50 protein-coding genes (2 of these 50 cut by a window edge) are annotated in these 57671 nt (G+C 45.9%); 18 read left to right on the top strand and 32 right to left on the bottom strand.

The window, feature by feature from the left end; genetic code table 11:
- On the top strand, window positions 1-357 hold the 3' end of the coding sequence (locus tag MHI55_RS23175; protein ID WP_340387116.1) for an ABC transporter substrate-binding protein. The gene continues 1464 nt to the left of window position 1, outside the view; the window shows 357 of its 1821 coding nt (coding positions 1465-1821); its start codon lies beyond the left edge, outside the window; its stop codon occupies window positions 355-357.
- A 61-nt stretch (window positions 358-418) separates the two neighbouring features.
- On the opposite strand, the gene MHI55_RS23180 is transcribed toward MHI55_RS23175, so the two are convergent.
- The 3 genes from MHI55_RS23180 to MHI55_RS23190 form a co-directional block, all read right to left on the bottom strand.
- Window positions 419-1063 (bottom strand): sugar O-acetyltransferase, encoded by a 645-nt coding sequence (locus MHI55_RS23180; RefSeq protein WP_340387117.1) that lies wholly within the window; start codon window positions 1061-1063, stop codon window positions 419-421.
- A 58-nt stretch (window positions 1064-1121) separates the two neighbouring features.
- Window positions 1122-2108, bottom strand: a complete 987-nt coding sequence (locus tag MHI55_RS23185) for an ROK family protein (protein ID WP_340387118.1) — start codon at window positions 2106-2108, stop codon at window positions 1122-1124.
- A 568-nt stretch (window positions 2109-2676) separates the two neighbouring features.
- Entirely contained in the window at window positions 2677-2931 is a 255-nt protein-coding gene (locus MHI55_RS23190; protein WP_340387120.1) for a hypothetical protein, read from the bottom strand.
- Window positions 2932-3146: 215 nt separating this feature from the next.
- Here MHI55_RS23190 and MHI55_RS23195 point away from each other — a divergent pair, with 215 nt between their 5' ends.
- Both MHI55_RS23195 and MHI55_RS23200 read left to right on the top strand, forming a co-directional pair.
- A complete protein-coding gene (locus MHI55_RS23195; protein ID WP_026080945.1) occupies window positions 3147-3347 on the top strand; it encodes a hypothetical protein in 201 nt (66 codons plus the stop codon).
- 189 nt (window positions 3348-3536) lie between these two features.
- On the top strand, window positions 3537-4037 hold the full coding sequence (locus tag MHI55_RS23200; RefSeq protein WP_340387122.1) for an AAA family ATPase: 501 nt from the start codon (window positions 3537-3539) through the stop codon (window positions 4035-4037).
- A gap of 387 nt (window positions 4038-4424) precedes the next feature.
- Here MHI55_RS23200 and MHI55_RS23205 read toward each other — a convergent pair whose 3' ends face one another.
- Together MHI55_RS23205 and MHI55_RS23210 are read right to left on the bottom strand one after the other, a co-directional pair.
- A complete protein-coding gene (locus MHI55_RS23205) occupies window positions 4425-5591 on the bottom strand; it encodes a monovalent cation:proton antiporter-2 (CPA2) family protein (protein WP_340387124.1) in 1167 nt (388 codons plus the stop codon).
- Between the two features lie 477 nt (window positions 5592-6068).
- Window positions 6069-6806 carry a cyclase family protein gene (locus MHI55_RS23210; protein WP_340387126.1) on the bottom strand — a complete coding sequence of 246 codons (738 nt, stop codon included), beginning with the start codon at window positions 6804-6806 and terminating at the stop codon, window positions 6069-6071.
- A 199-nt stretch (window positions 6807-7005) separates the two neighbouring features.
- Here MHI55_RS23210 and MHI55_RS23215 point away from each other — a divergent pair, with 199 nt between their 5' ends.
- Window positions 7006-7641 (top strand): type 1 glutamine amidotransferase family protein, encoded by a 636-nt coding sequence (locus tag MHI55_RS23215; RefSeq protein ID WP_340390633.1) that lies wholly within the window; start codon window positions 7006-7008, stop codon window positions 7639-7641.
- Here the strand turns inward: MHI55_RS23215 and MHI55_RS23220 are convergent.
- The gene (locus MHI55_RS23220; RefSeq protein WP_036668743.1) at window positions 7625-8551 is read right to left on the bottom strand and encodes an NADP-dependent oxidoreductase; all 927 of its coding nucleotides are present in this window, start codon (window positions 8549-8551) and stop codon (window positions 7625-7627) included. The two genes, MHI55_RS23215 and MHI55_RS23220, sit on opposite strands and share 17 nt — an antisense overlap.
- Window positions 8552-8747: 196 nt before the next feature.
- Here MHI55_RS23220 and MHI55_RS23225 point away from each other — a divergent pair, with 196 nt between their 5' ends.
- The gene (locus tag MHI55_RS23225) at window positions 8748-9626 is read left to right on the top strand and encodes a PhzF family phenazine biosynthesis protein (protein ID WP_340387128.1); all 879 of its coding nucleotides are present in this window, start codon (window positions 8748-8750) and stop codon (window positions 9624-9626) included.
- Between the two features lie 69 nt (window positions 9627-9695).
- On the opposite strand, the gene MHI55_RS23230 is transcribed toward MHI55_RS23225, so the two are convergent.
- The 5 genes from MHI55_RS23230 to MHI55_RS23250 all read right to left on the bottom strand — a co-directional run bounded on the left by MHI55_RS23230 (window position 9696) and on the right by MHI55_RS23250 (window position 13987).
- The gene (locus MHI55_RS23230; protein ID WP_339186235.1) at window positions 9696-10643 is read right to left on the bottom strand and encodes an alpha/beta hydrolase; all 948 of its coding nucleotides are present in this window, start codon (window positions 10641-10643) and stop codon (window positions 9696-9698) included.
- Between the two features lie 110 nt (window positions 10644-10753).
- Complete coding sequence (locus tag MHI55_RS23235) at window positions 10754-11470, bottom strand: expansin EXLX1 family cellulose-binding protein (RefSeq protein ID WP_036668609.1); 717 nt, start codon at window positions 11468-11470, stop codon at window positions 10754-10756.
- 338 nt (window positions 11471-11808) lie between these two features.
- Complete coding sequence (locus tag MHI55_RS23240) at window positions 11809-13014, bottom strand: cation:proton antiporter (RefSeq protein WP_017687037.1); 1206 nt, start codon at window positions 13012-13014, stop codon at window positions 11809-11811.
- Window positions 13015-13017: 3 nt separating this feature from the next.
- Entirely contained in the window at window positions 13018-13524 is a 507-nt protein-coding gene (locus tag MHI55_RS23245; RefSeq protein WP_036617317.1) for a cation:proton antiporter regulatory subunit, read from the bottom strand.
- On the bottom strand, window positions 13514-13987 hold the full coding sequence (locus MHI55_RS23250) for a GreA/GreB family elongation factor (protein WP_051447473.1): 474 nt from the start codon (window positions 13985-13987) through the stop codon (window positions 13514-13516). The genes MHI55_RS23245 and MHI55_RS23250 overlap by 11 nt, the downstream gene beginning before the upstream one ends.
- 388 nt (window positions 13988-14375) lie before the next feature.
- Between MHI55_RS23250 and gdhA the strand changes: the two genes are divergently transcribed.
- Complete coding sequence (gene gdhA / locus MHI55_RS23255; RefSeq protein WP_179087907.1) at window positions 14376-15761, top strand: NADP-specific glutamate dehydrogenase; 1386 nt, start codon at window positions 14376-14378, stop codon at window positions 15759-15761.
- A gap of 155 nt (window positions 15762-15916) precedes the next feature.
- The gene (locus MHI55_RS23260; protein WP_340387130.1) at window positions 15917-16771 is read left to right on the top strand and encodes a pentapeptide repeat-containing protein; all 855 of its coding nucleotides are present in this window, start codon (window positions 15917-15919) and stop codon (window positions 16769-16771) included.
- Window positions 16772-16929: 158 nt separating this feature from the next.
- On the opposite strand, the gene MHI55_RS23265 is transcribed toward MHI55_RS23260, so the two are convergent.
- The 6 genes from MHI55_RS23265 to MHI55_RS23290 all read right to left on the bottom strand — a co-directional run bounded on the left by MHI55_RS23265 (window position 16930) and on the right by MHI55_RS23290 (window position 21563).
- Window positions 16930-17913, bottom strand: coding sequence for a diaminopimelate dehydrogenase (locus MHI55_RS23265; protein WP_340387132.1), 984 nt, complete (start codon window positions 17911-17913; stop codon window positions 16930-16932).
- Between the two features lie 206 nt (window positions 17914-18119).
- Window positions 18120-18698 carry a hypothetical protein gene (locus tag MHI55_RS23270; RefSeq protein ID WP_340387134.1) on the bottom strand — a complete coding sequence of 193 codons (579 nt, stop codon included), beginning with the start codon at window positions 18696-18698 and terminating at the stop codon, window positions 18120-18122.
- 32 nt (window positions 18699-18730) lie between these two features.
- Window positions 18731-18877 (bottom strand): hypothetical protein, encoded by a 147-nt coding sequence (locus MHI55_RS23275; protein ID WP_165790037.1) that lies wholly within the window; start codon window positions 18875-18877, stop codon window positions 18731-18733.
- 43 nt (window positions 18878-18920) lie between these two features.
- Window positions 18921-19907 (bottom strand): alpha/beta hydrolase, encoded by a 987-nt coding sequence (locus MHI55_RS23280; RefSeq protein ID WP_340387136.1) that lies wholly within the window; start codon window positions 19905-19907, stop codon window positions 18921-18923.
- Window positions 19908-20140: 233 nt separating this feature from the next.
- The gene (locus MHI55_RS23285; RefSeq protein ID WP_076252820.1) at window positions 20141-20896 is read right to left on the bottom strand and encodes an exodeoxyribonuclease III; all 756 of its coding nucleotides are present in this window, start codon (window positions 20894-20896) and stop codon (window positions 20141-20143) included.
- 109 nt (window positions 20897-21005) lie between these two features.
- Window positions 21006-21563 (bottom strand): GNAT family protein, encoded by a 558-nt coding sequence (locus tag MHI55_RS23290; RefSeq protein WP_340387138.1) that lies wholly within the window; start codon window positions 21561-21563, stop codon window positions 21006-21008.
- A gap of 128 nt (window positions 21564-21691) precedes the next feature.
- On the opposite strand from MHI55_RS23290, the gene solA reads away from it, so the two are divergent.
- Window positions 21692-22828, top strand: a complete 1137-nt coding sequence (solA, locus tag MHI55_RS23295; protein ID WP_340390634.1) for an N-methyl-L-tryptophan oxidase — start codon at window positions 21692-21694, stop codon at window positions 22826-22828.
- 130 nt (window positions 22829-22958) lie between these two features.
- Here the strand turns inward: solA and MHI55_RS23300 are convergent, their stop codons facing one another.
- The 8 genes from MHI55_RS23300 to MHI55_RS23335 all read right to left on the bottom strand — a co-directional run bounded on the left by MHI55_RS23300 (window position 22959) and on the right by MHI55_RS23335 (window position 36070).
- Window positions 22959-24803: an RICIN domain-containing protein gene (locus MHI55_RS23300; RefSeq protein WP_340387140.1), complete on the bottom strand. Its 1845-nt coding sequence runs from the start codon at window positions 24801-24803 to the stop codon at window positions 22959-22961.
- A gap of 247 nt (window positions 24804-25050) precedes the next feature.
- On the bottom strand, window positions 25051-26391 hold the full coding sequence (locus tag MHI55_RS23305; protein ID WP_340387143.1) for a glycoside hydrolase family 43 protein: 1341 nt from the start codon (window positions 26389-26391) through the stop codon (window positions 25051-25053).
- 439 nt (window positions 26392-26830) lie between these two features.
- Window positions 26831-29869 carry a beta-galactosidase gene (locus MHI55_RS23310; protein ID WP_340387145.1) on the bottom strand — a complete coding sequence of 1013 codons (3039 nt, stop codon included), beginning with the start codon at window positions 29867-29869 and terminating at the stop codon, window positions 26831-26833.
- A gap of 306 nt (window positions 29870-30175) precedes the next feature.
- Window positions 30176-31672 carry a glycoside hydrolase gene (locus tag MHI55_RS23315; protein WP_340387147.1) on the bottom strand — a complete coding sequence of 499 codons (1497 nt, stop codon included), beginning with the start codon at window positions 31670-31672 and terminating at the stop codon, window positions 30176-30178.
- A 90-nt stretch (window positions 31673-31762) separates the two neighbouring features.
- A complete protein-coding gene (locus MHI55_RS23320; protein WP_036617294.1) occupies window positions 31763-32608 on the bottom strand; it encodes a carbohydrate ABC transporter permease in 846 nt (281 codons plus the stop codon).
- Complete coding sequence (locus MHI55_RS23325) at window positions 32601-33488, bottom strand: sugar ABC transporter permease (RefSeq protein WP_017687021.1); 888 nt, start codon at window positions 33486-33488, stop codon at window positions 32601-32603. The genes MHI55_RS23320 and MHI55_RS23325 overlap by 8 nt, the downstream gene beginning before the upstream one ends.
- A 101-nt stretch (window positions 33489-33589) precedes the next feature.
- On the bottom strand, window positions 33590-34861 hold the full coding sequence (locus MHI55_RS23330) for a sugar ABC transporter substrate-binding protein (RefSeq protein WP_036668615.1): 1272 nt from the start codon (window positions 34859-34861) through the stop codon (window positions 33590-33592).
- Window positions 34862-35041: 180 nt separating this feature from the next.
- Window positions 35042-36070, bottom strand: a complete 1029-nt coding sequence (locus tag MHI55_RS23335) for a LacI family DNA-binding transcriptional regulator (protein ID WP_340031017.1) — start codon at window positions 36068-36070, stop codon at window positions 35042-35044.
- 289 nt (window positions 36071-36359) lie between these two features.
- Here MHI55_RS23335 and MHI55_RS23340 point away from each other — a divergent pair, with 289 nt between their 5' ends.
- Together MHI55_RS23340 and MHI55_RS23345 are read left to right on the top strand one after the other, a co-directional pair.
- Entirely contained in the window at window positions 36360-36722 is a 363-nt protein-coding gene (locus MHI55_RS23340; RefSeq protein ID WP_017687018.1) for an iron-sulfur cluster biosynthesis family protein, read from the top strand.
- Between the two features lie 565 nt (window positions 36723-37287).
- On the top strand, window positions 37288-37854 hold the full coding sequence (locus MHI55_RS23345) for an IS3 family transposase (protein WP_076328229.1): 567 nt from the start codon (window positions 37288-37290) through the stop codon (window positions 37852-37854).
- Window positions 37855-37918: 64 nt separating this feature from the next.
- Here the strand turns inward: MHI55_RS23345 and MHI55_RS23350 are convergent, their stop codons facing one another.
- From MHI55_RS23350 to MHI55_RS23360, 3 genes are all read right to left on the bottom strand, one after another.
- Window positions 37919-41002, bottom strand: a complete 3084-nt coding sequence (locus MHI55_RS23350; RefSeq protein ID WP_340387149.1) for an S-layer homology domain-containing protein — start codon at window positions 41000-41002, stop codon at window positions 37919-37921.
- Window positions 41003-41268: 266 nt separating this feature from the next.
- Complete coding sequence (locus MHI55_RS23355) at window positions 41269-41586, bottom strand: hypothetical protein (protein WP_340387151.1); 318 nt, start codon at window positions 41584-41586, stop codon at window positions 41269-41271.
- Between the two features lie 213 nt (window positions 41587-41799).
- A complete protein-coding gene (locus MHI55_RS23360) occupies window positions 41800-42180 on the bottom strand; it encodes a hypothetical protein (protein WP_340387153.1) in 381 nt (126 codons plus the stop codon).
- A gap of 171 nt (window positions 42181-42351) precedes the next feature.
- Between MHI55_RS23360 and MHI55_RS23365 the strand changes: the two genes are divergently transcribed.
- The 6 genes from MHI55_RS23365 (at window position 42352) to MHI55_RS23390 (ending at window position 48985) form a co-directional block, all read left to right on the top strand.
- Complete coding sequence (locus tag MHI55_RS23365) at window positions 42352-44052, top strand: PucR family transcriptional regulator ligand-binding domain-containing protein (protein WP_340387155.1); 1701 nt, start codon at window positions 42352-42354, stop codon at window positions 44050-44052.
- Window positions 44053-44294: 242 nt separating this feature from the next.
- A complete protein-coding gene (locus MHI55_RS23370) occupies window positions 44295-45071 on the top strand; it encodes an ABC transporter ATP-binding protein (RefSeq protein WP_340387157.1) in 777 nt (258 codons plus the stop codon).
- On the top strand, window positions 45071-45943 hold the full coding sequence (locus tag MHI55_RS23375; protein WP_047843938.1) for an ABC transporter permease: 873 nt from the start codon (window positions 45071-45073) through the stop codon (window positions 45941-45943). Before MHI55_RS23370 ends, MHI55_RS23375 begins: the two co-directional genes overlap by 1 nt.
- A 34-nt stretch (window positions 45944-45977) precedes the next feature.
- A complete protein-coding gene (locus tag MHI55_RS23380) occupies window positions 45978-47009 on the top strand; it encodes an ABC transporter substrate-binding protein (protein WP_340387159.1) in 1032 nt (343 codons plus the stop codon).
- A 193-nt stretch (window positions 47010-47202) separates the two neighbouring features.
- Window positions 47203-48579 carry an amidase gene (locus tag MHI55_RS23385; RefSeq protein ID WP_340387161.1) on the top strand — a complete coding sequence of 459 codons (1377 nt, stop codon included), beginning with the start codon at window positions 47203-47205 and terminating at the stop codon, window positions 48577-48579.
- Between the two features lie 19 nt (window positions 48580-48598).
- Window positions 48599-48985 (top strand): Rid family hydrolase, encoded by a 387-nt coding sequence (locus MHI55_RS23390; RefSeq protein ID WP_340387163.1) that lies wholly within the window; start codon window positions 48599-48601, stop codon window positions 48983-48985.
- 100 nt (window positions 48986-49085) lie between these two features.
- On the opposite strand, the gene MHI55_RS23395 is transcribed toward MHI55_RS23390, so the two are convergent.
- Window positions 49086-51143, bottom strand: coding sequence for a methyl-accepting chemotaxis protein (locus MHI55_RS23395; RefSeq protein ID WP_340387165.1), 2058 nt, complete (start codon window positions 51141-51143; stop codon window positions 49086-49088).
- A gap of 276 nt (window positions 51144-51419) precedes the next feature.
- On the opposite strand from MHI55_RS23395, the gene MHI55_RS23400 reads away from it, so the two are divergent.
- The gene (locus MHI55_RS23400) at window positions 51420-51845 is read left to right on the top strand and encodes a hypothetical protein (RefSeq protein WP_338706812.1); all 426 of its coding nucleotides are present in this window, start codon (window positions 51420-51422) and stop codon (window positions 51843-51845) included.
- A 153-nt stretch (window positions 51846-51998) separates the two neighbouring features.
- Here the strand turns inward: MHI55_RS23400 and MHI55_RS23405 are convergent, their stop codons facing one another.
- Window positions 51999-53162, bottom strand: coding sequence for an iron-containing alcohol dehydrogenase (locus MHI55_RS23405; protein WP_340387167.1), 1164 nt, complete (start codon window positions 53160-53162; stop codon window positions 51999-52001).
- A 96-nt stretch (window positions 53163-53258) separates the two neighbouring features.
- On the opposite strand from MHI55_RS23405, the gene MHI55_RS23410 reads away from it, so the two are divergent.
- A complete protein-coding gene (locus MHI55_RS23410) occupies window positions 53259-54215 on the top strand; it encodes a phosphotransferase (protein WP_340387169.1) in 957 nt (318 codons plus the stop codon).
- A gap of 177 nt (window positions 54216-54392) precedes the next feature.
- On the opposite strand, the gene MHI55_RS23415 is transcribed toward MHI55_RS23410, so the two are convergent.
- Window positions 54393-55271 carry a TatD family hydrolase gene (locus MHI55_RS23415; protein ID WP_340387171.1) on the bottom strand — a complete coding sequence of 293 codons (879 nt, stop codon included), beginning with the start codon at window positions 55269-55271 and terminating at the stop codon, window positions 54393-54395.
- On the bottom strand, window positions 55258-57671 hold the 3' portion of the coding sequence (locus MHI55_RS23420) for a GNAT family N-acetyltransferase (protein WP_340387173.1). It continues 754 nt past the right edge of the window; the window shows 2414 of its 3168 coding nt (coding positions 755-3168); its start codon lies beyond the right edge, outside the window; the stop codon is at window positions 55258-55260. Before MHI55_RS23420 ends, MHI55_RS23415 begins: the two co-directional genes overlap by 14 nt.

Consider the following 57671-nt stretch of genomic DNA (forward strand, 5'->3'; position numbering starts at 1 on the left):
GATGCAGACAGTGCCCTCTCTGCTCTTCGCAGCAGTGAAATTCACTTATACTACGGTGTACCTGAAACCAAGTATGACATCATCGAAAATGACAGCAAACTGAAACTGCAAAGTCTGCCAAGTAACGCTGTCTCCTATCTGTTGTTCAACACGGCCAATCGTGAAGTTGCCAAGAGCAGTGACCTGAGAAAAGCCGTGCTGTACTCCATTAATCAGGATGAGATTTTGAGTTTCTACAAGAACAACAAACTCAAAGCATACTCTACAGTAAGCCCGCTCGTTCAGACCGGGAATGAATTGAAAGCTGATCCTGCAAAAGTAAAAGAATTCTTGAGTAACTACAACGCCTCCAAGTAAACGCATAACAAAAAAAGGTTGTCACCAGGATCATCTATTTGATCCTGATGGCAGCCTTTTTTTATTCTTCCAGCACACGGCAATCTGCCAGAACATCGGGATAGTTTCGCATGCTGTCCGCATCAGTAATTTTGCGAATAACTCTGCACGGTACGCCTGCTGCAAAAGAATGCGGTGGAATATCACGAGTCACCACGCTACCTGCTCCAATGACACAGCCGTCTCCAATCGTTACGCCCCCGCACACTGTGACGTTTGCCGAGATCCATACATCGTTACCAATCGTGACCGGTTTGGCATAACATAGCGACTTCACATCACCGTTCTGGTCCACCATCTGTCTCCGCTCGCTGGCAATCATGGGATGAATGGGGGTAACAATCGTAACGTTGGGTCCAAAACTGGTATAGTCCCCGATCGTCACTTGCGCGTCATCTTGTATCGTCAGATTGTAATTACCGAAGAAATGCTCGCCTATCCGGGTATGCACACCATAATGAAAGAAGATGGGGCCTTGCATGAATCCACCTTCACCGATCTGCCCCAGTAGCTGTTGCAATATCTGATCCCTTTCCTCAGTCTGTTCTTCAAAGGTCTGACTGTAACGCTGACTGAGATTATGGGCCCGCCTTTTGATGATCTTTAATTCGGGATCACTTGGACTGAACAACACGCCTTTCATGATTCTCTCTTCTTCACGCATCATGAATCCTCCTCTACAAGGGTTAGCTTATAAAATAAAAGCCACAGACATGAACTGTGGGTTATAAGGCTTCTGATAGAATGCCTGACTTCAACGCCTGAAGCACCATTCCTCGTAACCCAGCATCAAAATCATGTTGGAACGAATCCTGATGTACGATCTCAGGCAACGACGGCATGGGGTGATCCTTCCCGTATTGTTTCCACGCCATATCCAGCTCTTCTCTCTCCACCCGTTCCTGATAAATGACAATCTGGTGCGGGGCAACGACGGCATTAATCGTTTGCAGGATGTGACATACGTTCACTACAAAATCATCTTTGCTCATGTCACGGTGCCAATCAGGTGAATAAGGAAGATACTTGATCTCACCAAACATCCCGTTTTTCCCACGGATCATCTGTCCATTCAACATCATGCCCATACCCGGCGGGTATCGGTTCGGAAAATAAATTCCTGCTACACTCCGTTCCTTCATATCCGCATGCTGTGTACAGTATCCGCTAATCGCTGCATTAACATCATTCTCCACGAGAACGTTCAATTGAAACTCGCTTTCGATCTCCCGTATCAGATGTGAATGGATAAGCTCTTCATGACTGCTCACCGTGATGTCCCCATCCACGGCTTGCCCCGGAATACCGATGCCGATCATATCAATGGAGGGATATTCCTTAATGAAACGCGCGATAAGTTGCAGCATATGCTGTTTATCAAAAGCAGGCAAGATGCGCTCTTCCTTCAACACAACCTTATTCTCCAGATTCATGACCGTCGCCGAAATCAACTCCTGGCCTTTCATCTCTTTGATGTAAAGAACCAAAGCAAGCTTGAAGTTATAATTATATCGATATGCCTGAGCAGGACGACCGCCGTTAGAGGGAACCACTTTATCCTGGAACAACTCTCCGCCATCACATAATTCCTGAATCAGCGCATTAATGGTAACAACACTAAGATTGGTTAATAAAGCTAATTGCGGTTTGGTCGCCGTCTCAATCTGCTGCATGACTTCACGCACATTATTCAAATTGATGTATTTCATCATTGTAGCGTTGGCTTTTTTCATAACCCTCTCGTTTCTACTCTGGTTCAATTGAGCCAAAGCAATGGTATGGATGTCATTCACACCATATCATAACATAATGCCTTACTCGAACACATGAGTTCCATCGTGCTGGAAAAGGATCGAAATCGGCCGAGCTACTTTGTTCACTCAAACAAATCATCCATCGATTTCACAGGCTTCACTTCAATCGGTTGCTTTGACAAGACCATACATGCATAGGTACCTGCCCATATTATAACTGTCATAATAACGTAGACCATCCATACTTACCTCCCTGTTTCATACGGATTAGGATTTTGCGATACTTACCACATGTGACTATTCCTTTAGTTAATAAATAAACTTTATAAAGTATATTACGTAAGTATGCGAGGATAATAGTTCTTTGTCAATATGATTTAGATTTATCCGAGCCCTTTTCAGTCCAAGGAACATGTGGACAACATGACTACAACAACGCGTATTATCTCGATGCCCATAAAAAATAACTGCCGAAAGAATCATTCAACGATTCTTTCGGCAGCCGTTTGTTCAATATACAAGCAGTTTATTTTGAATATATTCGTTGTATCCCGGGCAATAAGGTCACAACTTGAATACCCACTCCCCATGCAAAATAGACCAAGTGAATGATAGAGACATCCTGAATCCAGTACACCTGCACCATAATCCAGATGATGAGAGCAAACCCCGTATACAACGAAAAAGTCCAAGCCCAATAGCGGTCAGGATAGAGATTCAGTCTCTCACCCAGCCCCCAATGAATGTAGCAGATAAGCGAAATAGCAATCATTGTAGGCATCACGCCAAGAACTAGCAATAGGAAGATCCCCGGGAACAAAAAACTGGCAAGAGGATTATGCTCAAACCCTCTAGCACCATTCTCACACATGCCGCGTATTGTTCCTGTGCTTCTTTTCACTGTATTGATCTCGAAAATCATTCGTAATGGAAAAACTTGATAAAAGAACGTACGTTCGGTATAATGGGATTATCCTGAATAAGCGAGAGGCAGATATGGACGACAAATTTATTAAGGAATTACGCGAGATTAGTCGGGATGACAGACGAAGATCGGAATTTATGATTCAAGGTTTGAAGGAAACACTGCAAGAACGCAAAGAAGAAGGCATACTCAAGCGCTGGATACGGCGTAAGAAAACAGAGAAAAAAATCTCTCAAAGATTTAATCAAGATCCTCACTCGGATCAAAAGTAACAACATAAAAAGGAGGCGGAATACGCCTCCCTTGCTATTTACATAAGTGAATTATTTAGACTTTGTTAGTTGTGACTCAACCCATAAGTTTGCCATAATACACATTTATCTTTCCAATAGGTCACATACTAGCAGGACTTGGTTCCTGATAAGCTAACTTACCTGACTTTCTTATAAAGGGGTGAAAATATGACAAATACTTCGGGCTCAATATCAAAAAAGAAGGCGATAATTCTGGTGACAGGAATGTCGGGTACAGGTAAATCAACGGTTCTGGGCGAACTTGCTCATAGAGGGCATAGAGTTATCGACACCGATTATGATGGTTGGAGCGAGAATGTGGATGGTTCTGGGTGGTTATGGAACGAGAATCGAATTGATGAGCTGCTCACTGAACATAGCGAAGGTACTTTATTCATTTCGGGTTGTGTATCAAATCAGGGGAAGTTTTACCCGATGTTCGATGCAGTAGTGTTGTTAAGTACCCCCCTCGAAGTAATCCTTGAACGTATAGCTTCCCGTAAGACGAACGATTATGGAAAAACTGTCGATCAACGTGAAGAAATTATACAAAACGTCGCTAGTGTTGAGCCTCTATTACGTGCTGGAGCTACTGTTGAGATCGACACCACGAAGCCGCTTGATGAAGTTGTAAACGAGCTTGAGCTCATTGCCAACTCCACTAGCTGATCACTTCTTCGCAACCCCTTTTACTGTAGAATCCTCACTTTTCAAAAAAAGAAAACGAACTATCTATTGATAGTCCGTTGAAATTATTTAGAGTTGAAGCCATCTAGTCACTTCTTCAGATATAAGATTATTCTGACGATGTGTGACAGGCATTTCACTGATTTGTAATAAAAAGTAACTATCATGCGTCCGCAGACACTCAAGAAGGTACTTATCTAACAAATCAATATCATCAGCTGTTTTAATTAAATACACTCTGTCATGAAGATGTTTGACCTCAAACAGGTGTTCAAGATGAAAGTTTATACACTCCTCGGTCCATCCTTCATTTTTAGGCTTATAAGAAAACAAATAGAGTTTAGATATAATATTCGCCCCCTTTTACTCTTATAGTCCGCCTTCTTTTGAAGCAGTTTCCTTACGTCGCTTAAATAACACCTTTAACATTGGTGGAGCCATTAAAGTTGTAAGAATGACCATTATAACAACTGAAGTGAAATATTCAGGTAAAAGAAGCCCTGCTTGTATACCAGTTGAAGCAATAATTAATGCAACTTCTCCTCTTGATACCATCCCAGCTCCTATAGCAAAAGAAGATACATTGCTGAATCCTGTAATCTTTGCTCCCAATGCACCGCCCAGTAATTTAGTCAAAACAGCAGCAATGGTTAGAACGACAAGGAATCCTATCTGTTGTCCTACACCTTCAAATGAAACATTGAGGCCAATGCTCACAAAAAACATGGGAACAAAAATTGAATATGCAATGGGCTCGACCTTTTTTTCAACAACATTCTTAAAATTCGTTTGTGAGATTGCAATACCGGCAGCAAATGAACCAATTATACCGGCCATACCCATCAAATCAGCAAAGTACGCAAATCCAAAACAAATGAAGAGTGCGATTGATATTATGGGTTCTGTTACCTTAAGAGTTGAGAGCCACTTCATAACACGAGGAACTATAAATACCCCTGCAACAAACACCCCTATGAAGAACAGCACTTTCTTCCCTACTAAAAGTCCTAACGATACATCCTGATCTGTACCCAAGAAACTCATCATAAATGCCAAAAGAATAACAACTAAAATATCGTCTACTACAGCAGCTCCGAGAATAGTTGTGCCTTCTTTTGAACTTAAACGATCCATATCCTTCAGCACTTGTACTGAGATGCTTACAGATGTTGCACTGAATAAAACCCCCATAAAAAGTGCATAGTTTGTAGATAATCCAAACAAATCTGCTACTCCAAATCCACCGATAAAAGGTAGGATAATTCCACCCACAGCAACGGCAACTGCTGATCTCCAATTTTTCTTTAACTGATCTAAGTCAGTTTCTAATCCAGCAATAAACATAAGTAATAATACACCTATTTCAGAGACATAATGAATGAACTCATTATTATCAATCCACCCCAGAATTGCAGGTCCCAATATAATGCCGATAACCAATTTTCCAAGCACAGAGGGTTGGCCCAATCTTACTGATACATGTCCTGCTATTTTTGTACTAACAATGATTAAAGCCAAATACCATACAAACTCCATTCTATCTACTCCTCAACAACAACAGATCAAACAATGCGAACGCGTTCCCTAACATAATAATAGACCTAAAAATTCAGGTCAATATAGCTTTTAAACCGCCATAAATAGCCCTACAACCCCTATAATAACCATCACTAATCCCTGTATACGTATTTTTAACATAAGCCATTAAAATAAGTATCAGAGGTGTTTTTGAATATGTAAAAGTAACCACAATAAACCATAAGAGGATCATATGTAATCAAACTCGTCCTCATGGTACATTTTGCTTCGCTTAAAGACGCCCTTTTGAATGGCAGGTAATCTAAGTATCTTGTTTGGTCTTTGTAGCTTGGATTAACTATCTCTACACTTGTTAAATTAACCTGCCCGTTAGCTTAACTAAAAAACAGCCGACTATTTAGCCGGCTGTCTACTTGAGTATCATTCTGAGTTCTGTGCCTGATTTATCTATTTCAGCTTTTGATCTAGCTAGTTTTACGGCAAAATGGCAAAAGACCGGACTGGAAAACCAGAAGCTTTCTCCGCTTTGGGTACAATATTGAAAATAACAGCGCCCTTGGCCGGCACCTGATCCAGATTTGTTAACAGCTCGACCTGATATGTATCCTGGGCAAGTACATAATATTCTGCCAGAAGTGCTCCATTCTTCTGATAATCCACCGCTGAATCCGTATCAAAGGTTTCATGACCGATCGCTTGAATTTTTCTCTCCTCAAATAAAAACATGAGCGCACTAACCGACCATCCGGGTGCATGACTGTTGCCCTTATCATCCTTGTTATCAAATGCTTCATGGTTAGGCCAGCGTTTGCTCCAATCGGTACGTAAGGCTACAAAGCTTCCAGCTTCAATCACGCCATGCTGTCTTTCAAATTCAAGAATATGCTCCACATCCAGTGTGAAATCCGGATTGTTCTCTACTTCGGCAGACTCGTCAATGACCACAAGCGGGAGCACAAGCTCCTTCAAACCTAGTTCATCCAGATACCGGGTATCCCGAACGAAGTGGATCGGCGCATCAAGATGTGTCCCGTATTGACCCGGGAACTTGAAGCTCTGGGCAAAGAAACCTTGATCGTGATCAAACAGTGTATCGAATTGTGCTGCCTCAAAAGCTGAAAAATGTGGAGAGCCTGGACCAAACGTATGGGTCAGATCCACCCATTTCTTTTCTTTTAACAATTGAATGGCTTGAATGAGTTCGTTGGACATCCTAATCACCTCATGCACAAAATGGAATAAATTTCTCCTATTATATCTTATTCCACTACAATTGGGGAGCAGTCCCTTATTAGTTCTTAGGGCTGTTAATTTTCAAATTTAAAAACTTCACTGACCGTAGATGTCAGTGAAGTTAATTTATAATACAAAAGTAATCCATTCAATCATGAAAACAAAAGGAGCATGTATGATGCAAACGAAGAACGTATATCTATATGTATTTGATACGATGGCAGACTGGGAGGTAGGATATCTAACTGCTGAATTGAACTCGGGAAGGTATTTCAGGAAAGAGATCCAGCCTTTACAGGTCGTAACCGTAGGCGTGGATAAACATCCGGTAACTACCATGGGCGGATTGAACATCCTTCCTCATATTTCTATTGATGAATGTACATTGAAAGGTGACGACCTCATCATTCTTCCAGGAGGAAACACCTGGATGGACACCATCCATGATCCCCTAATGAAAAAAGTTGCTGCCTCTATAGAAGAGGGTACGGTTATTGCGGCGATTTGCGGTGCGACAGTTGCACTTGCAAAAATAGGGATACTGGATTCCAGACAACATACAAGCAATGATTTAGAATACCTGAAGATGATATGCCCAGATTATACTGGAGCAACCTATTATGTAACGGAGCCTGCAGTAACCGATGGAAATCTAGTTACTGCATCTGGAATAGCTCCGTTAGAATTTACAATGCATGTGTTGAAGCTCTTGAATGTCTATACACCAGAAACCTTACAGGCCTGGTACAATCTATATCAGACTCATGAGTCCAAATACTTCTACGAGTTAATGAATTCTATTGCACCTGAATAACCAGTTTCCCGCGGGTATGATGGGTTTCACTCTTCTCATGTGCTTCCCTTACTCCCTGTTGAGTTAGCGGGTACGTTCCATCAATAATCGATTTGAGCTTGCCTTCCGCAGCCAGTTCAGCCAATTGATCCAGTTGATCCCCTTTGGGCTCCATCATGAAGACGTTGGCCGTTACTCCGGCTTCCTTGGCAAGCTTCTCATCCGGTTGTTCCACCAAGGATACCAGATGCCCGCCAGACTTTAACACCTTGAAGCTATCGCGCTGAATATCACCGCCCATGGTGTCCAGCACAACATCATAACCGGAGAGAATCTCCGAGAAATCTTCTTTTTTATAGTTGATAAAATGATCCACACCCAACGAACGAAGCAACGCTTCGTTTGATTCACTTGCCGTGGAAGCCACTTCAGCGCCGAGGGACTTGGCGATCTGAATGGCATACGTTCCCACACCACCTGCACCAGCATGAATGAGTACCTTCTGCCCTTTGCCTAAACGTCCGTGATCCACAAGTGCCTGCCATGCCGTCATCGCAGCCAGCGGGATCGCTGCCGCTTCCTCAAAGCTCAAGTTCTCCGGTATACGGGCAATAATGTCTGCATCAACAGCAACATATTCTGCATAGGTCCCGAATTGACGCGGACGTGCAAATACCCGATCACCTTCTCTGAACCTCGTGACATTTGAGCCTGCTTCAGCCACAATACCGGCAACATCGCCGCCCAGAATCAACGGAAAATTCTCCGCTGCTTCTTTCATATAACCTTGTCTGATTTTGAAGTCTACCGGATTCACCGACGTGGCATGTGTTCGAATTAATACCTGATTCACTCCACATGTTGGCTTGGCTACTTCTTGTTCCTTCAATTGTTCCGCTCCACCAAATTCCTCAATCACAATTGCTTTCATTAGTAATCCCAGCCTTTCCATTGATTATTGTTATACTCTCTCTCCCTTCATTACCCTTTCCCGGCGATCACTTGACCTATTCATTCAAAATTCACAGCAATCTGGGATTCACAAGCCCGTTCAACAATCGTGATATAATGTCCATTATCGATTACGTTAAATCTTAACCCAATAACTGAACAAGCGAGGTAACACGATGGAAGTAGAAGTAAGTACATTACATTCATTTTCGGACAAGGCTCATGGCGGAAACCCCGCAGGTGTTGTTTTACAAGCAGCGCATTTGTCTGAAACCCAGATGCAGGAGATTGCCAGACAAGTCGGTTTTTCAGAGACTGCGTTTGTCATGCCATCGGATCAGGCTGATTTCAAAGTGCGTTATTTCACCCCAAGTGATGAAGTCGATCTATGTGGACATGCCACAATTGCTTTATTTTATCTAATGAAGACACAACATCTCGTTAATGTTGGTACATATACACTGGATACACTGGCCGGAATTCTTAAAGTTGATATCGAAGTCAATGGAGAAGTCTATCTGTCTCAGACGTTGCCTGAGTTTGGGGAGATCGTGGATCGACAGCAGATTGCCGATTCGTTATGTATTTCTATGGCGGATTTGCATTCCGAGCTACCTGTACAGATTGTGTCTACCGGGCTACCCGATATCATGATAGGCGTTAAAGATGTTGATGTTCTGACCAAAATCGATCCTGACTTCCAGCGTATCACTGAAATAAGCAAGGCTCATCATGCCATAGGTTACCACGTGTTTACACTCGAATCAGATGTTAAGGACGTTCTGGCAGAATGCCGTAATTTTGCACCGCTTTATGATATACCGGAAGAGAGCGCAACGGGCACATCCAATGGTGCAATGCTCTGTTATTTATCCCAGTACAACCAACTCACAGATCCTCATCTTCACACGTACACCATCAGACAAGGGTATACCATGAACCGCCCCTCCGAGATCCGAGCCAGATTAACGCTGGGCAGCTCTAATGAAATCACACAGATTCAGGTTGGCGGTAATGCAATTCATATCGAAAACATTCAAATACACCTCCCTTAATGGGAGGTGTTTTACGTACTTAGGATATGTAAACTATCTTATGCGAAGCAGTGTAGTAGCCAGTGTTCATCATTGAATTTGTTGTAAAAATCGTAGTACCGCTACCTCCAACTGGTTCAGCCCTGGCTGCTCTATAGGAAAATGACCTGCCCCTTCCAAGATCACACATTCCTTCTCCACCACCAGACGATCAAAAAAAGATTGGCTGAACCTGATCGGTGTCATGGGGTCCAGTTCAGGGTGAACCAACAGGACCGGACACTGGCTGAACTGTTCCGGGCTTACCTCCGGTTTTTTATTAAGGAATGTTCTTAATAATTCCAACGGAATACGTGTAGCTGCCGCTTGTGGATCATTCATAATAAGCCCGGTTAAGTCCTGGTTATTAGTAATCAGTTGCATTCGGGATACCTGTTTGACCGAAATACGTACATGATCCAGCAGACTAGGGAACAGATCCATCATCCGTTTTCCCGCCCGGCTTACCAGACGATTCGGTGCAAGCTGATCTCGCATTTCCTGATTACTCGTGTCTACAAATGTAGTTGCGATCAAACCCTTAACACGCTTGCTGCGTGCACTGGTGTGATAGGCAAGCATACCTCCGATGCTACTTCCCAATACAACGATTGGCTTGCCATCATTCTTGTATTCCCGTTCGATGAGTGACACAAGCAACTCTATCCATAGTTCGTAGTTAATACGTGTACCAGACATTGCGTAACTTAAACCATATGGCGGAAGATCTGGCGATACCACCTCGTATCCATGTCGCTGCAACATGCGGGCATACGGAGCGAGCAACCTGCCATTGCCTCCCGCACCATGAATGAACAGAATTTTGATTGAAGACTCCGGCGCAGGTAAACGATCGATATGCAGATGAACCCCATTTGACTCCCACCATTCTTCCTCAGGAGTTGTATGCTCCCCTAACCTCACTTCTTCAGGGAAAAAGGCCTGATACTGTTTCCAATAGGGATGTGTTGTCTGATATGAAGGCAAACTTTTTTTCATACGTTACATTCTCCTCTTTTTGTATACAAAAAAAAGCCGTACAGTGTACGACTTTTCGTTAAGAATACGTCTATGACCATACTTCTTTTTATAACAACTCCGTATATCTGTCAATCGGGAAACTGTACATTGCCCGGTACGATATATGCACCACCTGACCCATCATTAGGCAGAGCCGGGATCGTGTCATTTAATACCTGACCGCGAATATCGGTAATACGAACGTTTAATTTTTCTTTGCCCAGTCCAGTTCCGAGGAAATGATTATAGTCTTGCTTTTCAAGATTGAGCCACGTGCCATCCTTCTGTTTCACTTCGAACTTCAGCACCGGATATTTGTGATTACGAACCTGAATGGCTGCCCACCACTGACTGCTGCCTTCCTTGATCCGATAAGAGACGTTGCCTTGAATTGGAGCTTTGACCACTTTCCAGCTGATATCGATTTTGCCTGCCTTTGGGTCACCGATCAAGTTAAAGGCATTCGGTGAGAGATCCAGCGCTCCGCTGGCGCCTTCTGGATAAAGGTCTGTTACATAGACGGTTGTTTTGCCTTTAGGACCCTGCACCTCGAGATAGGCTCCCGCTAAAGCGGCTTTGACACCGTTATAATTGAGTTGAAACGGATTAAGTGCAGTAATCTTCATGTCCGCCGGGATGGGATCAAGCAACACTGCACCTCCCGAGTAACCTGAGCCTGTATACGTCGCGTAACCCTGATATGTATCGTTCCATGCAGCAGATGCAGGCAGAGCAAATAATACGAGACTGAGCAACATCCCTGTACCGGCCCATTTTAACCGTTGAAATCTACTTTTCTTGTTCATGAGCTATTCCTCCTCGTTCGTTCTCGTGTACATAGTGCGTTCAATTACTAGATTTGAATATAACATTATTTTACATAATATGTTCTTATTTTCAATCCCTCTCAACCAAATCACAACTATAGTCCTGCCCGTGGACTTAAACATTCACGACCACGCACAAGATATGGATACATACCATAATTTGGTGAAGTAGGTATAATAACAAGGCTGTATTGGATGGGTTCCCAGTAATAAAAAAACGCCACACCCCGGAGTAATTTCGCTCTCCAAATGGTGTGGCGCCTATTAAACACTACGGTCAGAATAACCTGTCTGTCCTAGGACAGACAGCGTTTGACTCAACCCGTTTCCCTTCGTTTCATCCGCTTCCTTAGCCGCGCATACTGAGCATAGATCCGTGGAGATTCTTTGGTCAGGATAGGCCCCAGCACAGCCAGAATTAACACATACAACACGGCAAACGATTGGATGGATGCCATCAGCCCTCCGGCCTTGCCGATGTTCGCCATGATAATGGAGAATTCGCCCCGGGAAACCAGGGTAAAGCCCACATTCAACGAGGCCTTAGGGCTCATTCCAGCCAGTCTGCCAGCGATCATACCTGCACCATAGTTACTGGCAATCGTCAGAATAACGGCAATAATCGTCATCCCAACAGCTCCGCCAAGTGAAGCCGGCTCGATGGTCAGGCCAAAACTGAAGAAGAAAATTGCACCAAAAAAATCTTTGAAAGGCATGATCTGATGTTCAATCCGACTCACATGTCTTGATTCGCCCAACACAAGCCCCATCATCAACGCTCCAATAGCTTCCGCTACGTGCAGCGTCTCCGAGAAACCGGCTACCAGGAAGAGCAGTGTCATGACGGTAAGCAGAAACAACTCTGATGACTTGATATTCAGTGCCTTATCAATATATTTGATGCTTTTCCTGCCAATAATCAGGAACAGCACAATAAACAGCAGGGCAGACAGCGATACTAACAGAACACTTAGGAATGAAGTTGCCCCGCTGAGCACAAGCCCGGTCAGGATAGAGATATGAATCGCGATGAACAAGTCATCGAACATGATCATGCCCATAATAATCTCTGTTTCAGGGTTTGCCGTGCGTTTCAGATCAACGAGCACTTTAGCTACAATGGCTGTAGAAGAGCTGGTCATGATCCCGCAGACAACAAGTGTCTCCTGAAGGGGCAGATCCATGAACCACCCCAACAGCAATCCAGAGACAAAATTCAGGCCCACATAGAACATGCCCCCGGTCAGAATGGCTTTGCCAGACTTTAATAACCGGGAGACCGAGAACTCCAAACCCAGATAAAATAACAAAAACAGAATGCCAAGCCTGCCCATAAATTCAATAAAGGTCGAACTTTCGATAAAACGTAAATCCACTATGCCAATTTGTGGTGCATGTGGTCCAACAGCCATACCAATCAGGATATAGAAAGGAATGACCGAAAATCGTAATCGTGAAGATATCAGCCCAGTAAGTGTAATCAGCGCAACGGCAATTCCCACTTCGAATATGAGCATATCCATAGGCTAAGTCCGTCCATCAGTTAACAATTGTTTGAGATGTTTGATCTGATTCCGTTCACCGGCAACTACAATTGTAGCTCCAGCGGTAAAAGCATAATCCGGGCCTGGATTAAAATGCTTCTCCTTATCCTTGGTCACAACAGCGAGAATTACGGCGCCCGTGGCCTGACGGATATCCAGTTCACCAATCGTCATGCCTACGCTTGCGGCGTGAGGCTCAATCCGTAGCCATTCGATTAACAGCCCTTCAAGCATCACTTCACGCTCATCCTGAAACTTCGGTTTATAGGTCATACCACCAACAATAGCGGCTACCGCCCGGGCTTCATCATCGTCCAGGGTGACAAGAGATACCATATCACCCACCTCTTCAGGTGTATCTCCTGACTCCATATGGAACAGGTCACGTCGCTCGTCGTTATGAATCACTATGACCAAATGCTCACCACTACGGGTATGCAGCCAGTATTTACGTCCAATCCCTGGTAAGTCCGTCTCTTTAAAGTGCATGATCTGCACCCCCTAGCGCCGGCTCGTTCAAGGTTTCGCTTTTCAGCTCAATCCCCGTAATGCGGATTCTCATGGAACCTGATGGTGTATGAACAGACTTAACTTCCCCTTTACTGCCAAGCAGTAATTGACTCCCTACTGGAGAGAGGAAGGAAATACGACCCTCATCAGGATTAGTATCCTCTGGCATGACAATCATGAAAGAATCTGACGTATGAAAATCGAGATATTCAAAATCAATATGACTGCCGATCAATACAGCTGAGTCCAGATCTTCATCAGGACCAAGGAGCAGTTTTTCCACATACTCTGTATATGCGGACAATTGTTTTTCCAATTGTATCCGCTCTGGATCACGCGCGTCGAAATAGGCGTCGAGAAATGTTCTTTTCTCTTCACCGAATGTAAATAGCTGGCTCACCAGCTTCTCTCTGCAATTATGGCGGGAGGTCCTATGGTTCATAATAAATTTCACCCCCTATACAAGCCTTGTTCTCCATGTTGATTGGCATGTTTCTCTTCATCATCTTGTTTTCCTCCTTTATATTTTAAAAAGATCCCGGGATACGAGACCTTCTTACCATCTTACCAAAACTAATATTTTAATCCAGTATATTCGTCTAACTTGCTTTTTTATTATCATTTGTGGTCATATCTTCCATTTAATAACTTAATTCTTCACATCATATGGTAGATCCATAGAACATTTTAATTACTGCATAAAAAACATTTTATGAATTTTCATCTCGTATTTTTATTTGCTTTCCTGTATATTTAACTACAAACTTTTATTCAATTTATGCAAATAAGCCTCTACAGACTTTAACACAATAAAGGAGTGCATCGAAAAAGTGTCCACGATAACAAAAGAAACTAAAGAGTCCGTTCAAGTTACTGCCGCAGAATATGTTCATTCCGTTTATGAGTCGGTTGTTGCCAGAAATCCGCACGAAGACGAGTTCCATCAGGCTGTCAAAGAAATTCTGGATTCCCTTATTCCTGTTATTGAAGCACACCCTAAGTATAAGAACCATAGTCTGTTGGAACAGCTTGTTGAACCCGAACGTGTAATCACATTCCGTGTCCCATGGGTGGATGATCAGGGCAAAGTTCAGGTTAACCGTGGATTCCGGGTGCAATTCAACAGTGCCATTGGCCCTTACAAAGGCGGACTTCGCTTCCATCCTTCTGTATACTCGGGCATCATCAAGTTCCTTGGCTTCGAACAGATCTTCAAAAATGCTTTGACCGGTCTGCCCATTGGCGGTGGTAAAGGTGGTTCTGACTTCGATCCCAAAGGAAAATCAGATCTGGAAGTCATGCGTTTCACGCAAAGCTTCATGACAGAGCTGTACAAATATATCGGTTCCGATACGGATGTACCGGCAGGTGACATTGGTGTAGGCGCAAGGGAAATCGGTTACATGTTCGGCCAATACAAACGTATCCATGGCGGACATGTGGCAGGCGTATTGACAGGTAAAGGACTACTGTACGGCGGAAGCTTGGCACGTAAGGAAGCGACTGGCTTCGGCTGTGTGTACTTCGTGAAGGAGATGCTGCAATCCAAGGGGCTCAGCTTCCAAGACAGCACAGTCGTTGTCTCTGGCTCTGGTAATGTGTCCATCTATGCCATTCAGAAGGCACAGGAGCTTGGAGCTACAGTCGTGGCGTGTAGTGACTCAGGTGGCTACATACACGATCCACAAGGAATCAACCTGGATACTGTGAAACGTCTGAAAGAGGTTGATCGTCTTCGCATCAGCGAATACATCAAAGAACACCCGCATGCTACATATACCGAAGGCTGTGAAGGCATCTGGTCCATCCCTTGTGATATTGCTCTTCCATGTGCAACGCAAAATGAGATCGATGAAGAAGCTGCGGCCCTTCTAATCAAAGGTGGCGTGAAGGCCATTGGCGAAGGGGCGAATATGCCTTCCACCCTGGCTGCCATTGACGTCTTCCACGGTGCAGGCGTGCTGTTCGGTCCAGCCAAAGCGGCTAATGCCGGCGGTGTAGCCGTGTCTGCTCTTGAAATGTCACAGAACAGCATGCGGTTGTCCTGGTCATTTGAAGAAGTAGACGCCAAGCTGCATGACATCATGAAGAACATCTACACCAGCTGTGTAGAAGCTGCTGAAGAGTATGGCTGTGAAGGCAACCTCGTAGCCGGAGCGAATATCGCCGGTTTCCTCAAGGTAGCGGATTCCATGATTGCTCAAGGTGTAGTTTAATTTAAATACGTGATTCTCCACGATCAAAGGGCGTTCCCATCTATTTGGGTAACTGCCCTTTTTTCCTTGTCTTCAATTGCTCTAATGGCAAGGCAATGGTAAAGTGGTACTGACGTAATTCCATCTATTTGTACTATTATAAGGAAGTGTTTACATTGTCTAACCAACCATTTGCCAGCACTGCGAGTCCTCATCTTAGCGCAGACTGTGAGCAATGTTTTGGCCTGTGCTGTGTTGCCTTGCCCTATGGCAAGTCATCGGACTTTGCTTTTGACAAGGCCAGCGGCACCCCCTGTCCCAATCTGCGCACGGACAATCACTGCGGTATCCATACCCAGCTTCGGCAGAAAGGGTTCAAAGGTTGCACGGTATACGACTGTTTCGGAGCTGGACAGAAGCTGTCCCAAGTGACCTACGCGGGCAAAGATTGGCGTGATCATCCAGAGTCTGCAAACGAGATGTTCGATTGTCTGCCTGCCTTGCGACAACTTCACGAGTTGCTCAGTTATATGAAGGAAATGATGATGAGACCGGAAACGTCATCCCTTCACTCGGCATTTGGTGAGTTATATGAGGAGATTGAGCGCTTGAGCAATCTGGAGCCTGCGGCACTCCTCCGTCTGGACATCGCCAATTATCGGTCCAGTGTGAATCAACTCTTGGTCCAGGCAAGTGAGATGGTACGTGCGAATGTGCCACCCACCGCTCATGGACAAGGTAAGTCGAAGAAGAGTAAAAAACGTACCGGAAGTGACTTTTTTGGTGCCAATTTAAAAGGGGCTGACCTGCGGGGTGCAAGCTTCCGAGGGGCTTTAATGATCGCAGCGGATCTCCGATATGCAGATACACGAAATGCGGATTGGATTGGCGCGGACTTGCGGGATACGGATCTGGGCGATGCAGACCTGAGAGGTGGCATCTTCCTGACGCAATCCCAGATTAATGCAGCCAAAGGTAATGTGAATACCAAGTTGCCGGATCATCTTAACATTCCCTCACACTGGGTGTAGGGTGCCATTTCCACAAGAGCACGGGCAGAGATACAAGCAGGATAGTACCTGCCAATTCATATGAATGTATGAATCGTATACAGCAACAGCAAAAAAACAGCTCGTCCTATACATCCAAGGACGAGCTGTTTCTATAAAATCACTGGAACGAATCAGAATTATAACAAGTCGCGGCGAAGATCTTCAGCCGATTTTGGAGACAAGTGACCGAGCGGAATATCAAATACCGTTTTCGCTCCCTTGTGTCCTTCCACGCTCAAGCGTTGTGCGGCTCTTGCATACGCTACAAGTACGCTTGCTGTAAATTCAGGATTGCTGTCGAGTTTCAGACCAAATTCAATAATTTGCTTTTGACCAGCACCTGTAACCCCACTGCGAATTACAAATCCACCATGCGGCATACCTTCATGCTCGGATTTCAATTCTTCTTCGCTAATGAACGTTACAGTTGTATCGTAATCTGCAAAGTAGTTAGGCATCGACACAATCGTCTCACGGATCTCATCCTGATTAGCACCATCTTCTGCTACCACATAACATTGACGCAGATGTTTCTCACGTGTAGACAGCTCTGGTGTCTCCCCTGCACGAATGCGGTTGATCACCTCTTCAACAGGTACAGTATACTGTACACCCGCCTTAACGCCTGGAACACGACGAATAGCATCCGAGTGGCCTTGGCTCACACCTTTGCCCCAGAACGTGTACTCTTTTCCTTCTGGCAGGATGGACTGTGCAAGCAGACGGTTCATGGAGAACAAGCCTGGGTCCCAACCTGTGGAAATGACACTGACGTGACCGCCTTGCTCTGCCGCAGCATTAACTTCCTTGTAGAATTCAGGAATCTTCGCATGTGTATCGAAGCTATCTACCGTATTGAACAACTTGGCGATGGCTGGTGTCTGCTCTGGAAGGTCGGTTGCAGAACCACCACAGAGGATCATAACATCAACCTTGCCTATGTATTGCTCCGCTGCAGAGATATGCTCAAAACGTACTTCTGTGCTTTCAGCGACCATCTGCTCCAGATTACGACGTGTAAACACAGCAATCAGTTCCAGATCCTCGTTCTGGGAAATGGCTTTCTCTACACCTTTACCCAAGTTACCGTAACCAACAATACCCACTCTAATCATGTTCAATCCTCTCCTGTCTTCTTCTATAGTTGTCTATTACTCTGTTTATAATGATATAACATATCATGTAACCTGTCAGGTTTCCAGTTCGAAATAAAAATACCTTGCAGCGGTGCAGCAATAATGCGGCTCCGTATGCAAGGTATTATGGCGTTCATTCGTTATTTTAGGAAGAAAAAAAGCAGGAAAGAAAAGTAGCCCTTATCTTCTGCTTATGATTCTGTCCAGGTCAACGTCAGTTCAATGACGCCTTCCTGTCCCGCCAATGTTCCTCCAATCAAGGACCAGACATCCTGCGTTTCCGGATCGGTTCCCTGAATGATAATATTTTTGTCATCGATCGTCTGACCTGCATCGGTCAACTTTTTGGCGTTGAAGTAATCTTTATACAGCTGGGATACGGTTTTCATATCTTGTTCAGTGGAGAAAATCACCATGGCCGATTGCTTGCCTTCATTCTCACCAGAATTGGCTAAACGAATCGTAGCATCTTCCGGCAACGGGAAATCACTTGGCAAGTTCTCCGGCAACTCATTGGTTCCAGCAGTTGCTTCCTCACCACGATCTGAATCCGAGTCGGTTGGTGCAGTCATACCCTCCGTTTCGGTCACTGCACTTGTTGTTGCTTCGCTTGCACCTTCATTAGTCGCTTGTTCACCAGTTCCAGAGGAAACTTCAGTGTCCACCTTCTCCGTATCACTCGGTTCGTCTGCCGCGCTGCTGCAAGCACTCAAGGCCACCATCATCGCCAGTGCCGCACAGGCCAATACATATTTCCTTCTCTTCACCATCTGTTACCACTCCTTCTTCTTCGTTTCATGTGCTAATCACGTTCAAACGGCTGGATCACAGGCACCGCATGAACGTTATTCTTAACCCATATCACAGATACAGATAATACACTTAGAGACAATAGACAACTGACTACAAGAATGGACAGGAAGCGGGTGATTACTTTAAACTTTTTCATCCATCCCTCCTCCTCCTGTTCATCATGTGTTTGTGGAATCATGTTACTCATAGGTCACTGGCGGTGTCACTAATTTCATGATCTCGGCGGCGACAATATCCGGTTGACTGTTGTGGATACTGTGTGTCGCTTGTGGAACCGTCAGCTGTGTTCCGTGTCTTGACCATGAAGCAAAATCCGCTTGGTCGGCCTGCCATGCATGACTGTCCTCATCCAACTCCTCCGAACCGGCTGTGAGGATCGTCAGGGGAAAGCCAAACTTCGTTTTGTTCTCAAGCACACACGCTGCATTTGTTCTGGAATTCCGAACCTCTTCCATGACATTGTCATTGTACGCATGTCTCAGCGTGGATATCGTGACGGCTTTTTTCATCGGTTCCGTTACCAGATTTGGGTCAATGACCAGAGATGCCATCATGCGATCCGATTGCAGCAATGTTCGTGCGATGCCTGTTTTCACCAGAAAACGGGACCAATCCATCATCCATTCTGGTGTATTCAAGTCCGTACGACTGTAATACTCCGGGCTTCCGCCATCGATCATGACCATGCCAGCCACCTCATCAGGATACCTTTGCGCAAACCGCAGTGTCTCCAGCGCACCCAGGGAGTGACCGACCATGATGTAAGGGGGACGTTGACCGGATGTGCGCAGCAATTGGTGGATCTCTTCCGAGATGGTATCAACATCACGAGGGTCATCCGTATAATCGCTGTATCCATACCCGAACCGATCATATACCGCAATTTTCACCTGTGATTTCAATTTGTCATATAGCGGACTGAAATCCACATACGGATTGGGTGTACCCCAGCCTGAGGCAAACACCACGGTTACCTCTCCTTTGCCGGCGGTGTAGAGGTGCATATTGCGACCACTCACTTCATAATACTTGCCTGGCGGGGGATAGGACTTCATATCCTGCGTGGATTGATACGCTTCATACGCTGTACCTGCCAGCAGCAAAAGTCCTGTGGCAAGCATGATGCCTCCCAGCACTTTTAACCCTCTCCGTAACCCCTTCTTCATCTTCTCTACCCCTTACCCCAAAGGTTCATCTATATATGTATGCTTCAATCGTACCCAAGAAATAGCGGGATTGAAACAATCCCGAGTCCAGTTCTTTCCCCAACCAAAGTCCAGTGTCCCTCCCCTACCTGTAACGCAAAAAAAACTGCAAATCTCCCATTCAGGAAACTTGCAGTTGATCTATACTTGTATTCTAAAACTCTTACCTTAATCTATCTCACGATGATCCTTACCTATAGTTGCAACGTAAGACCCACCGGGCAATGATCACTGCCCATCACGTGGCAGTCGATATGCGCATCTGCCACCTTAGGTGCCAATTGATTGGATACGAGAAAATAATCAATGCGCCAGCCCACGTTCCGTTCTCTAACCTTCGGCATATAAGACCACCAGCTGTATACATCCGTACGATCAGGGTACAGATGGCGGAAGCTGTCCACATACCCGGAAGCAAGCAAATCGGTCATCTTGCCGCGCTCTTCAAGGGTAAATCCGGAATTGCCCAGATTGGGCTTCGGATTCTTCAGGTCAATCTCCTGATGAGCCACATTCAGGTCTCCACAGACGATAACCGGTTTAGTCTGCTCCAGTTGCAGAATGTAGCCCCGGAATCGATCCTCCCATTCCAGACGGTAAGGCAGCCGGGTCAGATCCCGTTTCGCATTAGGGGTATAGACGTTCACCAGATAAAACTCATCATACTCCAGTGTAATCATCCGTCCTTCCGGCTCGCTGTCCTCCTCCATCCCGTAACGAACGGATAAAGGCTTGATTCGGCTAAATACAGCCGTGCCGGAATATCCTTTTTTGATCGCATAATTCCAATATTGATAAACATCTTCCCCCAGGTCCATCTCAATCTGTCCGGCTTGTAATTTGGTCTCCTGAAGGCAGAAAATATCCGCCTGAGTCTCTTGATAATAATCCATGAATCCTTTGGTAACACATGCCCTTAAGCCATTCACATTCCAGGACACCAGCTTCATATCCTCATCTCCTCACATCTCTCCAATATAGCATGGGCTCATTCAGAGGGACAAGCCTTACGGCTCTGGAATGAGATGGAGTCATTGGAATCCTTGTGGGCTAGCTTGCCTATATTTCGCTTCGTAACTTAGAGAACACCGCAAGGTCAATATATCTGCCTTTCTCAAACTCATGCTGCCGCAGTACACCTTCCTGTTGGAAATCAAGTTTATGTAACAGGTGAATTGACGCCTCGTTCTCCGGTTCAACCTTTGCTTCGATCTTGTTGAGCTGCATGCTTGTGAATCCAAAATGTAACACAGCACGGGCCACTTCCGTCATAACACCGCGGCCCCAGAAAGAGGAACGCAAATCGTATCCAATCTCTGCACGGTTATGTACATCTTCATAGTTCAGGAACCCACAGGTTCCGATCACTTTACGAGTTTCACGGTCTTCAATCATCCAGCGTAATCCCGTGTTTCCCTTGAAAATCTTCGTATACCAATTCATCTCACCCTGTGCATCCTCTACGGATTCAAAGGGAGTGAATGGCATATATTGAACCACAGCTTCATCGGAATATAACGCGAGCAGATCATGGCTGTCTCCAGCCTCAGCTGACCGGAGGATGAATCGTTCTGTCTGAATTAATGGAAATAGATCAAACCTAAATTGCTCACTCATGCGAGGTCTCCTTTGCAACATTCATTGTAGAAGTCCATTTTACTACACTTGCCTTCATCAAGCTTTTACTATTAATATGTTCTATTAAGGCATTACTGTAGAAAAGGATACATAGGAGAGGACGTGCTATTATCACACAATCATATGACGTTATTATCGTTGGAGCCGGCTCCATGGGTATGAGTGCAGGTTATTATCTATCGCGCAGTGGATGCAAAACTTTATTACTTGATGCCTTTGATCCTCCGCATACGGAAGGAAGTCATCACGGGGATAGCAGACTGATGCGCCATGTGTACAGTGGTGGGCCTGACTATATCGCCATGGCATTACTTGCACAGAAGTTATGGCACGAGCTGGAGGAAACGACCGGAGACCAACTGTTTGTTCCTTCCGGTGTAATAAATGTGGTTGATCCGGAGATTCATTCCTTCCACAACCGATTGAGCCATGCAGATGATGCAGGTATTCGGTATGAAACGTTGCACGCAGCCGAGGTGATGAAACGCTGGCCAGGTATTACAATTCCTGAACATTACGAGGGCATGTATGAACCGGATGCGGGTTATTTGTATAGTGAACCTTGTATTCGTGCCTTTCGCAAAGCAGCCGAGGCTCATGGTGCCACCTTGTTAACACACACTCGGGTGGAGCATATCGAATACGGACCACATTCCGTGGCAGTTCAGACTTCAGGTGGCGAGACATACCATGCAAATCAAATCATCCTGAGCGCTGGCGCTTGGTTTCAGACATTAAAACCTTTCGTGGATCTCCCCATTCAGGCAGTGCGTAAAACGGTTGGATGGTTTGATGCACCAGAAGCTTTGTACGGCGAGGAACACTTCCCCGGTTTTACACTGGCAGGAAAAGAAGGTACATATTATGGATTTCCAAGCATTGGCGGATCAGGTCTGAAGATGGGTCGTCATGATACGGGTCAGGTGTGGACACCAGGAAGTACAATGGCTCCATTTGGTACGGAAGAAACGGACGAGGGGGATCTGCGCAAGCTGCTCGAACTTCATATGCCTCAGGCAGCTAGAGCATTGAAACGTGGTAGTGTATGCAAGTATGAATTCACTTCGGATGAAGATTTTATTATCGACCGACACCCTGCCCATGAACGTGTGTGGCTCGCAGGCGGTTTCTCCGGTCATGGCTTCAAGTTTGCAAGTGCCATTGGGCAGATTCTATCCGAATTGGTGCAAACGGGGCACACGGATCAGGATATTAGCAGGTTCACCCTATCCCGTTTTTGTTAAGTACCAGCTGGGTGTATAAATATATGTATGTCTAAAATAGCTACTTTCCTTGAGGGTGCAGTGTTGCTTAGAGCACTGCACCTCCAAGAAAAAAGAACACGTAATAACGTTTAATTCATGTGTACTCACACTAATTAACTTTGACGAGGCTCCATTGCTGATTGGCTCCGCCATTGTCGGCCCACTGAATCGTGGAGGCACCTGCGGTCAGAGAACCTTGATTGATGTCAACCGTCAGGCCACTGTTTCGATTCGCAAGTACCACATATCCTCCCACATCAATTGGCAGCCATTGCTGATTGTTGCCCCCGTTATCCTGCCACTGAATCAGAGCGGCTCCGCCTTGTGTAGAACCAGAATTCACATCCAGCAAAAGCCCACTGCCCACATTGCGGATGTTGTAATATCCGTTACCTGCGGACTCTAGCTTCCACTGCTGGTTGGCTGCTCCATTATCATTCCACTGAATGATTGTTGCCCCACCCGTAGAAGAAGCACCGTTAACATCGAGTGCAAGTCCACTGTTGCGGTTGATTAATTTGTAGATGGCCCCGGCTTCATATCCTGTACCGCCATTGTAAGTTGCACCGGAAATGACGTAGGTTGTGACCGAATTGGCCTTGGCCGTAGCCGTAAAGGTTTTGTTTTGCACCGAAATATTGGTCAGTTGCTGCAACTTCTCCGTTGAAGAGGTCCGATATACTTGAGCAGACGTGCCTGTGTTCGTAAAACGACTGAGATCATAGGTTACCGTTGTATCCGTCGATTCCGAATTGGTTGTTACCAGCACAACTTTGCCGGAGGCTGCATCATAGGCTGCAAGGGTATTGGCATCATTCATGCCGATAATCTTGTATCCAGGACGAATAAATTTGCTGTAATTGCCCATGACATAGTATTTTTGGTTCACGGTGTAACTGGTCGTTTGTGTATTGTTCAACACGTTTTTGAAAAATCCCCATCCTTCTGCACTATCCACGGCTTGCCAATACACCCATCCACTTGCGCCCATATTGCGAATATCCTTGAGGATGGTCCGTGACATCGTAAGTCCGCTTGCATCTCCGTCTCCATATTCCGAGGTCCACAGATGTTTGCCCGCAGACGTCGCTGTGTTGCGCAAAGCAGTACGATTGCTTCCGCCATACGTATGGGTGTTGATCTGAGTGATCGCTGATTTAACCGCATTGCTGTAGCTGTTGAACGACACATCGGTATCATCGATACTGTATTCTTCTGGTGCGCTCAGCTTTGTGGACAGGCCCTTTGCATTCAATGAAGCTTGTACCTGACTCAGAATCGTGTTCTGATCCGCCCGGTCAAAGTGCATGCCCTCCTGGTCATTACCCTGCTTCCACCACGTCGAGATCGGTTCATTCAGCGGAGTTACGCTATCAAATGTGATCCCCCAGTTATCCCGAAAATGCTTCACAACCTCGGTTAAGTAATCGGCAAAATCATCGTAGTAATCGGGCTTGAGGTTGTTACCTCCATTGGCCGAACCGGACACATTGCCACTGATCGTCATCCAGTACGGTGCGGAATTCGCAAAAGCTTCGATGACATTCACGCCTTGAGCTTTGGCAGCTTGCAGCATATATCGTTGGTTTGCATCTGCATTCCAGTCATACACGCCCGGAGAAGGCTGGTAACCAGGAACGGCTTTGCGATATTCAAGGATATTGGATGATGGATTATCCCCGCCTCCAATGTTGTACCGCAGGATGTTCAGCCCAAGTCCGGTATTTGCATTGAACATTTTCTCCACATACTCATCCCGATTGGAATATTCTCCAACCACTTTGCCCCACCACGCGAGGGATGTCCCCCATCCTTCCATCGTCTGATATTGCTTCGATGGATCGGCAACAGCCGTGTAGGCTCCCGCAGCAGATACCTCTGTTCCGAGACCCAAACTGCCTGTTAGCAGACTTCCTGCCAGCAGCAGCGAGCTCATTCGTTTTAACCACTTCATCCGCTTCACTCCTTATCATTTTACACTTGCACTCCGATGTCAGAACAACTTTCTGATCGCTGTTATCCCCAGATTTTTTAATTATTCCTTAAACGGGGAAATCCCGGGATAGTATATGCTTCCGATGCAGCTTTCTTTCAGAAAGCTTTTAGGCGCACGCTTCGCTTCTTCAAGTTATTTCTGACCTCTCCGTTATCGTGTAAATGTATAGTTAAACTTATTTGTATTTTTAAAAAATAAACACCTATTATTGTGCAACCTCTCGGAAGGTCGCGTCTGACTTATCGAGTGCAGTAACGACAGCTTCCAGTTTCAGCACATTATTGTAATGTCTCAGGTACAGGTGCGGGTTACTAAACGAGGTATACGATGTCCAACTGGCGTTAGCAAGTCCATTTACACGTTTGAACGTGGCGTCATTTCGGAATGCAGCGCTGCCGTCATTTTTCATGAGTGTGATGCTGCCATTATTATTGCGCAGGAAATAACCCGGATAATTCATGGACTCAAACGAAATGCCTGTTGCATTCGACAGCCCGGGAACGATACGGAATTGTGCATCCTCCGCCGGACTGACATTGGCATCAATCCGTGCCTGATAGTTGTAGTGACGAATGAAGTTGCCAGGCACATTGAATGACTCCAACTTGCGGATATCCCCCGGTTGTCCGGACTCTTTCAATACGGTCATATGCCGGACGAGTCCGGTAAGACCTGCAATCTCTTGTTTGGCACCCCAAGTCTGGAAGTTGTCAGCAGAGTCGCTGTAATAATATTTTTGTGTTGCATAGCCGTCAAAGTAGATTCGCCATGAACCATTATCCAGCTGGACAAGCGCCGGACCTTCCACCCAAGAACCCCAACCTGCCCAATCCCCTGTACCTTTAAAGGTATAAGGACCCGTTAGCGAGGTTGCTGTCGCATATTCAATGTATTTGGTGGTCTCGTTCTTGGTAAAAGCATGATAGGTTGAGCCTGTCTTCACGATAAAAGTGTCGATATAATTGGGAGCAATGCCTGCCAGTTCAGTAGGTGCAGACCATGAGGTAGATGTTAGATTACTACCTGAAGCTGTGAGTACATAAGGTTTGAAATTCTGATAGTTGCCTGGTGAGAGGGACACGATAATATTCAGACTGCCGTTGCTGTCTTTGAACCATTCTGGTGCCCAGGTGTGTGCGATTGTGGTAGGTGTGGATAATGTAATGTTACGGACAAATGTCCAGTTTACCTTATCCGGGCTGGAGGCGATGCCAATGGTGTTACCTGACCAGTTCGTGGTGTAAACAACGTAATATAGACCATCTGTGTGCTTCATGATGCTGGGATCACGGATCAGATTGGCCGGAGGTGTATAGGCTGGCCCTTTTAGCAAACCATAGTGGGTTGCATTATACGATTCGTAGATATACATATTGGACTCACTTGTGTTCGTAAAAGCGGATATCGTATATACACTTGTCGCTGCTCTGGCTGTATTGGGGAATAACATCGTTAATAGAAGTAATGTTCCAAGCAGCAGAATCATTCCGGCCTTGAAACCTTTGGACTTTCCTGCTCCTATTCCCTCTTCCTTCTTCGTCAACATTGGGTCATCTCCTTATTCATGAGTGATGAACAGAGGAATACCTTACTGTATTACCAATGACAAAGCGTACCTGGGACTGCCACTGATGAGCAATACCTCACAACTACCTGTTCAAATTCCAATTACATGAAGCATCACTCCCTTCACAGATCATGGATGAACACTCTTTATATATGTAAACGGTTACAATTAATTAAACTACAAGTGTTACCTTAGTTCGTTGTACCAACCTGATCACCACAGCTCCCCCATTCCCTTAGCTAATTCACTCACAAGACTGAATCCAATGATTCACAAGCTCGGGTTATTTGACTAAGAAAATGAGGTAGTGTGACTGTTGTAAAAGGTGAAATGCTGCGTCTAACTCGAACTATCTCGATTCAGTTCTTGTTCTCAACCATAGTTGGATCGGTAAGACAGCTATCGATCCATACATGAACTATTCCACTACAACCCAAGGATAACGGGATAACGCATCCAACAGAAATCGTACACGTTCTGGTGTTCTGCCTTCTTCATCGAACAAAAGTAATTCATTCTCTTCCTGTAGCCAAGCTACTGGAATTTTGTAATCCTCTTGCGGACCAATCTGCCAGTAACGGCCCAGATGATGTCCGTTCAGGTGAATGGTTCCTTTGCTCATCCCGGTCAGGCGAAGCATCAGGTTCACTTTATGATGCTCGGAAATAGTAGGTTTCGCGAAACGCCAGCGGTACCAGACCGGCTGACCATACGATCCTCTGACTAGAGTATGATTGGATACAGGGTGAAACTTCTCACTCAATGTAGCACGATTAACCGATTCATTCGTGGTGTCAAGCACCAGATTGGCAGTACAATTGCCACCTGCGGCGATACCAGGCTGTCCTGCACGCTGGATTGACCCCTGTGCTCCAGGATGGATCGATTCCGGTTCTACCTCGTAGCTCTCCCATTGTTGCGGAAGCAATGCATCCGTCCCTTCCATACGCCAATCCTTCAGTTCTCCCTGACTCGGATATGTAATCAGTTCCAGTCGATTCAGCGAAGAGCGGCTATACGGCATTTCCAGTGTATTTGTCTCTCCGGTCTTGATATACAAGGATATGTCTAACGTCTGGAAGGCAAACCAATCCTGATATCCTTCCATCGGAACTTCGATACCATTGATACAAAGACCTTTGCTCAAGGCACCCACAAGAATCGCCCGATCCATGCCATCCAGCGTAAAACTTCTGCTCAGCAGTGGAGATTCTTGGAGAGAGTTCACCTCATCGAGATGCACAAGTCCACTTTCCATACGCCAATCCCGACGAATATCCTGAACCTTTCCATCCAGATACACAGCACCAGCCAGACCTTTGCTCTCACCCAAATACGGAGAGAAGTTCAATCTGCCCATATGCTGTACCAGAATCTGAAGTGTATTCTTCCCTTTGGCGATCTGCAACTGCACACCTGCTGCCCCTACCTGACGAACCAGTGCCTGCTGTACTCCATTGACAATAATTCTGGCGGTATCCTGGATGTCCGGCAAAATGAGACTAGTGATTCCTTCGGTTGGACTCTCGAAATCACATTCGTACAATAAATAACCAAAATCTTGTCCATACCGGGAAAAGTCTTCCGGTTGTCCACTCGCCGAACGTTGCTTCGCAGTTAACGTAATACGTGACATCTCAGGAGAATCAGACAATGTCGGCGCACTCGGTAATGTCCACGGAAGCTGCTGCTGTTTGCCTGCAATAGACTCCTCGCTGGCATAGAAATCGTGACCTGTTAACGTTTGTTCTCCATCGGTCCAGTCACCAAGCAGCGTAATTGTGCGATCTGGGTCAGTAATCATGCCCTTGACCTGACCCGATGGTAATACGTCTACGTCATCGAAGCCGATCACATAACGTAGTCCCTTCTGGTCTGTTGCTTCCAATCGCCATGTTCGATTCATCGTTTCTTGATCCAGAATCATGAAACGGATCGGTGTGCCGTTTGCTTCCAGTTGGATTGTTCCCGGTTCTTGGAAATGAAACAGATCGAAGCGGTATACGTTCCTGGCTGAATCATGCTCGACCAGCACTTGCACCGTACTGCCCGTGACATTCAATGCCCCGGCTTCCAGTTCAACAACAGAACGCTGTCCGGCAGCCGCCACGATGAACAGAGTCAATTCTCCATTTATCATTTCATTGCCCGTAATCATCGTACCCGCAGTCAGGTATACGTGTTCAGCAACCTGTACTCGATCCAGCAACGGAACAATCTGTCCTGGATTCAGAGATACGGGAAGAGTACGGCCTTCTTCCAGTGTAATGTGCATCGTTTCGCGTTCATCCTTGTGACTCTCCAGGAACCAAATCTTCTGTTTGTTAGCTTGTCTGCCTCGTACAGTTATGCCTTCAGGACGACGTACAACGATCTGTTCTTCTGGAATTTCCTCTGTTTCCATCAGAAGGGCCCCGAAAGCATGGACGAAATAGGACAAATTCTTGGTTACTGCATATTTCGGTGTCACCCGTCCATATTCGTTCAGCGGTGCATCATAGTCATAGGACGTAATCATGAAGATGTCACTGCTACCCATCGTTCTGCCGCCATATCCACCAAAGTTCGTGCCACCATAGAACATGTAGTGACTGATTCCGGTATACCCGGCACGCAGAATCTCCATGATACGTCTCTCTAGTAAAGGGGCTGTCTTCTGAATGGCTGAAGGTCCTCCCCAATTCTCAAACCATCCGGTCCAGAATTCCGTGACCATCTTCGGGGTGTCCGGCTGTTTGGCTCGGAGTTTCTCATAATGCCCGTCAGCACCTGACCAGAAATTAGCCCCTTCAATTGTGCCTTCCGCCCCGCCAACGCAAGTGATCAGCGTAGCGTCAATGCCACGTTGCAACAATCCATCTCTCAGCGTATTCATATGGTCACTTGCAGCAGCGTCATCCATCAGATACCCGTATTCATTTTCCACCTGAACCAGAATGACCGTGTCCCCAGCGGACAGCTGGCGTTCCCGAATAATCGGCACAATCCGGTCAAAATACAAATTCACATAGTGCAGATACGTCTCATTATTTTCCCGGAATTTTACGCCGTCCTTCGTACCAAGCCAGTATGGAAAACCGCCAAAATCCCATTCTGCACAGATAAACGGACCCGGACGCGCGATGACCCACATGCCCAGTTCTGCGCACAAATCCAGAAATGCTCCGCAATCGTTGTCCCCTTCAAAGGACCACTGTCCTTCTTCCGGTTCATGCACATTCCACGCAAAGTAAGTGTCGATGCAGTTCATACCTGCCAGCTTCGCCTTCAGCAGAACCTCACGCCATTCCTCCTTTGGCATACGGAAATAATGGACCGTGGCACTGTTCAGAAATACACGCTCTCCGTTTAGGAAAAAGCTGCGTGCATCGTATGTTAATTCAGATTGAACACCGTTCTCAGCCCTTGCGATGTTCTTCTCCTGTTCCTGCAGCAAAAGGGATGCTTTCTCTGTCAAAGTTATCCCCTCCTTCTCTTTATTTAGGTTCATATGTCCTGTAACTAATTTAAGGTGAACCATATCCGTTAAACTAAAAGCCATTTACACGGGTACTACGATTACAGAACAACTTTCCGATCGCTGTTATCCCCAGATTTTTTTGATTCCCTTTTCTCAAAGGGAAAATCCGGGGATAAAGGCGCACGCTCCGCTTCTTCAAGTTATTTCTGTCCTCTTCGTTTCTGTGTAAATGATTAGTTCAATTTATATTGTCCATATTCACACCAGCACTCAGATGTCAGAACAACCTTCCGGGTGCTGCTATCAGTTCCCCTGCAACGTCACGCCTTCCAGTACAACCGTTGTGATGGAATTGTCGGCCGTAGGCACTTCAAGTCCGTTGGCATACACCGGAATGTCTTCAAGCTGTTCCATGTTCCGATCCGGTGAAGTTTGATACACCTGAGCGCTGGATGATTTTCCATACGCATACCCTTCCAGTTCAAACGACGTTGTTCCCGCTGACAATTCGTTACGAATCACCAGCACCAGTCTCTGACGTTCCGCGTCATAGGCAGCCAGTGTGCGTCCACCATCCGTTGGAATAATCGTCGCGCCGGGACGAATAAACTTTGTGAACTGGGCCATGCCGTAATACTGTTTGGTCATCTCGTACTGCTCTTCTCCGTTGAAATTGGCATGAATGAATCCCCAGTTATTATTGGCGCCTTCATCTTCAACGGCCTGCCAGTATACCCAGGCGGATGGCTGCATGATTTTCAGATCAAACATGATCCGCTCCGCCAATTCTTGCACCGAGGTCATATCCTCATGACTGTGCGGCTCGCTGCCGCCAGTTCCGTACTCGGACATCCACAGCTTCTTGCCATGGCGTTCTGCCAGCGTGCGCAGCTCTTCCATTTTGCTACCATTATAGGAGTGGGTATTGATCTGCTGGATTACGTCCAGCGTGTCCTGATCATAGAGGTTGAAATTAAACACCGTCTCATCAATGCTGTTATCGTCCGCGGCACTAATGACGGTTCCATCCAGTCCTTTGCTCTTCAACGATGCAGCAACTTTCTTGATAATCTCGGCCTGTTTCTCATTCGTAAAATGACTACCTTCCTGCATATTGCCCTTCTTCCACCAGTCGGAGGAAGGTTCATTGAGTGGATTCAGTGTGCGGAAGGTGATCCCCCACTCGTCCCGATAATGCTTCACAACTTCAGTCAGATAATCGGCAAACGCATCATACTGGTCGTCACGCAGATTATTGCTGCCATCCACAGCTCCGGTAACGGATCCACTGATCGTCATCCAGTAAGGTGGTGAATTGGAGAATGCTTCGGTAATGTTCACGCCACGCTCCATCGAGCCTTGTAATACAGCCCGCTGACCTGCATCAGCATCCCAGTCCCACTCTCCAGGTTCAGGCTGGAAGCCAGGTACATCCCCGCCGGGACGAAGAGCTTTCATCTCCGGATTTTCCTCGCCGCCAATATTGTAACGAACGATGTTCAGACCTAATCCTTTCTCCGGATCAAAGACCAAATCCATCACTTCACTCACCTTCGCCTGATCCTTCCATCCGCCAAGATCGTTGGCCCACCAGGCAAGTGACGTGCCCCAGCCTTCAAAATGATCATAGGATTGATCCAGCTTCAGACGTACCGGTTCCCCTTGGAACTCAATTGTTTTGGATGATTCATTGGCAAAATGATTGATAACAATTCCTCCTCCTGCCAGCAGGGCAATCAGAGCGACACCAATGAGGATATAACTCCGTTTGCCTCTGCTGCGTTGTTCTTTATGCGCCATGGGCTATACAATCCTTTCTCCATGTACGTTGATTATTCCGTTGACCCTGAACATCAATTTCAATACATACAACCACTACAGACACTTCGGTTACTTGATTCCGCTGCTTCCGCCGCTAATGTTGGCTTCATAGACATAACGTTGTCCGAACAGATATACCAACACCATCGGAATGGTGAGGAACAGGGAAGCGATCATCACAAGGTTCCATGGTGGCATCTGCCCGCCACCTACCGTAGTCAACAGCTGCACTCCGAGTGCCAGCGGCATTTTCTCCGGATCATTGATATAGATGAGTGGCCCCATGAAGTTGCCCCAGTTATAGGAGAATGAGAAGATCGCAATGGCCGCAAGTATCGGATAAGTCAGTGGCATGATGATCTTCCAGTAGATTCCCGGGTGTCCCATACCATCGATCATGGCGGCTTCATCCAGTGATTTTGGAATACTCATGACAAACTGCCGAATCAGAAATACGTTGAACGCTCCGGCGAAGAAACTCGGCACGATCAGCGGGTAGAATGTATTAATCCAGTCCAGATGACGGAAGATGATGAACTGCGGTACCATCGTAACCTCACCCGGAATCATCATCGTACTGAGCAACACAATAAACAGGAAACGGCTTCCTTTTGCTTTGATTCGGGCAAAGCCGTAGGATACGATCGAAGCTGATAATACCGATCCGACAATCGTAAAGATGGTTATGATGACCGAGTTTTTGAGATATGTTCCAAGATTATTATTCGTAAAAATCGTATAAAAGTTCGACCATTGGAACTCCATTGGAACGAAGGTAAAGGCTGATTTGACGGTTGTTGCGTCACTTGCCAGTGCAATAGAGATCATGTACAGGAAAGGCGAAGCAAGCAGTACCCCGACCAGAATCAGAAAAATATAGGATATCGTCTTCTCCACAGTGGATGGATTACTCATTGGCTTTTCCCTCCTCGTAGTGCACCCATAGCGCCGATGAACGGAATACAACGAGTGTCAACACCATGATGATGATGAATAATACCCAAGCAATCGCCGATGCATATCCCATTTTGTAGAATTGGAACGCATTCTGGAACAAATAGGGAACAACCATCTGACTTGAATTGTCAGGTCCCCCGGCAGTTACGATGAATACCTGCGCGAAGGTCTGGAGCGCTCCGATCATACCAGTCACGAGATTGAAGAAAATGACGGGAGTCAGCATTGGGAATGTAATATGGAAGAACGATTGTGTACTTTTCGCCCCATCGATGGCAGCGGCCTCGTACAGCTCCTGTGGAATGCCTTTCATCCCTGCAAGCAGCAATACCACGCCACCACCCACACCCCATAAGGACATGAGAATCAATGCAGGCTTAACCCAGTTGGGATCAAGAAGCCAGGCAGGACCCTGAATACCGAAGATCGCAAGTGCCTGGTTGATCAATCCTTCCGTCGGCGCAAGCAAGTGGATGAAGAGCAATGAACTCGCAACCACCGGAACAACGGAAGGCAGATAGAACAGAATACGGAAGAAGGTGATACCTTTGATTTTCTTGTTGAGGTAATATGCAATCCAGAGCGAGATCGACATGCCCAGCGGAATGGATATCAGCGCATAGAAGAATGTATTGCCGACGGATTTCCAGAAGATCGGATCATCGGTCAATAACGTTTTGTAATTGTCGATACCGATGAATTCAGGGGACTGGAACAGATCCCAATTCGTGAAACTCATATAGATGGAAAACAGGATCGGACCCAGAGTCAGCCCCAGAAACCCGATCAGCCAAGGCGAGATGAAGATGTAGAACCATTTCCCGTCCTTTTTTCTCACGTTAAGCCCTCCCATGACGCAGAGAGCAGATGGAACCCGCATTCACGTCGATTCCACCTGTTCTGCTGTCGCTGCTATTTGTGCATGTTCAGAAAAATCCTCTATTTGTAGAGTCTTTCCAGTCCACTCTGAATTTCGGTTACGGTATCATCAAGCGTGGCTTTGTTGTTGAAGTAGACACCCAGCTTATCGTTAATGAGCTTCATCATTTCGTTCCATTGCGGGTTGAATGGTTCCGCATAGATCGTTGATTCACTGAACGCAGCCATGTTGATTTTTTTGCCACCGTATTCAGCATTCAGGAATTCATCACTGGACAGACCTGCTTTGGTTGCAGGAGCATCCTGACCGGCTTTGACCATTGGCATCTGTGCTTCTGGTGTGGTCAGTGCTTCAATTACTTTGAATGCTTCTTCCTTGTGTTTGGAAGCGTTGGTAATCGTTAACCCGTTAAAGAATGCGTTCGTTTCGCCCCATACCGGAGAGATATCCCAATTAATGCCTTCCACCTTGGCAAGTGAACCGATGTTCCAGAACCCTGTCGTTTCCATGGCGATCTTGCCTTGAGCGAACAACGGATCAGCTCCGATATTCCCCATGTCGGCAATCTCGGTTGGCGTTGGTCCCGCACCGTGTGTGAAGGTCAGATCATTCATGAATTGTAATGCTTTCCGCACAGGCTCTGTATTGAAGGTTGGTTTACCGCTCTCATCGAACAATGAGCCACCGTTCTGGTAGATCAGCTGCATCCATTGCGGCCACCAGCTGCCAGGGTAGTAACCCCATTGAGTCGTCTTGCCGTTCTCCTTCACCGTCAGCTTCTGAGCTGCCGCCATCAGATCGTCCTGCGTCCAATCTTTGGTTGGATATTCCACCCCAGCCTTGTCGAACAGATCTTTGTTATAAAAGAGGACCATCGCGCCTGCCCGATCCGGCAAACCAAATTGTTTGCCATCATACTTCATCAGGTTTGCGATATCATCGGAATAACGCTCGGACATGTTCACATTATTCGCCTGAATCATGTCATCCAGCGGTATAATCTGATTCTTGGAGGCGTAAGCCTGATAGTTCTCGGCAATCATCATGATGTCCGGTGCCGTTCCTCCGGCGATCATGGTCTGTACCTTCTGGTCATAATCCCCTGCAACCACGTTCAGCTTCACGTTAATATCAGGATACGTCTGTTTCACAATGTCGAGTCGTTCCTGATAAATCTTCTTCTCATCCTCCGAGCCCCAGATTGTCATGCTCAAATCAACCTTGCCACCGGACTCGCCGGAAGAACCGTTTTTACTCCCGCTGCTACAGGCTGTCAGACCCATTACCATGACCAGCATCAATAACGAAATGACCTTTAAACTTCTTCTCATACGTTACGCCCCCTTGATATAATGAATGGATGACTACACTGAAACCCGTTTCATGAAATGGGTTTCATTAAGCTGAAACATAAAACCCGTTCCACTTTATGAAAGGGGTTTCATTCACGCACTCATTATATTTCACCCTTCGATGAAATGTCAACGCTTTCTTTTCCAATTACAGGCCCTTTATCTTGCAGCAGGTCCTGTACTTTGACGCACAATTAGCTCCGGTTGCAGAACGATCTGCTTCTTCGGTTTGCCTTGGTTAATCAACTCATGCAGCACATCTACAGCCTGTTTGCCAAGCTGATACGTGTTCTGGGATACGGTTGTCAGTTCCGGTATAACGGCACTGGCGAGCGGCGTATCATCAAAACCTACAATGGATATATCTTTCGGAATCGAGAGCCCATGCTCAATCGTCGACTTAATCGCACCAATCGCTGTGTTGTCATTCACGCAGATGACTGCGGTGGGTGGATTGTCACGATCCAGTAGTTTGGACATCTCCCGTTTGCCGTCGTCGATGGAGAAGCTGCCGAGCAGTTGCCGTTCTTTGGGTATTTCGAGCCCATGCTCCCGAAGTTTCTTCTGCACAGCTCTGACCTTGACCATGGTGGTGGACAACTCTTTCAGACCGCCAACAAAGGCGATATCGCGATGCCCCAGTTCAAGCAAATGCTCAGCTGCAAGGGCTGCCCCTGCACCTTCATCCGTGTATACCCGGTGGAACCCACCTTTGGCAATATTGCCATTGACCAGCACGATCGGCATACGTTTGCCCATATCAATCAATTCCTGAGCCATGTCATCCGGACAGACCTGCATGTTAATACGCCCGCCGAGAAAAATAATCCCGTCTACCCGCTTCTCTCGCAGGATGGACAAATATTCAGATTCCCTGTTGTAGTCGCCTGCGGTATTGCACAGAAAGAACGTATACCCCAATCCGCGAGCCTCATTCTCCGCGCCCCAGAACACTTCCGGGAAGAAGGGATTGGTAATGTCCGGCAGGATGATGGCAATAGTGCCCGTCTCTTTTTTGATCAGACTGCGCGCCTGCGCGTTGGGCTGAAACTGGTGTTTTTCAATGATGGACATAATCTTCTCTCGGGTGCTTGCACGCACAGGTGCCGTATCATTCAGTACCCGGGAGACCGTCGCTACAGATACATTTGCTTCTTTGGCGATGTCGTATATCGTGATCGGTGTCATAGCGGAACCTTCCTTTTTCTCTAATTTTCCCTATTTTCCCTGCTTATCATACCAGATAAGGAATGGCGATGAAATGGGTTTCATTGTCGGGCGAATGATTTCACACTGAACCCATAGAAGTTCCGGGTATAACATTCATACGTGAATTGTTCGTTGCATTACGCATTAGCGTCAATATTTTTACAGGACATGTTTGCTTTTCTTTATTTCACCTTCTAATCTGCGTTTATGGTCCATATATTAAATTGTAAGCGAATTCATTGGAGATTAGAGGAGTGTGAACGACGTCATGATCATTCAAGTCAGTCCGCTGGCAGAAGCAAGACTTACTGAAAAGCTGGGAGATCGACCAGGCTATTTCAAATTGTTTTATGATACCGATGGATGCGGTTGTGACGGAATTGCGGTACTTCTGATCTTGAACGAACCGGATAGCGATGATGTTACCGTAGAAGCGGGGTCGCTTCCCTTTGTAATCAACAAACAGCAGCAGATTTACTTTGAACCCTCTCTGCGTCTGCAATCCGAGCACAGTTTCCCTTCGTTCCGACTGAGCAGCGATTCCATGATCTATGGCAGTAATGTCAAAGTCCATGATTTACGAGATACCGCAGACGTAGCCCCTCAGCCCACTGGATGGTTTGTACGATAAACGTTGAATTAGCACTATAATCAAAACCTCCCAAGCCCAGATGTCATGCGGGACGGGAGGTTTTTTATCAATTCTAAAGGCGAAGAAGCCAGACCAGAATTTTGTGACCGGCATTAAGCAATACCGAATTGATAAGCGCTGGTTGTACCTTTCACTAGTAAAGACTTATATATCAACGTAATTGTCGTTTACCGGATCGGGGAACGAAACGTTAATGAGCTTTTATATCACAGACTTTTGCCAGAGCATTTGCCAAAAAAAGACGTGATTAAATTTGTCGTTCACAGCGACAAATTTAATCACGTTTATCAAGACATGCTATCAAAAGGATTGCGTCTAGATCCAGCTTGTCTCGTCGGGCTAACTGCCCGGCCAACGAGCACCTTCTCGCATCTTAAAACGAAAGTGCCCTCCCTAATTCAGTCATCTCTAGCATTCGCTCTTGTGGGGTTGTTATAGATCACTAGAGTTCTATAAGGATTGAATTTTCTTTCCCTATTTCCGTTTATGTTCCAGTATCCGGCAATCCGAACATCGCATGATGCGGGAACTATCGATCCAATAGGTGATTCGCAGGAAGCGAAAGAAGTCTTTCTATACGCCATCTGCCATCTATCCAAATCGCCTGAAGCGTAAATTCCATGCCACAGCACCTCAGCAAAAAATGGTGACGGATATTACGTATATTTCGGATGGAAACACGTTTGTTTACCTGTCCGTGATTCAAGACTTGTTCAACAACGAAATTGTAGCTTGGCAGTTGTCTAAACGGAACGATGTTCAGCTCGTATTGGATACGGTAGAACAATGGACACAAAGAAGAGACGTTTCGGAAGCCGTGCTCCATTCGGATCAGGGCTTCCAGTATACGTCTCAGGCGTACAACACACGATTAGAAGAATTTGGCGTCAAGGGCAGCCACTCTCGCAAAGCAACCTGCCTGGATAACGCATGCATCGAATCCTTCTTTTCGCATCTCAAGACAGAGAAGCTGTACCTTAACCAGTGTAATTCAGAAGCAGAGATTCGACAAGCTGTGGAAGATTACATGTACAATTACAACTACCGACGATTTCAAGCCAAACTCAAACAGCGCGAACCGATTGAATATCGATGCGCGCTGGCAGCATAGCTTTTTTCATCTGTCTACTTGACAGGGGTATGACCATGTATGACATGTTTTTTTGTTTATTCATTTACTCCTGATAGACAACTATACTTACATTAGAATTGTTATCTTCTGGCGTACTTGCTGTAAGTATGACATTATGATCCATCGTGGTGACATTCCACCCAGGCATTGAATTCTCAAATGCAGAACCAATTTTCTCAGCCAGTCCATTTAATGTCTCTGTTCCTGACAATCTTAAACGTTTGGAAACTTCATTCGTACCGTCTCGAAATACAACTCTAATAATCCCTGGCGCGCTGGGGCCAGAATCAATTTTTAAACTTACAACTTGCTTTACGCCTGCAAAGGTCTCCGATCCTGGTGTAGTAATTGAGCTTGATAGAAATCCAATACCAGTTGTCGCTTCCACGATTGCCACGGATAGTTTAGGATTATTATCCGAAGGTGCTCGGGCTGTAAATATAACATTTCTATCATTTGACGTAGCGTTCCAATCAACTAAAGACGTGTTAAATGCCCAAGCTATCTTCGTTGCTACTTCGGCAGCAGTTTCTGTACCTATTAATTCAATATCTTTAAGAATGGTTGTGCTACCGTCTGTAAATGTAGCAGTAATCGTTCCGGCAGCTGTAGCCCCTGAATCTATCACTAAGGTAGCCACTTGTGCTTCGCCAGTAGGGTATGGAGCTCCTACGGTCGTTATTGTACTATCTGGCATGCCAATTCCTGTGTTTAATCCCGAAAGTCTCGCCATAGCTTTTATGTTATTCTCTGCCGGAAACTCGGCTGTAAAAATTACATCTGAGCCCCGTGAAGAAACGATCCAATTCGGAATCGTGCTCCCGAATGCTGCTACTATCTTGTCAGCAAGATCACTTCCTGTTTCAGGACTTCCCATCATAGACACATAGGCTGTCCACGAGGAGACTCCATCCGTGAATTTGACGCCTATCGGCCCATGGTCACTCTCTGAATTGGGAAGACGCAGCGTAATCACTTGGGATGTGTTAGTCGTAAGATTTCCTGGAACTTCAAGTGTACTTGAAGGCGCCCCTACTCCTGATGCTTCCAAAGCGTATATTCGAACATTTTCATTATTAGTACCTGGCGTTTGCGATTTGAAATGTATTCGACTCCCATCAGCTTCTGCACCCCAACCAGCTACAGATGTTCCAAATGCGGCTGCTATTTTAGATGCTACTTCAGCCGCTGTTTCTGTTCCCAAGATGTAGATATTTTTTTGAACTGGCACTCCTCCATCTGTAAAATAAACATAATATGAACCCGGAGCCGTTGCACCGTTCTCTATCACTAGTGTTGCTATTTGTGCTGTACCCTGTAACGGTGCTGTTCCTACAGATGTAATCGAACTATCTGGCATACCAATCCCTGTGTTTAATCCCGAAAGTCTCGCCATAGCCTTTATGTTATTCTCTGCCGGAAACTTGGCTGTAAAAATCACTTCTGAGCCCCTTGACGAAACGATCCAATTCGGAATCGTGCTCCCGAATGCGGATACTATCTTGTCAGCAAGATCACTTCCTGTTTCAGGACTTCCCATCATAGACACATAGGCTGTCCACGAGGAGATTCCATCCGTGAATTTGATGCCTATCGGCCCATGATCACTCTCTGAATTGGGAAGACGCAGCGTAATCACTTGGGATGTGTTGGTCGCAGGATTTCCTGGAACTTCAAGTGTACTTGAAGGTGCCCCTACTCCTGATGCTTCCAAAGCGTATATTCGAACATTTTCGTTATTAGTACCTGGCGTTTGCGATGTGAAATGTACTCGACTCCCATCAGCTTCTGCACCCCAACCCGCTACGGATGTTCCATACGCGACTGCTATTTTAGATGCTACTTCAGCCGCTGTTTCTGTTCCCAAGATGTAGATATTTTTTTGAACTGGCACTCCTCCATCTGTAAAATAAACATAATATGAACCCGGAGCCGTTGCACCGTTCTCTATCACTAGTGTTGCTACCTGAGCCGTACCTACATTGTTATAAATACTACCTGGGACAGTTATGACACTTCCACTCGAAACCACACCTGTCATAATGCTTTCAACGGTGGCTTTAACATGATCGTTGTTAACAGCTGGATTTAATGATGTAAAATAAATGTTTGCACGCTCAGCATCCACATTCCATCCTGTTAGTGCATTATCAAACGCTTGTACGATTTTAGCAGCTACCTCAGTATCCAATTCAGTTCCATCAAGCTCTACGTAAACGGTCACTGGATTGACTCCATCCGTAAATGTGGCACGCAATGAACCTGCCGTATCTGCACCACTTGTTATTGTCAGAGTGGCAACTTGAGATATACCTTGAACGGCTTTGACTCCTTCAGTGGCGATTAATGTGGAGGTCTTCACTCCAGTAGTAATCGAAGGTGAACCGGATCCATTAGATGTAGTGTTTGAATCTGAATTTAAAATCGCAGTAGGTATAGATGGTGAAGGTATATTATCTTTATCTTCACTTTCTGTCTCTTGTTCTTGTTCTTGTTCTTGTTCTTGTTCTTGAATCAAGCTTATCGCTTTATCCAACATCACAACTGCCTCAGCTCGCGTAATTGGAGATGCCGGTTTGAATGAACCATTTGTATAACCAGTAATGATATATTTTGAGAATGTAGCACCTATGGCACCCTTACTCCAATATGTAAACTCTGAAGAATCCTTAAATGCTAAAGCTGCTTTTTCATTACTAGGTAATTTCAGTAAGTCTGCTACAATAACTGCAGCTTCTTGACGGCTTATCGGTTTAGAAGTACGTATAGTTTGATCTTTATAACCTTGTATGTAACCTGCTTTTACCGCTTTTTGCACTTCTAGATAGCTCCAATTTGAAGACGACAAGTCAGTGAAATGTAGTTCTTCTACCTCATTAAAATCAAACTGACGATTAACCAATGCCATAAATTCTCCACGTGTAATTACATCGTTGGGTTTAAGTGTTTGGTCGGAATATCCTTTAATCAACCCTTCTGAGAGCCATTTGCTAAGGGTATACTCGGCCCAATGTCCTTCAATATCTAAATTGGTTTTCTGACCATATGCTACCCCACTCAAGACGGATACCAAACTGGTTGCTAATATGAATGTGCTTACTTTTTGAATCACTTTTCTATAAAACATATACTTCCTCCAGTTCAAATATAAAGCTATTTATTTACTCAATAGAATAGATTAGTCTGTGCCTCCCCTCCAGTTACTCTTCCTTAAAGCGAATTTGAATTAAGGTATAAGCTTCAACCATCCGCCTTTTTCTTAATGCTATCTTATTATATCGGTTTACACTAGTTCACGAGTTATACTTATTACTTATGTTCTTTTACTCAGCACTATTTTTTTCTGAATTAAGCGAGCCTTGTACTCAAATTTGCGTTCTTGTAATGAGCTATCTATAGGGTGGTATCAACCGCCCCGGCATTCGTGATGATTAATTTCTTGGCTGAAGCTTGCTCATAACCAACCGTTACCGGTGAAAATAATGGAGCGACAATACTTAAAAAAGGTATCGTTTCTGAAACATCTTCGAACTCTGCGCTAATGGCGACATCCCCGCTTGGCATGATGTAAGTTTCACCCGCGATCGGATAGCCCACAGGATTAAAGATACACTTCAGCGATCCTATTTTTACTCTTTTCCCGAAATTCGGTAGAATGTTCAAGCTAATTAAGTTACCGGTTGGGGAGATTGTTGGGGTAGCAATAATCATGCCACCTACCAAATTGTTTATCGTTACAGTGTATTATTCTATTTTAGTAACTACGTTAATTGTAGCGTTGCCCGACTTACTGCTGTTGGCCGTTGAGATCGCGGTGATCGTATAAGGACCAGGTGGAGTATTTGCTGCTAATGCTTGATGAAATTGTAACAAGATCAATTTTATTTTGAAATCCTCAGATCCATTTAACTCCATTTTTAATCTTTATAAAACTATGATGACATCGTCTACTGATAGTGAATTAGATTCAATTCTACGTAAAAACATTATTGTAAGCTCTCTAACTTCTTTTAAGGCAATATCATTTGTTAGGTAATGTAAATCAACGTTCACCTTGGTTATCTTTATAAAGGGATTGTTACTGTTTGCAGTTCTCCAATCTCTCATCAAATTTAAAACAACACCTAATGAATAATAAATCTCTGTGAGTTTTTTTAATCTTTTCTTCTCCCACTTCTCCCTGTATATTTGGCCTACAGTATCAAATATAATGAAAGTCAAAAATGCTTCCTTGATTTTAGGTAAAAACTCTATGTACATACTGTATTGATTTAATGTGTATTCCTGTCCTATCATCATACTCACCCAGCGCATAGGGTTATAAAAAATATTTGAAAAGATTGCTGATGTAAAACCATCTTATTTGGATTTTTTTTATATTTATGAGAAATTTGTTTACATCTATCTTTTAGCCGCTTTATCCAAACTCTTCTTTACGCCCACCTCACTTAATGTTAGATTTTATAACATATCATTATGAAAGCGAGTGGGTTGAAGATGGATCTGCAACAGTTATTGGCTATCCCCATTCTCTCCAAAGCAAAGGTTATTGCCGGGCATCGTGGCCTTGATCGCTTGGTGCAATCGATTAATATTATGGACGCACCAGATATTGTCCAATTCCTGAAGCCGGGGGATATGCTGCTGACCAACGGTTATATCCTGAAAGACCGCCCTGATGCTCATCTTGCATTCATTACAGACATGCATGCAATTGGTTGTGCAGCGCTTGCTGTCAAGACACAGCGTTTCTCTCTTGAATTATCTCCGCAACTGCTTGAGACAGCCGACAGACTGGGCTTCCCGATCATCGAACTGTCTGAGATAGACAATACACTCGGTGAAATATTTCAACATTCGATCAGTGCCATCCTTCAGAACAAAACCCATGAGCTACACTACGCCTTATCTATTCACAAGCAATTTTCCACGATGGTGATGCAGGGAAAAGGCATACCATCCATCGTAGATACATTGTCTCACTTGCTATCCTCACCTGTACTTCTGCTTGGTTCGAAGAAGCAGATTACGGCAGGCTCCCATTATGCACAACAGATGGATCACCAGTCCCTTGCCGCGCCCATACTGACATTTATTGATGAGCACCCTTCCTTCCACACCGCAATCTCGATCTGTCTGCTTACTGCTGATAAATATCGACACGCCGAGCTTCATCCCATCTTCACGGATCGGCACGAGGGCTATTTAATCGCACTATATGACAGTTCCGCAAGCTCTAAGCTCTCCACTCTGGCACTGGAGCAAGCCGTCAATGTGATCGGCCTGGAGTTAACCAAGAAGCAAGCCGTCAAAGAGCGTTCCCGCCGTTACAAAAATGAATATTTCTCCGATCTCATTCAGGGTTTCATTCGTTCGGAACAAGAAGCGCTGCATCGCGGCAAGAAATATGGGCTGCAAGCCAAAGGAAGTTCCGTTCTGATCATTGCCAAAAAGGATGAATCCTTAGCGGGCATACCTAAACAGAACTCTACTTCCTCCGGGGAAGAGCGATTAATCTCGGAACGAGACGCTAATTATGAGCTGATTAAACAGGAATTCGCCAGATTGGATCTCTCCTTTGTCATGTTCACTAAGAACGACCAGTTCGGCATACTCGTTTTTTTGGCTGAATCGTCTTGGGACGAACACACCGTTGTTCAGCAGCTTGAGCGGATGGCGAGCAATCTGTATACAGAGTCGCAGCTCAGCCTATCCTTCGGCATAGGTAATTCCTACACCAATGTATTGGATATTGGACTCTCCTATAAAGAAGCAGTCAAGGCGCTCCAATCCGGTTATCAGATGCGAAAGACACGCTTCGCTCATTCCTATCAAACCATGGATATAAGCCGTCTGCTGCGCATGATCCCCCACGATGAGATGCTGCAGTTCCATCAAGAAACCTTTAAGCCCTTCAACGACCGAGATCCAAACGAGCGTAACGAGCTGATGAAAACCTTGTCCTCCTTCTATGAGAATCATTGCCAGATCGTTGATACAGCCAAAGAGCTGTTCGTACATCGCAATACAGTGATCTATAGGTTGGAGAAATGCGAGAAACTAACCGGCAGGAACATTAAGGACCCGATGGAGAGCCTGCGCTTTCGACTTGCCTTCGCACTTGAGTCCCTTTTGAATGTTAATCCAGCCCCTAGTGAAACTAATCATACGTCTTAAATCGAGAACGTGTCATGTTTAATGACACGTTCTTTAATTTTTCTTTTCATATTCAATTCATGTTCAATCTTCATTTGTGTATTTTAACTGATTTAATTCTATTTTTATGTTCAGAGTAACTAATGACAATTATGCAAACAGTCTATATGATTAGGAATATATTCATTAATGTCATGTTAATTAACATCAAATTACATCAAGAAACGAAAAAACATCAGGCTGTAGGAAAGGGGCTACCTATCATGGCTATACAGATACAAGGCGTATCCAAATCATTTGTCAGTGCAACTGGAGAAGATATTCAGGTCCTGGCTGAGGTTTCAATGCAAATCAAGAAACAGGAGTTCTTCAGTATCGTGGGACCGAGCGGGTGTGGCAAAAGTACGATTTTCAATATTATCGCAGGTCTGCTTAAGCCAACAAATGGCAAGGTTATTGTCTGTGGCGAAGAGATCGATCAGACCACCGGGCATGTCGGCTATATGATGCAGAAGGATCTGCTGCTTCCTTGGAGAAGCATCCTGGATAATGTCACGTTAGGCTTGGAAGTGAAGGGCATGTCCAAAAAGGATCGCGGCGATATTGCCATGAATTATCTGGATCGTTATGGCCTGGCCTCATTCGCAGAAGCCTATCCCTCCACACTATCAGGCGGTATGCGCCAACGTGTAGCCCTCATACGTACCCTCGTTACCCAGCCCGATATTATATTACTGGACGAACCCTTCTCCGCACTTGATTATCAGACCCGACTCATTCTGGAAGATGAAATCTTGTCCATTCTCAAATCCGAGGGCAAGACAGGCGTTCTGATCACGCATGACATTGAGGAGGCCATCGCCATCTCCGACCGTATTGCCGTTATGAGTAAACGACCAACAACTGTGAAGCAGGTGTATGACATTGGTCTCGCCTCGCAATATGGCTCAGCACTGAAAGCCCGCTCCGACCAGAAGTTCAAACAATATTTTGAATCGATCTGGTCAGAGCTTGATATCCAAATGGGGAGGATCAGCTAATGAAGAGCACATCACCTGAAATTACCCTTGCCGGAAAGCCTGCTGGAGTTACGAAGAGCAAGAGCAAACGCAGACAGTCCACCTTCTCCAAAGAATGGCTGATGACGATGCTGTGGCGGTTCATTATTGTAGCGGTCATCCTGGTGATCTGGGAATCCGCTGTTCGCTTGAAACTCGTTAACGGATTCCTCATGGGATCACCAAGCGCCATTCTTGATGCCGCCATCACCATGGCTAGCTCAGGACAACTGCTTACAGACGCGTTTGCAACGGTAAATGCCACCGTTATCGGCTTTGTAGCCGGAAGCTTAATTGGCTCATTGGCAGGACTACTCATGTGGTATTCCAAGTCCGTTGCCCGTGTGCTCGATCCATTCATTGTAGCGATGAACGGTATTCCGAAGATCGCACTTGCTCCCATGATTATCATCTGGTTTGGTTCAGGCATCTTCTCCAAGATTGCTCTGGCCTCCGTAGCAACATTTATCGTAGCGCTATTATCCGCCTACCAAGCGACTCATCAAATCGACGAATCCCAGATTAATCTGATGAAATCCTTCGGTGCGAAGAAATCACAAATTTTCCGCAAAATTATCGTTCCTTCCTCTCTGCCATGGATCATCTCGGCCTTCCGGATCAATATCGGTTTGGCATTGGTGTCTGTCGTAGGTGGAGAATTCATCTCTTCTGACAAAGGACTTGGACACATGGTATTCGTCGAAGGTAACCTGTTCAACCTTCCGGCCGTATGGGTCGGCGTGTTCATGCTTATGCTGGTCGCCATGCTCCTCTACACCTGTGTCGGTTATATCGAATCCCGTCTCCTTCCATGGAATGACAACAAGACCAGCAGCAAATCCACATCTGTATAGCTGACCTACAACGATTAAAGGGGACTGATGACTAATGCGTACATTCAAAAAGATAGCTTTTCTAGCAACCATGACGGTTATATTGACTTCACTGCTCAGTGCATGCGGCAGCAATGCCACAACTCCTGCGAGTGGCGCAGGTGCATCTGATAGCGGGGGGCAAGCAAATACGCAGGTAGACAAAATTATGGTCTCCGAAGTGTATCACAACCTGCTCTACCTTCCCTTGTATGTAGCGAACAACCAAGGTTTTCTAGAGGAGAATCGCATTGAGCTATCTTCCATCCGTGCTGCCGGAAGTGGCCCAACAGCATTGTCTTCGGTGATCTCAGGCGAGTCTGCATTCTCCTTCCACGGTCCTGAGCATGTCGCATTTGCTAATGCAAAGGGCGGAGATGCTCGCTCACTGGTCCTTCTATCCGGCAGTGCTCCAGTATGGGCAGTTGCGCGAGAAGGAGTAACCGTGAACTCGACAGCGGATTTCAAAGGTAAAACCATCGTTGTGGGCTTGGCACCTACAAGCTCGAACAGCTTACTGCGGAAACTATTCGCTGACAATAACATCGATATCGACAAGGATGTGACGATTACTGAGGTTCAGAATGGCTCCGAGCTTGGTGCTGTATTAGCCGGCAAAGCCGACATTGCCATCGTTTACGAGCCGCAGCTGGATCAAGGCATTGCTGAGGGACTGCATATTGTCCATGATTTTACGAAGGATTATCCTGACTTTGCCTTTGCAACGATGAATACAACCGCAAGTTTCATTGAAAAGAATCCTGATCTCACCCAACGCTTTGTCACCTCTATTGAGCAAGCCCTGGACTACATTCAATCGAATCCTGAAGGCGCAAAAGCAGTTGCCGTGAAAGAATTTCCGAATCTGGACAAAAACGTCGTGGAGCAAGCGGTACAACGCATGATCGATAGCAAGGTATACCCTGCGGAGGGACTTATCAATGAATCAGCATTCAAGACCGCAATCGATATGCAACGCTTCATCGGCAATCTGAAGGAAGACCTCGCTTACGAGGAGATTATCGATTCAAGCTTCACCACCAAATAGAGAGAGAAAGGGTGATTACTCTGAACCAGGACGACTATCTCACACACCGCCGTACAGAAAGCGCCAAATATGCGGACGGAGTTATTACAAGCGAGGAGCTTGCCCTATTTACAGCAGACTTGGAGCTGATTCGAAACTTCAAGTTGCCAGAAGAAGTAGGGCCCAATCCCCCGCATAGGAGCGTGCCTCTTCGATGATTACGAAACCACTTAACGAGCTGACGATTGCTGAAGCCGCGACACTGATTAAAAATAAGTTGATATCTCCTGTCGAGCTTACAAAATCCTATTTGAATCGCATTGAGAAAGTAGAGCCTGCTGTGCAAGCCTTCGTTACAGTCACCGCCGAACAGGCTTTGCAGGCCGCAAGAGTGTCTGAACAGAAACTGATGAATGGCGAATATCTCGGTCCTCTGCACGGCATTCCCTATGGAGCCAAAGACATTGTCCATACCGCTGGCATACGCACCTCGGCCGGATCAAATACCTTTCCAGACTTCATACCCGGAACAAATGCAACTGTAATTAATAAGTTGCAAGCTGCAGGCGCTATCCTGCTCGGCAAGACAACAACGACGGAATATGCCTTTCAGGGAGGAGAACCACCAACCCGCAACCCATGGAATTTAGAACATACCCCGGGCGGTTCCAGCTCCGGCTCTGCCGCTGCAGTAGCGGCTGGCATGGCTTCCTTTACACTCGGAACGCAAACCTTTGGATCTCTGCTCAGACCCGCAGCTTACAACGGATTAACCTGTATGAAACCCACTTACGGCAGGGTTAGCCGTAATGGTGTCATCACAGCCAGTTGGAGCCTGGATCATATTGGCGCCTTCACTCGATCGGCACAAGATAACGCAATCGTTCTGGAAGCGATGGCCGGGCAAGATGAGCTGGACTCCTTCACGCTTCCTTATGGCAAGCCAGACTTAACAAGTGCTCTTGAGCATCCTATTTCAGGAATGGTGATCGGTCTGCCGAGCAGCTTCTTCCAGACTGATGAACCGGCGATCTTGTTAGCGGTGGAGTCGGCACTCGCTGTGCTTGAGAAGCTGGGCATGCAATGGAAGAAAGTTGACCTGCCTTCTTATATGGAAGAGACCATTGCTGCTCATCGTACGGTAATGCGGGCAGAAGCTGCCGCCTTCCATCAGGAACGCTTCGCGGAAGCCGCTGATCGTTACGGCCACACGATGCGGGAGCAGCTTGAACTCGGTTACCAGACGAGTGCCGTTGATTATTTGCAGGCACAACGCATCCGAACGATATTCCGGAGCGAGATGATGATGCTTTTCGATGAAGTGGATGTGTTATTGACTCCATCAACACCCTATGTGGCCCCATACGGCTACAAGACGGGGAGCCCGATTTTTAACGGACCGTTCACCAATACGGGTCTACCGTCCATCACCGTACCCATCGGGTTTGATACCACCTCAGGGAAGCAATTACCTATCGGCATGCAGCTTGCTGGTCCACTCATGCGAGAAGACCGCCTGTTGTCCATCGCTCATCATTATCAGCAGGCTACGAACTGGCATCAGTTAACACCAATCATACACATTCATTAGGAAAGGAATGACCGCTACGATGTCTACCATCATACATGCAAGTGCAGCACCCAAGTTCCCGCTTCCTTTCTCCCATGCTGTCCGCGCAGGAGATTTCCTCTACGTCGCAGGTCAGGTAGGTGTCGATCCACAGACGCTTGAGCCCATTGGCGGCATTAAGGAGCAGACGGAGCAGTGCATTCGTAATATTGAGGTGATCCTGCAAGAAGCCGGACTTACACTCGATCATATTGTGAAGGTAACCACTCATCTGGCCCGAGTCGAGGATCAGTCCGAATACAACGAAGTGTATGTGCGAATGATTAAACAACCCTATCCCGCCCGTATTACCGTATTCAGCGGTTTAGGCCCTTATTTAATTGAAATGGAAGTGCTGGCGTATGCGCCTTCCATTCGAGGTGAGTAACACATCACCAAAGAGCACCTGTAGCCATAGATGGGTACAGGTGCTCTTTTGGTTCTAGAAACCCGGTTCTCTTTTGAGAAAAGGGTTTCTTTTCGTATTCCTATTTTGTTTTAAAGCGAGATGCTTCTTCGGCAAGTTGTTTGGTCAGTCCATCGATTCTCTGCACCATATCTGTCAAATGTTCCGTCATGCCGGACTGTTCCTGCATTGTTGCTGTGACTTCCTCAACAGAAGCCGACACCTCTTCACCGGAAGCAGACAAGTTCTGTGCCGCCCCAATGACGTCATCCTTATCACGTTCAATGGATTCGATCTCTGTGGCAATAGCTTGAACCTGGCTCATCATCTCATTCATATTCTCGGTGACAAAATTGAATGTCTCCTTGGTCTGGCTAACGCTGCTCTTATGCTGTTCCGCAATTGCTTCAATAGCCTGAACACTTCGGTTATTCTGCTCCACGTGATCAATGGTCTGCATCACAATTCGGTTGATATCCTCCGATTGAGCTGTCGTCTGCTCTGCCAGCTTGCGAATCTCAGAAGCAACGACTGCGAAGCCACGTCCCTGATCACCAGCTCTCGCCGCCTCGATCGAAGCATTCAAAGCAAGTAATTTCGTCTGATTTGCGATTTCGGCAATCGTACCTGTAATCTGGTGAATGCCCGAGGAGCTTTCGGCGAGTTGCACTGTAATTTTGGAGATGTTGCCAACTTCAATCTCGTTCTGCCCGTTCACCGCAATGAGTGCATCAATAACTTCATGATTATTTTTGAATGCATCCGTAATTTCATCTGCCTTGAACTTCACTGCCTGCGACATTCCATTCACGTTGGCAATCTTGTTACCAACATTCATGAATTTGTCCACAATGGCTTCCGTATCGTTCGCCTGGGACTCCATCGCTCGTGAAATCTCAAATGCTGTTGTCGTTGTTTCGGCAATCGTGGTCGAAGTTTGCTGAGTGGACTGTTCCAGCTCGGATGTACTTGTTTTCAGGATGCCGATGGAATGGTTCATGCTGGAGATCAGCTGTTTATTGCCTGCTGCCATGGTATTGAAGCTGTCCACCAATTGTTTGAATTCTCCGCTATATTTACCTTGAGCCTGCACCGTCAGATCGCCGTCAGCAAGCTGTCTGAACAACACAGTTAGTCTGGTAATTGGTCTGGTTACCAGCAAAGAGATCAGAATACCCGCTACGACGGAAACCGCAATAGCACTAAACAGAACAATATACATCTGTTTTGCCATCGCACGCAAAGGCTTCTGCACATCACTCAGTTTATCTTCAACAACGACGGTCCAGTCCGATCTTGGGATTTTGGAGTAATACGCCACTTTCTCATCTGTGCTAATATCCCCTTGCTGTAGTTCAGCGCCAGGAGCAAGATCTATCAATGTTTGGTATTCGCCGGACTCCATCTTCTGGCCTGCCAACTTCTCATCCGCTGAATCGTAGATGACCGTACCTACACGGTCCAGAATGATTACTTTCCCCTCATCATTTATATTGATATTTTGTAGCTGATTAACGAAGAACGAGGTGGACGCCGCAGATACGAGCACTCCCTGTACTTCTTGATTCTCATTGTAGATTGGCATGGCAAAAGCCGTACCTAGTTGTCCTGAGGACTTGGCTACAATCCCCTCACTAATCACATTTTTACCTTGAATGGCTTCTTGGAAATATGCCCGATCTCCGCGTTCCGCCTTGATAACTGCCGGATCATTCGCTGCAATAATAATGCCATTCCGATCCAACAAAATCAGACTGTTGTTACCTTCCATACCTGCCAGACTGTCCGCGAGAATACCACTCGCCTTATCCAGCAGCTCATTGTTTTCCGAGAAGAAGTTCTCACCTTCCTGTCCATCCGTATTCCGAATCTCCAGCAAATCCTGGAAGGTCCGATGTGTTGTGATCAAAAAGGTGGATTGTTCTTCCAAACTTAGTGAAGCATACAGACCTGCCCCCACCCGGTCCGAGGTTGCTTTAATCTCATCTTTGCTTTTGTCGAGTGTGATGACAGCCGCTACAGTGTAGGATACTACTGCAGTTACCGCCAGTACGATACACACCAGCAGACTGATCATAAGTGGCAGTTTGACTCTGAACGACATGTTGCGCATGCGTTCTCTTGCCTTGCTAAATACCATAATTACATTCACCATCCATTTTCATTTTCATCATTATGAAGTCCAAATTCTATGTATCTACTTTATATCGGTCGATATCAAATAATCTGTAAGCTGTTTCCCCAGTTATACTAGGTCAAAGGCCACTGCAAACGATTGGAAAATGAAGACTTTGGGTTAATACAAAATATGACATCAACATCGTATAATATATGAAATACATATCGTGCAGGAAGAGGGACAACGCATTGAATCCGAAAATGCCTACTTTATTAAATGTCGAATAGGAGAAGTGATATGGCAAAAACAGCATTACCTACGCTATTAAATGTCGTGCGCATTTTATTGAGTGTAAAACTGATCTACGTGATTGTGTCCTTTATCGTGTTCCTCATTGACTTCAACCAGAACCTGGAGACCTATCTGGGTTTCTTACGCAAAGGAGATGATCTGGCTTACGCCTCTGGCGTAATCTTAGCCAGAATGTTGTTTATCATCGGTCCCAGCCTGCTTGCTGTTATATTCATCACCAAAAGAAAGTTCAAGCTCACCGTGACGTTTCTGAGTCTGGCGCTATTCGTTTCCATTCCAAATGAGAGTAACCTGTTCACCCTGATTCATCTCTTTGCCCTGCTTATCGTGCTCTTGCATCGTCCAAGCAAGTTGTATCTGAAACGAAAGGATACCCCTGTCAATGAAGCCGTAGTTGAACCGAAGAATTAATTCGAAAAGCGATCACATGACATTGAAGTCCAGATAAACGGTGGAGCGCACAAGATATGATGTCATAATAAAAAAACAAGGACGTTCCTTAGTATTACAGGAAGGTCCTTGTTTAATGTGACTCATTATACAAAGTGATTGTGAGATTTACAATTACAGTGCAGCTTGATAAATTTGTATTACATCTTCACGCTGCAAGTTTTTGAAGAATCCGAACGGACCAAATCGCATCGCTTTATCAGCCATTACGTCAATCTGACTGTCGTCGATGTCATAGTCCGCCAGACGGCTAGGGGCACCAATCGAAGTCCAGAATGTACGCAGCGCTTCAATGCCTTCTTCAGCAACTTGTTTGTCCGACTTTCCAGTAGGATTAATATCAAATACATTAATGGCCATACGTTTGAATCGATCTACATCCACATCCAGATTATGCTTCATCCAGTGTGGGAAGAGGATTGCAAGACCTCCCCCATGAGGAATGTCATACACAGCCGATACAGCATGTTCTATATTGTGAGAAGCCCAATCTCCGGCAAGACCCATATTCAGGACATCGTTAAGCGCCATTGTTCCGCAGTAGAGAATGGTTTCACGCAGTTCATAGTTTTCTGGATCTTTAATCAGACGAGGGGCCGTATCAATGACGGTACGAAGAATCGTCTCACAGAATCCAAGCTGAACTGGTGTATTCGTATCCAGATGGAAATAATGTTCAAACACATGAGACATCATGTCCACCATGCCGTATACAGTCTGATCCAGTGGTACGGTGTATGTGTACTCCGGATCAAGAATGGAGAACGCCGGGAAAGAATACTCGCTAAACCATGCCCATTTTTCCTGTGTGTCCTGATTGGTTATTACTGAACCGTTGTTCATCTCGGAGCCTGTCGCTGCCATCGTTAGAATTGTACCCAGTGGAAGGCCGCCTTCTGGGGTTGCTTCGCGCACAACAACATCCCACATGTCTCCATCGTATTTGGCTCCTACTGCGATGGCTTTCCCGCAGTCAAGCACACTGCCGCCGCCAACCGCAAGAACCAGATCAATGTTATGTGTTCTGCATAGTTCTACACCCTTATGAACCGTAGACAGACGAGGGTTCGGTTCCACACCAGCCAGTTCCGTAACCTCTGCTCCGATCTCATTCAACTGGCTGATTACCTGATCGTACAGCCCGCTACGTTTGATGCTTCCGCCACCATATACAAGCAAAATACGCTTTCCGTATTTTGGAACTTCGGTTTGTAGTGCTTGAAGTTGCCCTTTGCCAAAAATCAGCCGGGTCGGATTATAAAACTGAAAAGATCTCATAACGTATGTCCTCCAAAGGAATCTGAAATTTTGTGCATCCACCATTATAGTTCTCTTTATTCGTAAAAACAAATACAGGCAAAAAGGAGAAAACAGATGAGTATGGAGTCTGTCACATTACAACAATTAATAAAACAAACCATTAATCAATATGTATCCTCGGATATTCACATTCTAAGTATCAAAAGTAACCCAATCGGTGCCGGATCTCAAGCCGTTGAATTGCTTCGACATCACATTGAATTCCTTATAAATGGAGTGAAAAAGGATATTTCTTACGTAACAAAGAAGGCCACGTTCATTGAACACTCTGCCTTGTCCAGATTATTTTTACAGGGAGCCAATGTACCCTATAGTCTATCAAATGAAGTTCATACTCAAGATCGCAGTCTGATCTGCATTCAGGATGTGGACTACCAAACCGATTATAGTCATCTGGATATAGACCTGCTTCAGAATAAAGAATTACAAGCACTGGCTTACATACATGGGACGAATATGGGGTCGAAAAAAGAACTGCCATGGATACCTATTGTGGATCGATCTCATATCATCGAAATGATGGAAAGACGCTGGAGGCCTTTGTGGAACATCGCCATAAAAAGTCCATCATTCATTGAGGAATTTGGATCACCGCTCATTTCGGAAATTGAAGCTGTAGCAAGTCATATTGTAGATGATCTTGAAATTCTCATTAAGGATGAACACACACATACGATGATTCATAATGATCTGAATCCTGGCAATGTATTGGTACACAACAATGAGGATGTTTATTTTATCGATTGGGAGGAAGCAAGGTATGGCTCCCTGTTCTTTGATATCCCTCTGCGCTGTACACATTTGAAACAAGTTGATATCTATCGGGAGTCCCTAAGTTCTCACGGATACGATATTTCACAACATCAATTCGAGAAGTACTTCTCTCTGGCATCCCGATATCTCGGCATTCGTTATATGAGTTGGAACCTTGGGGTTTGGGAACAATACCCACATGCAGAAAACGACTTAAAAAGGTATATGAAAATGGTGACTCAACCTTTGTTCTCCTAATCCCTCATCAGATTAGACGTACGATGAATGCCTTGTTCTCCTGGACAAAAAAGCTCCTGCCAGCAAAGTGGCAGGAGCTTACGTGACAGGGATTAAGCATCAACATCACATGATTCATGATTTCATGACAGGCATGCTATACGTCCCCTCAGATATTAATAATTCGGTACTTAGGTTCTACCCCAGATCGGCAATCCGCTGTCCAATACGCGGAAACAGCCCGAAGGCATTCTCATAGAAGACTTTATCATGATGCTGCTCCGGTACAAGTCGACGGACAAATTCGGCATACAGATCGATGGGCGCAAGCGGCCAGTCGGTGCCAAACAGCATTTTCTCGTAATGATCCGAATAGACCAAGGCCCGGCGGAAATGATCCATGAATAAAGGTTCGTTCATGAACCGTTCAAAATGAGGCCGATCCCCCACCACAAGACCAGACAAATCAGCGTACACGTTAGGATTCTTCGCCACCACTTCAGCTGCATCCATCACCCAGGGATCACCCAGATGACAGATCATGAAGTTCACACCACGCTGCTGCAAGGCTAATTCATCCACCGTCAGTGGATGCGAGTACTTAAGCAACCCGTTCATGGAGTACGTGTCACCCGTATGAATCACGACAGGTAGGTTGTACTTGGCTGCGAGTTCATAGACCGGGGTATAGATTTTGTCATACACATAGTGATGATAGTATCCCGCATAGAGTTTGATTCCGGCTACTTCAGGGGATTGCAGTCTAGCTTCAATCCGGTCCAGCTCGTCCTGAGCGTGTTTACCGTCTAACGCATTAGGATTGATCCCCGCACATTCCATGAGGAATGACGGAACCTTCTCTTCCAGATCAAGTCCCATCGGGTTAGGGGAACTGGAATCCGGGAACGCTCCCTTCGTCTGCTCCGTAACCCCCATTCCGATACCCATAATGACGTCGTTTTTATCAAACTCCGCTTTAAGACCAGCGGCAGAGTAATCCACTTTAGACAGATCAATCGCTGTTCGGTGAAAGCTGTCGATGTCCGACAGGTGAATATGAATATCAATGATCGGCATGTGAAGCCTCCTTTTCATCGGTAGAAGTTGCAAAATTAAGTTTGAGAAGGTCCTGCACATCCGGTGAACTTAGCGGGATTGGTCCCAGAACCAGATACGTCGGCTCCGTCCAGACCGTCTCCCCCTGCTGGAGTGTCAGATGATGATGAACATTCAGACCAGTCACCTGATTATTGGCAAACCCCCATGCACTCTGATTCGGGTAACGATGGACCGCATGCAGCATGTTTTCACGCGAAACCGATCCTACTCGCAAAAGATCTTCAAGTGGCAGGCCCACATCCACCTTGCCCAGCGGGAATCGATCTTTACCCGGTTGCTCTATCCAACCTTCCGCAAATACAGATGAAGGCTGGAGGAAACGTTCCTCCGCAAGCGAGTAATCCGTCAGCGTCAGGCCACTTTCGTTTGTTACGGCAAGCAACGTGCATAGCACAGGAACACCGGGCAGCATCAGATAATGCTGGTGGATCGTGATTCCACGATTCGCTTCATGCTTCTCAATCCGGGTGGTCAGCTTTATACCCTTCCAGACGTTGCCGTATTGATCCTTCTGCTCTGTCCAGGAAGCGGCTCTTTGTTCCAACTGGCGGCTGAAACCATTCATGCCTGGAACCCCGACACCCAGCCCGCCATACCACGGATTCCACCACGAGCGTGGAGCCGGTTCAGGGTACGAGCTATCCAGCCATTCTTCTCCTGCATATTGCAGGGAATGTACTACACTCCCGAATACAGGAGCAACAGCGATCGACAACACTCCATTGTCTACAGTGTACAAAGGTCCAGCAGAACCTTCTTCAATCTTCTGCTTCACCTCTGTTCCGCTCTGTGGGAACCAAAGGGCAGTTCGCTCCTGAATCCGATCTTCGCCCCGGTATAGCCCACGAACTTTCCAACCACTCGCGTGCTGGTCTCGGTCCGCTTCGTCTGGTGAGAATGTCAGCTTGGCTGAGTTTAGATTCTGCTCCGGATTGAATTCCTTAGCATTGGCCATAACCTCCGGTTCGCCACCCTGCTGCACATATAGCTCCAGCTTGCCCGCAAGCGGAACCAGTTTATGTTCAGTCAACGTTGCTTGCAGCACGTCTGGGGCAAATGGATTCCCCTCACTCAGTGTCAGATCCAGATGACTGTCCAGCAACGGAATGACCGGGTTACGCTGCTTCCGTGCAAACGCACGGAAATCATGCCATTTGGCAAACGTGTTCAAAGCATATACAGTTGCTTTGGTCCGCACAACGGCTCCTGCGGCAATACGGCCAAGCTCATGCTGCAACCCCAGCGTGTATTCCGGGCGAAGCAGCTTCAGAGAAGGGTCCCAATAGATACCGCTGGCACCATACTCTTCTTTGCAGAACAGCCAGTTCTCCGTAATCTGTGAGCTATTCCAATGGCTCGGATCGCCAGCGTAAGAATCCCCCATATCCACGAAGCGCCCCTGATAAGGAAGGATTAACCTGCTACCATAGAACCCAAAGTTATTCATTAGATACAGGTCCTCTTCCCAGGCGGTATCTCGTGTATTTTCAACCTCATGGTGGAATTCGGCGATTCCATTCGCAGACAGCTTGACCACAGACTTAATCTGCAAGCCAGGGAAATCCTCCGAGTCATACAGTGCTTCAAGAACCTGACGTTCCCCTTCGGGATAAATATTCACTTCTTTTGCTTGTTTCTTGGATAACTCTTCGGCAAACGGCTTACCCAGCTTCGGATAAGTCCACCAGAACGAATGACGGGAGCCCGGGTATTCAATCCACATGAAATTATCATGTTTGTTCATATGAATAGAGAATGCACCATTAACAGCCACCCATTGATCCTCAATCTGCCCACCATATTTCCCTTCGATTCCCTTCATTAGTACAGAAAGTTTGCTTGTAAAAGAGATCGCATGGTTGCCCACTGGGACAGCCGTCACTTCTACTTCTTGGGAATAGAGACCATATGAACGCAAGGTGAAAGGTACTGGCACAGACACTTTGCCTTTGGCAGGCACCGTAAAGCGCACCGAACGCTCTGCCCATTCCAGGAATTCACCCTCAGGCAGGTCCAAGCTGAACTCCGTTTCTGCATCCACATTATTTTCCACGTTCAGAACCAACTCAGCCGGAATACCTGGATAGAGTTCCTTCACAGGCAAGATGGTCTTGATCTTGGCCGGGAATTTCGGGGCAATACCTAACCTGAACTCCGCTTTCTTACCGCCGATCAACCAGGTGCTGGCAACCACGGGATGAGTCTTATTGTTATTCTGTTCCTCTGTAATTGGATCAACGTGGAACTCACCTTCCACGATGATGGTTTCTCCCGAAGCCACTGCTCGTGCAACGTCCAGCGCAAATCGAATGTTTTTGTTATCCTCACCCTTGATCTCAACCGCCAGTTCGGACGCAG

The organism is Paenibacillus sp. FSL E2-0151 (genome assembly GCF_037993015.1).
Classification (GTDB): Bacteria; Bacillota; Bacilli; order Paenibacillales; family Paenibacillaceae; genus Paenibacillus; species Paenibacillus amylolyticus.

Bases quoted from the DNA above. Each gene is read 5' to 3' on its own strand.
- MHI55_RS23180 (WP_340387117.1), bottom strand. From the start codon at position 1,063: ATGATGCGTGAAGAAGAGAGAATCATGAAAGGCGTGTTGTTCAGTCCA.
- MHI55_RS23185 (WP_340387118.1), bottom strand. From the start codon at position 2,108: ATGATGAAATACATCAATTTGAATAATGTGCGTGAAGTCATGCAGCAG.
- MHI55_RS23190 (WP_340387120.1), bottom strand. From the start codon at position 2,931: ATGCCTACAATGATTGCTATTTCGCTTATCTGCTACATTCATTGGGGG.
- MHI55_RS23195 (WP_026080945.1), top strand. From the start codon at position 3,147: ATGGACGACAAATTTATTAAGGAATTACGCGAGATTAGTCGGGATGAC.
- MHI55_RS23200 (WP_340387122.1), top strand. From the start codon at position 3,537: ATGACAAATACTTCGGGCTCAATATCAAAAAAGAAGGCGATAATTCTG.
- MHI55_RS23205 (WP_340387124.1), bottom strand. From the start codon at position 5,591: ATGGAGTTTGTATGGTATTTGGCTTTAATCATTGTTAGTACAAAAATA.
- MHI55_RS23210 (WP_340387126.1), bottom strand. From the start codon at position 6,806: ATGTCCAACGAACTCATTCAAGCCATTCAATTGTTAAAAGAAAAGAAA.
- MHI55_RS23215 (WP_340390633.1), top strand. From the start codon at position 7,006: ATGCAAACGAAGAACGTATATCTATATGTATTTGATACGATGGCAGAC.
- MHI55_RS23220 (WP_036668743.1), bottom strand. From the start codon at position 8,551: ATGAAAGCAATTGTGATTGAGGAATTTGGTGGAGCGGAACAATTGAAG.
- MHI55_RS23225 (WP_340387128.1), top strand. From the start codon at position 8,748: ATGGAAGTAGAAGTAAGTACATTACATTCATTTTCGGACAAGGCTCAT.
- MHI55_RS23230 (WP_339186235.1), bottom strand. From the start codon at position 10,643: ATGAAAAAAAGTTTGCCTTCATATCAGACAACACATCCCTATTGGAAA.
- MHI55_RS23235 (WP_036668609.1), bottom strand. From the start codon at position 11,470: ATGAACAAGAAAAGTAGATTTCAACGGTTAAAATGGGCCGGTACAGGG.
- MHI55_RS23240 (WP_017687037.1), bottom strand. From the start codon at position 13,014: ATGGATATGCTCATATTCGAAGTGGGAATTGCCGTTGCGCTGATTACA.
- MHI55_RS23245 (WP_036617317.1), bottom strand. From the start codon at position 13,524: ATGCACTTTAAAGAGACGGACTTACCAGGGATTGGACGTAAATACTGG.
- MHI55_RS23250 (WP_051447473.1), bottom strand. From the start codon at position 13,987: ATGAACCATAGGACCTCCCGCCATAATTGCAGAGAGAAGCTGGTGAGC.
- MHI55_RS23270 (WP_340387134.1), bottom strand. From the start codon at position 18,698: ATGGTGAAGAGAAGGAAATATGTATTGGCCTGTGCGGCACTGGCGATG.
- MHI55_RS23275 (WP_165790037.1), bottom strand. From the start codon at position 18,877: ATGAAAAAGTTTAAAGTAATCACCCGCTTCCTGTCCATTCTTGTAGTC.
- MHI55_RS23280 (WP_340387136.1), bottom strand. From the start codon at position 19,907: ATGAAGAAGGGGTTACGGAGAGGGTTAAAAGTGCTGGGAGGCATCATG.
- MHI55_RS23285 (WP_076252820.1), bottom strand. From the start codon at position 20,896: ATGAAGCTGGTGTCCTGGAATGTGAATGGCTTAAGGGCATGTGTTACC.
- MHI55_RS23290 (WP_340387138.1), bottom strand. From the start codon at position 21,563: ATGAGTGAGCAATTTAGGTTTGATCTATTTCCATTAATTCAGACAGAA.
- MHI55_RS23300 (WP_340387140.1), bottom strand. From the start codon at position 24,803: ATGAAGTGGTTAAAACGAATGAGCTCGCTGCTGCTGGCAGGAAGTCTG.
- MHI55_RS23305 (WP_340387143.1), bottom strand. From the start codon at position 26,391: ATGTTGACGAAGAAGGAAGAGGGAATAGGAGCAGGAAAGTCCAAAGGT.
- MHI55_RS23315 (WP_340387147.1), bottom strand. From the start codon at position 31,672: ATGGCGCATAAAGAACAACGCAGCAGAGGCAAACGGAGTTATATCCTC.
- MHI55_RS23320 (WP_036617294.1), bottom strand. From the start codon at position 32,608: ATGAGTAATCCATCCACTGTGGAGAAGACGATATCCTATATTTTTCTG.
- MHI55_RS23330 (WP_036668615.1), bottom strand. From the start codon at position 34,861: ATGAGAAGAAGTTTAAAGGTCATTTCGTTATTGATGCTGGTCATGGTA.
- MHI55_RS23335 (WP_340031017.1), bottom strand. From the start codon at position 36,070: ATGACACCGATCACGATATACGACATCGCCAAAGAAGCAAATGTATCT.
- MHI55_RS23340 (WP_017687018.1), top strand. From the start codon at position 36,360: ATGATCATTCAAGTCAGTCCGCTGGCAGAAGCAAGACTTACTGAAAAG.
- MHI55_RS23350 (WP_340387149.1), bottom strand. From the start codon at position 41,002: ATGTTTTATAGAAAAGTGATTCAAAAAGTAAGCACATTCATATTAGCA.
- MHI55_RS23355 (WP_340387151.1), bottom strand. From the start codon at position 41,586: ATGATTATTGCTACCCCAACAATCTCCCCAACCGGTAACTTAATTAGC.
- MHI55_RS23365 (WP_340387155.1), top strand. From the start codon at position 42,352: ATGAAAGCGAGTGGGTTGAAGATGGATCTGCAACAGTTATTGGCTATC.
- MHI55_RS23370 (WP_340387157.1), top strand. From the start codon at position 44,295: ATGGCTATACAGATACAAGGCGTATCCAAATCATTTGTCAGTGCAACT.
- MHI55_RS23375 (WP_047843938.1), top strand. From the start codon at position 45,071: ATGAAGAGCACATCACCTGAAATTACCCTTGCCGGAAAGCCTGCTGGA.
- MHI55_RS23380 (WP_340387159.1), top strand. From the start codon at position 45,978: ATGCGTACATTCAAAAAGATAGCTTTTCTAGCAACCATGACGGTTATA.
- MHI55_RS23385 (WP_340387161.1), top strand. From the start codon at position 47,203: ATGATTACGAAACCACTTAACGAGCTGACGATTGCTGAAGCCGCGACA.
- MHI55_RS23390 (WP_340387163.1), top strand. From the start codon at position 48,599: ATGTCTACCATCATACATGCAAGTGCAGCACCCAAGTTCCCGCTTCCT.
- MHI55_RS23395 (WP_340387165.1), bottom strand. From the start codon at position 51,143: ATGGTATTTAGCAAGGCAAGAGAACGCATGCGCAACATGTCGTTCAGA.
- MHI55_RS23400 (WP_338706812.1), top strand. From the start codon at position 51,420: ATGGCAAAAACAGCATTACCTACGCTATTAAATGTCGTGCGCATTTTA.
- MHI55_RS23405 (WP_340387167.1), bottom strand. From the start codon at position 53,162: ATGAGATCTTTTCAGTTTTATAATCCGACCCGGCTGATTTTTGGCAAA.
- MHI55_RS23410 (WP_340387169.1), top strand. From the start codon at position 53,259: ATGAGTATGGAGTCTGTCACATTACAACAATTAATAAAACAAACCATT.
- MHI55_RS23415 (WP_340387171.1), bottom strand. From the start codon at position 55,271: ATGCCGATCATTGATATTCATATTCACCTGTCGGACATCGACAGCTTT.